The organism is Brevibacillus sp. FSL L8-0520, assembly GCF_037963895.1.
Classification (GTDB): domain Bacteria; phylum Bacillota; class Bacilli; order Brevibacillales; family Brevibacillaceae; genus Brevibacillus; species Brevibacillus borstelensis.
This window is the reverse complement of sequence record NZ_CP150171.1, coordinates 2606204-2663874: the sequence shown is the minus strand read 5'-3', so window position 1 is coordinate 2663874 and position 57671 is coordinate 2606204. Positions and strand designations below refer to the sequence as shown.

At 51.0% G+C, this 57671-nt stretch carries 53 protein-coding genes (2 of these 53 running past the window's edge); 10 read left to right on the top strand and 43 right to left on the bottom strand.

The features are described 5' to 3' along the window. The 3 genes from NSQ24_RS13265 to NSQ24_RS13255 form a co-directional block, all read left to right on the top strand. A protein-coding gene (locus tag NSQ24_RS13265) for a sensor histidine kinase (RefSeq protein ID WP_003386852.1) crosses the window boundary here: on the top strand, positions 1 to 768 show its 3' portion. The gene continues 444 nt to the left of window position 1, outside the view; only the last 768 of its 1212 coding nucleotides appear in the window; the start codon falls outside the window, past its left edge; its stop codon occupies positions 766 to 768. Positions 769 to 780: 12 nt separating this feature from the next. Continuing rightward, a complete protein-coding gene (locus tag NSQ24_RS13260; protein ID WP_003386853.1) occupies positions 781 to 1473 on the top strand; it encodes a response regulator transcription factor in 693 nt (230 codons plus the stop codon). A gap of 336 nt (positions 1474 to 1809) precedes the next feature. After that, the gene (locus NSQ24_RS13255) at positions 1810 to 3036 is read left to right on the top strand and encodes an MFS transporter (RefSeq protein ID WP_024984754.1); all 1227 of its coding nucleotides are present in this window, start codon (positions 1810 to 1812) and stop codon (positions 3034 to 3036) included. 156 nt (positions 3037 to 3192) lie between these two features. On the opposite strand, the gene NSQ24_RS13250 is transcribed toward NSQ24_RS13255, so the two are convergent. Together NSQ24_RS13250 and NSQ24_RS13245 are read right to left on the bottom strand one after the other, a co-directional pair. Continuing rightward, positions 3193 to 4929: an amidohydrolase gene (locus NSQ24_RS13250; RefSeq protein ID WP_003386855.1), complete on the bottom strand. Its 1737-nt coding sequence runs from the start codon at positions 4927 to 4929 to the stop codon at positions 3193 to 3195. A gap of 221 nt (positions 4930 to 5150) precedes the next feature. Continuing rightward, a complete protein-coding gene (locus NSQ24_RS13245) occupies positions 5151 to 6524 on the bottom strand; it encodes a sugar phosphate nucleotidyltransferase (RefSeq protein WP_024984756.1) in 1374 nt (457 codons plus the stop codon). A 242-nt stretch (positions 6525 to 6766) separates the two neighbouring features. On the opposite strand from NSQ24_RS13245, the gene NSQ24_RS13240 reads away from it, so the two are divergent. Beyond that, on the top strand, positions 6767 to 8503 hold the full coding sequence (locus NSQ24_RS13240; protein WP_251237696.1) for a phospho-sugar mutase: 1737 nt from the start codon (positions 6767 to 6769) through the stop codon (positions 8501 to 8503). Positions 8504 to 8540: 37 nt separating this feature from the next. Next, positions 8541 to 9752, top strand: coding sequence for a glycosyltransferase family 4 protein (locus NSQ24_RS13235; protein WP_024984758.1), 1212 nt, complete (start codon positions 8541 to 8543; stop codon positions 9750 to 9752). A 181-nt stretch (positions 9753 to 9933) separates the two neighbouring features. Here NSQ24_RS13235 and NSQ24_RS13230 read toward each other — a convergent pair whose 3' ends face one another. The 10 genes from NSQ24_RS13230 to NSQ24_RS13185 all read right to left on the bottom strand — a co-directional run bounded on the left by NSQ24_RS13230 (position 9934) and on the right by NSQ24_RS13185 (position 21816). Beyond that, positions 9934 to 10713 carry a carboxypeptidase-like regulatory domain-containing protein gene (locus tag NSQ24_RS13230; protein WP_339167986.1) on the bottom strand — a complete coding sequence of 260 codons (780 nt, stop codon included), beginning with the start codon at positions 10711 to 10713 and terminating at the stop codon, positions 9934 to 9936. A gap of 17 nt (positions 10714 to 10730) precedes the next feature. Beyond that, positions 10731 to 11774, bottom strand: a complete 1044-nt coding sequence (locus tag NSQ24_RS13225) for a glycosyltransferase family 4 protein (protein WP_339167985.1) — start codon at positions 11772 to 11774, stop codon at positions 10731 to 10733. Continuing rightward, the gene (locus NSQ24_RS13220) at positions 11771 to 12787 is read right to left on the bottom strand and encodes a glycosyltransferase family A protein (RefSeq protein WP_051994743.1); all 1017 of its coding nucleotides are present in this window, start codon (positions 12785 to 12787) and stop codon (positions 11771 to 11773) included. The genes NSQ24_RS13225 and NSQ24_RS13220 overlap by 4 nt, the downstream gene beginning before the upstream one ends. A 143-nt stretch (positions 12788 to 12930) precedes the next feature. Then, complete coding sequence (locus NSQ24_RS13215; RefSeq protein ID WP_339167984.1) at positions 12931 to 14937, bottom strand: glycosyltransferase; 2007 nt, start codon at positions 14935 to 14937, stop codon at positions 12931 to 12933. A gap of 260 nt (positions 14938 to 15197) precedes the next feature. Beyond that, entirely contained in the window at positions 15198 to 16643 is a 1446-nt protein-coding gene (locus NSQ24_RS13210) for an IS1182 family transposase (protein ID WP_024985259.1), read from the bottom strand. A gap of 122 nt (positions 16644 to 16765) precedes the next feature. Further along, positions 16766 to 18259: a glycosyltransferase family 4 protein gene (locus tag NSQ24_RS13205; protein ID WP_122958598.1), complete on the bottom strand. Its 1494-nt coding sequence runs from the start codon at positions 18257 to 18259 to the stop codon at positions 16766 to 16768. Beyond that, the gene (locus NSQ24_RS13200) at positions 18256 to 19446 is read right to left on the bottom strand and encodes a glycosyltransferase family 4 protein (protein WP_031933324.1); all 1191 of its coding nucleotides are present in this window, start codon (positions 19444 to 19446) and stop codon (positions 18256 to 18258) included. The genes NSQ24_RS13205 and NSQ24_RS13200 overlap by 4 nt, the downstream gene beginning before the upstream one ends. Next, positions 19447 to 20292: a dTDP-4-dehydrorhamnose reductase gene (gene rfbD / locus NSQ24_RS13195; RefSeq protein WP_024984765.1), complete on the bottom strand. Its 846-nt coding sequence runs from the start codon at positions 20290 to 20292 to the stop codon at positions 19447 to 19449. A gap of 50 nt (positions 20293 to 20342) precedes the next feature. After that, positions 20343 to 21317: a dTDP-glucose 4,6-dehydratase gene (rfbB, locus tag NSQ24_RS13190; RefSeq protein WP_243013999.1), complete on the bottom strand. Its 975-nt coding sequence runs from the start codon at positions 21315 to 21317 to the stop codon at positions 20343 to 20345. A 43-nt stretch (positions 21318 to 21360) separates the two neighbouring features. Continuing rightward, complete coding sequence (locus tag NSQ24_RS13185; protein WP_003386871.1) at positions 21361 to 21816, bottom strand: dTDP-4-dehydrorhamnose 3,5-epimerase family protein; 456 nt, start codon at positions 21814 to 21816, stop codon at positions 21361 to 21363. A 306-nt stretch (positions 21817 to 22122) separates the two neighbouring features. Between NSQ24_RS13185 and NSQ24_RS13180 the strand changes: the two genes are divergently transcribed. Continuing rightward, positions 22123 to 22908, top strand: coding sequence for a hypothetical protein (locus NSQ24_RS13180; protein ID WP_003386872.1), 786 nt, complete (start codon positions 22123 to 22125; stop codon positions 22906 to 22908). 64 nt (positions 22909 to 22972) lie between these two features. On the opposite strand, the gene NSQ24_RS13175 is transcribed toward NSQ24_RS13180, so the two are convergent. Genes NSQ24_RS13175 through NSQ24_RS13165 form a run of 3 tightly spaced genes read right to left on the bottom strand, consistent with a single transcriptional unit; the run spans position 22973 to position 24874 of the window. After that, on the bottom strand, positions 22973 to 23575 hold the full coding sequence (locus NSQ24_RS13175) for an FkbM family methyltransferase (protein ID WP_228006726.1): 603 nt from the start codon (positions 23573 to 23575) through the stop codon (positions 22973 to 22975). A gap of 11 nt (positions 23576 to 23586) precedes the next feature. Beyond that, the gene (locus NSQ24_RS13170; protein ID WP_227277727.1) at positions 23587 to 23742 is read right to left on the bottom strand and encodes a hypothetical protein; all 156 of its coding nucleotides are present in this window, start codon (positions 23740 to 23742) and stop codon (positions 23587 to 23589) included. A 16-nt stretch (positions 23743 to 23758) separates the two neighbouring features. Continuing rightward, positions 23759 to 24874 carry a hypothetical protein gene (locus NSQ24_RS13165; protein ID WP_243014000.1) on the bottom strand — a complete coding sequence of 372 codons (1116 nt, stop codon included), beginning with the start codon at positions 24872 to 24874 and terminating at the stop codon, positions 23759 to 23761. A gap of 222 nt (positions 24875 to 25096) precedes the next feature. Between NSQ24_RS13165 and NSQ24_RS13160 the strand changes: the two genes are divergently transcribed. Next, positions 25097 to 26224, top strand: coding sequence for a glycosyltransferase (locus tag NSQ24_RS13160; RefSeq protein ID WP_339167979.1), 1128 nt, complete (start codon positions 25097 to 25099; stop codon positions 26222 to 26224). A 38-nt stretch (positions 26225 to 26262) separates the two neighbouring features. Continuing rightward, on the top strand, positions 26263 to 28503 hold the full coding sequence (locus NSQ24_RS13155; protein ID WP_031933319.1) for a glycosyltransferase: 2241 nt from the start codon (positions 26263 to 26265) through the stop codon (positions 28501 to 28503). A gap of 381 nt (positions 28504 to 28884) precedes the next feature. On the opposite strand, the gene NSQ24_RS13150 is transcribed toward NSQ24_RS13155, so the two are convergent. Beyond that, on the bottom strand, positions 28885 to 29844 hold the full coding sequence (locus NSQ24_RS13150; protein WP_003386877.1) for a GDP-mannose 4,6-dehydratase: 960 nt from the start codon (positions 29842 to 29844) through the stop codon (positions 28885 to 28887). Positions 29845 to 30109: 265 nt separating this feature from the next. On the opposite strand from NSQ24_RS13150, the gene NSQ24_RS13145 reads away from it, so the two are divergent. Then, positions 30110 to 31150, top strand: coding sequence for a glycosyltransferase (locus tag NSQ24_RS13145; protein ID WP_024984772.1), 1041 nt, complete (start codon positions 30110 to 30112; stop codon positions 31148 to 31150). Here NSQ24_RS13145 and NSQ24_RS13140 read toward each other — a convergent pair. Both NSQ24_RS13140 and NSQ24_RS13135 read right to left on the bottom strand, forming a co-directional pair. Then, positions 31090 to 31839, bottom strand: coding sequence for a sugar phosphate nucleotidyltransferase (locus tag NSQ24_RS13140; RefSeq protein ID WP_171506672.1), 750 nt, complete (start codon positions 31837 to 31839; stop codon positions 31090 to 31092). The two genes, NSQ24_RS13145 and NSQ24_RS13140, sit on opposite strands and share 61 nt — an antisense overlap. A 266-nt stretch (positions 31840 to 32105) precedes the next feature. After that, complete coding sequence (locus NSQ24_RS13135; RefSeq protein WP_122958594.1) at positions 32106 to 33206, bottom strand: inositol-3-phosphate synthase; 1101 nt, start codon at positions 33204 to 33206, stop codon at positions 32106 to 32108. Between the two features lie 195 nt (positions 33207 to 33401). Between NSQ24_RS13135 and NSQ24_RS13130 the strand changes: the two genes are divergently transcribed. Continuing rightward, positions 33402 to 33647: a cold-shock protein gene (locus NSQ24_RS13130; RefSeq protein ID WP_051567420.1), complete on the top strand. Its 246-nt coding sequence runs from the start codon at positions 33402 to 33404 to the stop codon at positions 33645 to 33647. A gap of 82 nt (positions 33648 to 33729) precedes the next feature. On the opposite strand, the gene cobU is transcribed toward NSQ24_RS13130, so the two are convergent. From cobU to NSQ24_RS13005, 25 genes are all read right to left on the bottom strand, one after another. Next, positions 33730 to 34311 carry a bifunctional adenosylcobinamide kinase/adenosylcobinamide-phosphate guanylyltransferase gene (cobU, locus tag NSQ24_RS13125; RefSeq protein ID WP_003386884.1) on the bottom strand — a complete coding sequence of 194 codons (582 nt, stop codon included), beginning with the start codon at positions 34309 to 34311 and terminating at the stop codon, positions 33730 to 33732. Positions 34312 to 34353: 42 nt separating this feature from the next. Next, a complete protein-coding gene (locus tag NSQ24_RS13120; protein WP_003386885.1) occupies positions 34354 to 35136 on the bottom strand; it encodes an ABC transporter ATP-binding protein in 783 nt (260 codons plus the stop codon). Next, on the bottom strand, positions 35133 to 36179 hold the full coding sequence (locus NSQ24_RS13115; RefSeq protein ID WP_122958592.1) for an iron ABC transporter permease: 1047 nt from the start codon (positions 36177 to 36179) through the stop codon (positions 35133 to 35135). Before NSQ24_RS13115 ends, NSQ24_RS13120 begins: the two co-directional genes overlap by 4 nt. 1 nt (position 36180) lies before the next feature. Further along, positions 36181 to 37170, bottom strand: a complete 990-nt coding sequence (locus tag NSQ24_RS13110; protein WP_003386887.1) for an ABC transporter substrate-binding protein — start codon at positions 37168 to 37170, stop codon at positions 36181 to 36183. A 407-nt stretch (positions 37171 to 37577) separates the two neighbouring features. Further along, positions 37578 to 38450 (bottom strand): ethanolamine ammonia-lyase subunit EutC, encoded by an 873-nt coding sequence (gene eutC, locus NSQ24_RS13105; protein WP_003386888.1) that lies wholly within the window; start codon positions 38448 to 38450, stop codon positions 37578 to 37580. Between the two features lie 21 nt (positions 38451 to 38471). Beyond that, entirely contained in the window at positions 38472 to 39833 is a 1362-nt protein-coding gene (locus NSQ24_RS13100) for an ethanolamine ammonia-lyase subunit EutB (RefSeq protein ID WP_122958590.1), read from the bottom strand. Positions 39834 to 39984: 151 nt separating this feature from the next. Continuing rightward, complete coding sequence (locus NSQ24_RS13095; RefSeq protein WP_024984775.1) at positions 39985 to 40371, bottom strand: response regulator; 387 nt, start codon at positions 40369 to 40371, stop codon at positions 39985 to 39987. Between the two features lie 226 nt (positions 40372 to 40597). After that, positions 40598 to 41572, bottom strand: a complete 975-nt coding sequence (locus tag NSQ24_RS13090) for a biotin-dependent carboxyltransferase family protein (protein WP_024984776.1) — start codon at positions 41570 to 41572, stop codon at positions 40598 to 40600. Between the two features lies 1 nt (position 41573). Then, complete coding sequence (locus NSQ24_RS13085; RefSeq protein ID WP_339167974.1) at positions 41574 to 42461, bottom strand: carboxyltransferase domain-containing protein; 888 nt, start codon at positions 42459 to 42461, stop codon at positions 41574 to 41576. A gap of 14 nt (positions 42462 to 42475) precedes the next feature. Continuing rightward, a complete protein-coding gene (locus NSQ24_RS13080) occupies positions 42476 to 44470 on the bottom strand; it encodes a sigma 54-interacting transcriptional regulator (RefSeq protein ID WP_081924465.1) in 1995 nt (664 codons plus the stop codon). Between the two features lie 261 nt (positions 44471 to 44731). Then, positions 44732 to 45499, bottom strand: a complete 768-nt coding sequence (locus tag NSQ24_RS13075) for a 5-oxoprolinase subunit PxpA (RefSeq protein ID WP_339167972.1) — start codon at positions 45497 to 45499, stop codon at positions 44732 to 44734. 70 nt (positions 45500 to 45569) lie between these two features. Continuing rightward, positions 45570 to 45824 (bottom strand): acetyl-CoA carboxylase, encoded by a 255-nt coding sequence (locus NSQ24_RS13070; RefSeq protein ID WP_003386897.1) that lies wholly within the window; start codon positions 45822 to 45824, stop codon positions 45570 to 45572. Positions 45825 to 45849: 25 nt separating this feature from the next. After that, entirely contained in the window at positions 45850 to 46818 is a 969-nt protein-coding gene (locus NSQ24_RS13065) for a biotin-dependent carboxyltransferase family protein (RefSeq protein ID WP_003386898.1), read from the bottom strand. Beyond that, complete coding sequence (locus NSQ24_RS13060) at positions 46811 to 47698, bottom strand: carboxyltransferase domain-containing protein (RefSeq protein ID WP_339167970.1); 888 nt, start codon at positions 47696 to 47698, stop codon at positions 46811 to 46813. The genes NSQ24_RS13065 and NSQ24_RS13060 overlap by 8 nt, the downstream gene beginning before the upstream one ends. Further along, positions 47658 to 48353 (bottom strand): nucleotidyltransferase family protein, encoded by a 696-nt coding sequence (locus tag NSQ24_RS13055; protein WP_003386900.1) that lies wholly within the window; start codon positions 48351 to 48353, stop codon positions 47658 to 47660. Before NSQ24_RS13055 ends, NSQ24_RS13060 begins: the two co-directional genes overlap by 41 nt. Before the next feature lie 52 nt (positions 48354 to 48405). Continuing rightward, positions 48406 to 49596 carry an XdhC/CoxI family protein gene (locus tag NSQ24_RS13050; protein WP_339167969.1) on the bottom strand — a complete coding sequence of 397 codons (1191 nt, stop codon included), beginning with the start codon at positions 49594 to 49596 and terminating at the stop codon, positions 48406 to 48408. A 4-nt stretch (positions 49597 to 49600) separates the two neighbouring features. After that, positions 49601 to 50830 carry a VWA domain-containing protein gene (locus tag NSQ24_RS13045; RefSeq protein WP_339167968.1) on the bottom strand — a complete coding sequence of 410 codons (1230 nt, stop codon included), beginning with the start codon at positions 50828 to 50830 and terminating at the stop codon, positions 49601 to 49603. Then, a complete protein-coding gene (locus tag NSQ24_RS13040) occupies positions 50817 to 51701 on the bottom strand; it encodes a MoxR family ATPase (RefSeq protein ID WP_339167967.1) in 885 nt (294 codons plus the stop codon). The genes NSQ24_RS13045 and NSQ24_RS13040 overlap by 14 nt, the downstream gene beginning before the upstream one ends. Next, positions 51698 to 52570: a xanthine dehydrogenase family protein subunit M gene (locus tag NSQ24_RS13035; RefSeq protein WP_031933313.1), complete on the bottom strand. Its 873-nt coding sequence runs from the start codon at positions 52568 to 52570 to the stop codon at positions 51698 to 51700. The genes NSQ24_RS13040 and NSQ24_RS13035 overlap by 4 nt, the downstream gene beginning before the upstream one ends. Continuing rightward, positions 52567 to 54915, bottom strand: coding sequence for a xanthine dehydrogenase family protein molybdopterin-binding subunit (locus NSQ24_RS13030; protein ID WP_339167965.1), 2349 nt, complete (start codon positions 54913 to 54915; stop codon positions 52567 to 52569). The genes NSQ24_RS13035 and NSQ24_RS13030 overlap by 4 nt, the downstream gene beginning before the upstream one ends. Positions 54916 to 54918: 3 nt before the next feature. Beyond that, positions 54919 to 55446 (bottom strand): (2Fe-2S)-binding protein, encoded by a 528-nt coding sequence (locus NSQ24_RS13025; RefSeq protein ID WP_003386909.1) that lies wholly within the window; start codon positions 55444 to 55446, stop codon positions 54919 to 54921. Positions 55447 to 55472: 26 nt separating this feature from the next. After that, complete coding sequence (locus NSQ24_RS13020) at positions 55473 to 55925, bottom strand: carbon monoxide dehydrogenase subunit G (protein ID WP_003386910.1); 453 nt, start codon at positions 55923 to 55925, stop codon at positions 55473 to 55475. A 542-nt stretch (positions 55926 to 56467) separates the two neighbouring features. Beyond that, positions 56468 to 56848 (bottom strand): MaoC/PaaZ C-terminal domain-containing protein, encoded by a 381-nt coding sequence (locus tag NSQ24_RS13015; RefSeq protein WP_003386911.1) that lies wholly within the window; start codon positions 56846 to 56848, stop codon positions 56468 to 56470. Positions 56849 to 56864: 16 nt separating this feature from the next. Next, positions 56865 to 57263, bottom strand: a complete 399-nt coding sequence (locus NSQ24_RS13010; RefSeq protein WP_024984786.1) for a MaoC family dehydratase N-terminal domain-containing protein — start codon at positions 57261 to 57263, stop codon at positions 56865 to 56867. A gap of 156 nt (positions 57264 to 57419) precedes the next feature. Next, a protein-coding gene (locus NSQ24_RS13005) for a response regulator transcription factor (protein WP_122958586.1) crosses the window boundary here: on the bottom strand, positions 57420 to 57671 show its 3' portion. The gene runs 450 nt beyond the window's last position; only the last 252 of its 702 coding nucleotides appear in the window; the start codon falls outside the window, past its right edge — the gene reads right to left on this strand; the stop codon is at positions 57420 to 57422.

The window sequence follows — 57671 nt, the reverse complement described above, 5'->3', positions numbered from 1 at the left end:
ACCTTTATTGGCTGCTATGTCGGAGCAAAAGGGTACCGGGTCCAGTTCGATGCCTATGAGCAAAACCAGCTTCATCTGGAGCAGCTTCAAAAGGCCCATGCCCAACTGAAAGAAGCCCATAACGAGCTGCAGGAGGCTGCCGTCCATACGATGCAGGTGGCCGTCCTGGAAGAACGCACGAGGATTGCCCGCGATCTCCACGATCAGTTGGGGCATTCCCTCACATCTCTGATCGTCCAGCTTCACGCCTTGCAATTCATGCTGAAAAATGGGCCTAGCGACGCACAGGAAGCGGTACGAAACATGCTTTATGTAGCCAAGCATAGTCTGGAAGACATTCGCGGATCTGTTCACACGCTGGCGAGTGACCAGTCTTCCCTTGGTTTGGCTCCGCTGCGGGCGTTCCTTTCCCAAACGGAGAAAAACACCGGGCTGCGCTGCAAATTGGTTGCAGACGATCCCGAGCTTGGGTTGACACAAACCATTTCCATCGCTTTTTACCGAATCTTGCAGGAAGCGGTTACAAATACGCTGCGCCACTCCGAGGCAGGTCAATTGGACGTAATCGTTACCCAGGATGATACCCACTGCTATATGTGCATCCGTGACGATGGAAAGCTGACACCTGGTGAAACCATTGCACCGGGATTTGGACTATCAAGCATGAAAGAACGTGTGACGGAGCTGAATGGCTCCCTCTCCTACACCGCGGTTGAACCACATGGGTTTGAAATCAAAGTGGTGATTCCGTACCAGGATATCGCTTAGGAAGGGATAACGATGGTGCAAACAGAAAACGAAGGCGCAAAAAAAATCAAAGTGTTGCTTGTCGATGACCAGACGATGATCCGACAAGGCTTGGGCTATGTCATCCAGATGCAGCCGGATATGGAAGTCGTCGGCGAAGCGGCAGACGGCGAAGAAGCGATAGAAAAAGCGGCAGCTTGCCAGCCCGATGTCATTTTGATGGATGTGCAGATGCCCAAGTGCTCCGGAATCGAAGCAACACGCCAAATCTTGAAGCAATCGCCCCGCATCAAGGTGTTGATTCTCACTACCTTCGACATCCAGAATTACGTAGTGGATGGGATTCGCGCGGGCGCTGTCGGGTATATGCTAAAGGATGCCGATTCCCAGGAGATGCTCGAACTGATTCGCAGCGCTTATCAGGGAGCTGTCCTTTTTCATACCGGTACGGCTGCCAAGGCGTTGGCAGAATTGCTCCGCAGTCAAGAGCCCGTTGCGGCAGAGCCGACTGAAAAAGGGTATGTCCTATTGGAAGACTTGACGGATAGAGAATTGGACGTCCTTCAGCAGCTTGCGTATGGTTTCCGCAACGACCAGATTGCCCAAAACCTGTTTATTTCGGAAGGAACCGTCAAGACGCACGTCCATCGGATTTTGCAAAAAATGGGCGTTGAAGATCGTACCCAAGCCGTTGCGCTGGCCCTCCGGCACAAGCTTGTAAAATAAGTGAGCTCCAATTCATCCCCCCCTTGTCTGCGTTTTACAATCGCGCTGCAGATGTGAAGCCGGTCATCCTGTTTCGGGTTTCCGGCTTTTTTGTCTTCTTTCGCTTCACCCAATATGGATATACGAACAACTTGCAAAAAGATTTCACTCTATCGAGAGTTTTCTGCCGCAAAGTGCATCTTTCAGAAATCTGCCAGTGTGAGTGCGGATGAAAATCTGTTATTAAGCTTTTGCAATAGGCCTATGTATTTTCTTGATAACTCTCCACGATAAAGGAGTGTTAAAATGAACATATTGTGAACGTTGTTCTTTCTATTGAAAAGGTTGTGTTGCAGCATGTCTTTCTCGTGGAAACGGAATCTAGTCGTCTTGTGGATCGGCGTCTTCTTTTGCAGCGCTGCCTATTCCATCTCCATCCCTTTTTTGCCGATCTTTCTCCATACCTCGCTGGGTGTTAATGAGCATCTGGAAGCATGGTCGGGCATTTCTTTCGGGATTACGTTTCTGGCCAGTGCGTTAATATCTCCCTATTGGGGATCTCTGTCTGACAAGTACGGGAGAAAACCCATGTTGATTCGGTCGGGTTACAGCTTGGCCGTTTTGTATTTTCTCAACTATTTGGTGACGGACCCTTATTCGTTCCTGGCACTTCGAGTCCTGCAGGGGCTTTTGGCCGGATTTGTGCCTGCCTCGATTGCACTTGTCGCGACGAATACGCCAGACAAGCATGTCGGCTACGCTCTTGGCATCATGGCTACTTCCGGTGCTACCGGCGGGATCATCGGGCCACTTATCGGGGGCTTTGTCAGCCATCTGTGGGGAAACCGGGAAGCGTTCCTTTTCTCCGCTGTAGTCGTCTTGATCGCGGCATTAATTGCCACATTTTTCGTAAAAGAAACGAATTTCAACCGGTCCGGCGAGCGTTCGCATGTTGCAGACGATATTCGTCTCGCGATGGCTAACCGCTCCTTTGTCACCATTCTCGGCCTGGCCATGGTCGTAACGATCTCCGTCATGCTTCTGGAGCCGCTGCTCACCGTCTACGTCCTGCAGCTCGGGGCATCTCAGCAAGATGCTTCGCTCAGCTCGGGCATCATCTTTTCCGCGGTCGGAATCGCCACGGTGCTGGCCGCTCCGCAATGGGGCAAGATCGGCAACAAGATCGGCTACTCGAAGATTCTCTTTATCGGCTTGTTGGGCGGCGGAATCGGGAACCTGCTTCAGTACTTTTTCACCAGCCTGTACGGCTTTGGCATCCTGCGCTTTGTTTACGGGTTGTTTTTCGCGGCCGTCTATCCGTCTTTGAATGCGCTGATCGTGAAAGTAACAGACCCTGAATTCCGCGGCAGAGCATTTAGCCTCAATCAATCCTCTACACAGCTCGCCAACATGATCGGTCCTGTGCTGGGAGGCTTTTTGGGAGGCTGGATTCCCATCCGGACGGTATTTATTATCAACGGGATCGCATTGTTGGTCATTGCCGTACTGATGAAAACAAAATTTGCGATCCAGGCCCCCGCCAAAGAAAGCAGGGACGTAAAGGCAGATCATTCGACTGCTTGATGATTGCCACCGGCAAATGATCACCGTTCTATAAGGTCTATCGCACTCTGAATGTTGATTGAAGGTAAAAAATGCTGCCCGTTCCAGCAGATTCGTCTACTGGAAGAGCAGCTTTTTTTTGCTTAAAGCCAATTCATTCCCTATTCACTATTCCCTTTACTTGAACGCCTCGTTTCGATACACTTCTTTGCCTTCAAACAGCGTCCAGAGAATGTTCGTTTTCTTGATCTCCGTTGCCGGAATCGCAAACAGGTTTTTATCCAGAACGACCAGGTCTGCCTTCTTGCCCACTTCGATAGAACCGGTAATGTCCTCTACAAAATTGGCGTAAGCCCCGTCAATCGTAAAGCTGGCAATCATGTCGGCCAGTGTGGCGCGTTCATCCGGGTTGGCAATATCTTTGGGGTCCGTTTTGCCCTCTTCAATCCGGGTGATGCCTTGTTGAATGCCGTGCAGCGGATTAAACTCCTGGGTCACAATGTAGTCGCTGCCGGAAGCCATCACGATGCCTGCGTTGATCATGCTTTTCATCGGGTACTCCTCTTCGGCCCGCTCCCGGCCCAAATACGGGACCTCGATTTCTTCAAAGAACCCGGGCTCCTTCAAGAACCAGTAAGGCTGCGGGATTCCGATGACGCCCAGCTTTTTAAAGCGCTCCATATCTTTTGGATTGAACAATTGCAAATGAACAATGGAAGGACGAGCATCCCGCTGTCCGTTCTTTTTCTCCGCATATTCGAATCCGTCGAGAGTAATTCTCGTCGCTGCATCGCCGATCGAGTGGACGTGCAGCTGGAAGCCGGCTTTATCGACAGCCGCCGCCGTCTCGTTGTACACTTCCGGGTCCCAGATCAGCTGGCCCCTCGTATGCTTGTGCTTGTACGGCTCTTCCAGATAGCCGGTAGCACCCTCTACGACGCCGTCCATGAATATTTTCACCGCGTTGATCTGAAAATGAGGGCCTTTGTTCTCTTCGCGCAGCTTGATGAACTCTTTCACCTGCTCCGGACCCTTCGCCGGGTCTGCAGTAATGGCGTTGCGGAAGCGGACAGTCAGCTTGTCTTCCTCAGAGAGCTGCTTGTACGCCTCGAGCACGTTTGGATAGCGCAGCATGTCCGGATCGCGCGCTGTCGTGACCCCACGCTCGGCGGCCAGCTTCTGATATTCCAAAATTCCGTTCATATACTGCTCGACTGAAAGACCCGGAATTTTCTTCAGCACGAGGTCCATCGCCTTTTCGCGCAGTGTTCCTGAAGCCTCTCCAGTAGCCGGATCGCGCTCGATCAGACCTCCGTCCGGATTCGGCGTGCTTTTTGTGATTCCCGCCACTTCCAATGCCTTGGAGTTTACCCACAGAGAATGACCATCATCCGATGTGAGTGCGATCGGGATGTCTTTGGATACTTCATCCAGCGCCTCTTTACGCGGTCCAATTCCGGTGGCAGCCGAGTTCGTCCAGCCCCGCCCCTGGATCGCGGTTTCCTCTGGATACTTCTTCACAAATTCCTTGACAGCTTTCACGTATTCTTCGATCGACCCCAGTTCAAACAGATCGACTGTGTAAATCATGCCGGTCGTCTTGCTGGCATGGGTATGGCTGTCGATGAAGCCCGGCAGAACCATCTTCCCCTTTACATCCACCACTTTAGTCTGTGCCCCGGCGTACGCTTTTGCTCCTTCGTTGGTACCGACATAAACGATGGTATCTCCCTTGACTGCGACCGCTTCGGCCCAGTTCCGGTTCCGGTCTACCGTATAGACGGCACCGTTTTGCAGGATCATGTCAGCCGGCTGGACAGCAGATTTTGTCTGGACAACCGGTTGGGCATGTCCGATCGACGGCACCAGCAGGGATGCCAGCAGCAATGCACCTGCCGCTTTCTTTGCAAACATGCTACTCCTCCTTTTTCTGTCTGACTTATGCAGAATAATAAATGATTGCGACGGACAAATAAGCTTTTGCGTATATGTACGTTCCGCTCATCCATCATAAGGTACAATGGCGATGTTTGGCAATTCATATAGGAAAGAAAACGACATAAGTTTGGAAAGATTCATGAAAAAGCGCCCCCTGTCCTCTGGCATGGCGGCGCCTGTCTCATGATCGCTTTCTGTCATTGCCTCAAGGAGTCCAAGAGATCATCCCACGACATGAATAGGCGGACGATATCTTCTTCGACAAGTCTTGTGCCCATTTGAATCTCGATAATCTCCAACTCTTCGATTGCCTTGATTGCATGTTTGGCATGGACAGGAATTCTGACGACATCGCCTGCCTTTACCCGAATCAACCGGTCATTCAATACGAATTCACCGATACCGGCTACAATCGTCCATACCTCACTGCGCATCTGGTGATATTGATAGCTGAGGTTTTTTCCTGCGTATAAACACAAGCGCTTGGTCAAGATGTCTGTTCCATCCGTCCTTGTTTGATAATCGAGGACTCGATACCATCCCCATCGCCGTTCCTCAAACATCGGTCTTTGGTCTATCTTTTTCACCAGATCCTTCACTCGGTGGCTTTCCGATTTTTCCGATACCAGTATGCCGTCAGGGCTTGCCGCTACAACGACATTCGGCACTCCCACTACCGCTATCGGGATATCCAATTCATTCACGACATGTGTATTGCTGCTATCGTCGCTAATGATGCCTTTTCCGATCACTTTTGTTTGAATATCCGCCGTCAGTGTATCCCACGTGCCCAAATCCCGCCAGGTGCCATGATACGGGATCGCTACAACCCGATCTGCTTTTTCAACTACTTCATAGTCAAAGCTTATTTTTGGCAATTGGTCGTATTTCTCCACAAGCTCATCAAACTCAACCGGCAGCTTTTTTTCTTCCAGCAATTGAATGAGGTAGCCTAACCGAAATGAAAAAACACCGCAATTCCACAATGCATTTTGCCGAAGAAGCTTGGCTGCCTCATCTTTAGACGGTTTTTCCGTAAAGGAATCAACAGGGATATAGCCTTCGGAGGTTTTTAGGGTATTTTGAACCGGAATAATATAACCGTACTTTTCGGATGGGGAGGTGGGCTGCACCCCGATTAATGCAATATCTGCGTCGGATTGTCGTATCGCGTCCTCCAACTCCTTGACTTTATCAAAAAATTGATAATCCGTATAAGGATCGACTGGCATGACGACGATCACTTCATTCAGGTCTACGCCCTGCTTCGAATAGAAATACGTTGCTGCCAAGGCTATAGCCGGATACGTGTCTCGACGCTCCGGTTCAATGATAAGAGGCACATTGCTCCCCAACTGGGAGGTAATCATGTCCACCTGCGTTTTGCTTGTCGATATATAGGCTGAATGGTCCATTTTTTTCGTCTTCAGTTGTTTCCATATCCTCTGTATCATCGACTCCATCTCGTCATCGGGAGTTCGTATCGTTTTTAGGAACTGTTTTGATCTGGATTCGTTGGAAAGCGGCCACAGTCGTTTCCCTGTTCCTCCTGAAAGCAAAACGAGCCTCAACGGAAAGCACCTCTCTTCTGTCTGATCCTGATGTACACATGTAATATCCATATGATCACTCGCCGGAAAAGGTATGTGTGTATCGACCAGATTAAGAGTGGAAAACCGACAACGGGCTCGTCCAAAGCCAATCTGCACATGAATATTGTGGCACTGTCTCCGGTTGCCATTTATACCGCCGCTCATACTATGTTTTATACTCGCAGATGTGTGCGAATCGATGTGGAGGTTTTCGGCTCATGATCAATTGGAGAGAGCGATATAATCGCTGGATGAATTACCCCGATCTGGACGAAAGACTACGCGAAGAGTTACAGCGCGCAAAGGATAATGAACCACTTCTAGAGGACCTCTTTTATGCCGATCTGGAATTCGGTACGGGAGGGATGCGGGCGGAAATGGGACCTGGCCCCAATCGGATGAACGTGTATACGGTGCGAAAAATTTCCGAAGGGCTGGCCCGCTTTATCGCAGAGTCTGGCCAACAGGCGAAGGCGCAGGGCGTAGTGATTGCCTATGACTCCAGAAACAAATCGTCTGATTTTGCGATTGAATCCGCAAAGGTGATAGGAAGGCACGGCATCCGTGTTTATTTGTTTGATCGGCTCTGTCCAACCCCCCTTCTGTCTTTTGCGGTGCGCCACCTGCATGCGTTCGCGGGAATCGTTATCACCGCGAGCCATAATCCGCCCGAGTATAACGGCTATAAAATTTACGGCAGCGACGGTGTCCAAATCACGCCGGCGACCGCCGAACAAATCATGGCAAAGGTAAACGAGGTAACAGACGAACTGTCCGTAGAAAGTGGTGATGAAGCATCATTGAGGCAGAGCGGCCTATTGGTGCAGATTCATGATGATATCCTGGAAGCATATGTCGAGCGACTGCAGACGATCAGGCTGAACCCTGAACCATCGGGTACTTCGCAGGTAAACATCGTTTTTACCCCTTTACATGGAACAGCATACGAACCCATCAGGCTCGTTCTGAGCCGGTTCGGCTACAATCAGGTCACTGTCGTTACCGAGCAAGCGAATCCGGACCCGCATTTCACCAATGCAGCATCGCTCAATCCGGAAGAGCCGCAAGCATTCGAGCTGGCGCTGCAATACGGTAAACGGACAAACGCTGATCTGATCCTGGCAACCGATCCAGATGCGGACCGCATCGGTGTTGCAGTCAAAAAAGGTCCGCAGGGATATACGATACTGTCCGGCAATCAAATCGGTGCCCTTTTACTGGACTATCTCCTATCCGAGCGAAAAAGAAAAGGGCTTCTGCCAGATAACGGCACCATCGTCAAAACCATTGTCACATCCGAATTCGCCCGAGCAATCGCGGCCGATTACGGTGTAGATACGGTGGATACGCTGACGGGCTTCAAGTATATCGGAGAGAAGGTCAGCATGTACGAGAGATCGGGTCAGTACACGTTTCTGTTCGGATTCGAAGAAAGCAGCGGCTATTTGATCGGCGACTTTGTCAGGGATAAAGACGGCATCCAAACGGCTCTGATGTTAGCAGACATGTGCGCTTTTCATAAGTCATCGGGAAAGTCCATATACGACGGACTGATCGAACTGTACAAGAGATACGGATTTTACAGCGAAGACTTGTATTCCTTATCCCTCAAAGGGAAGGCGGGAGTCGAGAAAATCAGGGCCACCCTGTCTTTTTTTCGCCAGCAAGGTTTTACCGAGGTTGCCGGCAAAAAAGTTATGGTCGTGGAAGATTTTCTGGCAGGCACTTGTAGAGAAATGGTCAACGGCACCAGTACCGCGATTCCCTTGCCGGCATCCGATGTGTTGAAGTACCGGCTAGATGACGAGTCGTGGTTTTGCCTGCGGCCCTCCGGTACCGAACCAAAACTAAAAGTATATCTGGGGACGAAAGGTGTCACTTCGGAAGAAAGCAGTCAAAAGCTTCGAGCATTGAAGAATTTTGTGCTTGAGCAGTTCAACGCGCTCGGGCTCATATGAGTACGCTGTACAAATAAAGCGCAGCGGAGGCTTATTCATGAACATTTTACTCGCTACGTACTGGATACTCCCCCACGTAGGAGGGGTAGACACGTATTTACGTACTTTAAAGCAAGGATTGGAAGAACGCGGCCATCAAGTAGATTTGCTTGGCCATCATCCGGACATGAGTCGGGTGCACTTGCTGGACGACAAAAAAAGCGTGGAAAAAAAACCGATTCACCTTCCTGTTTATGATATTTTGATGGATTATTTTGACCGGGAGTTTCCGCTTCTCGATCACTGGGCGCGGTACCGCCTTATCGAGCGGCATGTATTTGAGATGGCCACTGTCATGCTCGAACTGAATCAGTATGATCTGGTTCATACGCAGGACATCATCTCCACGCGGGCTCTATCTCGTGTCATTCCCAAACACATTCCGCATGTCGCAACGATTCACGGCATGATTCACGATGAGTTTGTTTTAACCGGGGAGATCGATCAGGCGGACTCGATGCGCTGGAAGTACAGCTATTTGGAAGAAAAACTGGGATGCTCCTCCGCAGATGCCACGATTCTCCCGACCGAATGGCTTCGCAGGGAATTCACAAACCGCTTCTCTGTGGCTCCGGAAAAGCTGACGGTCGTTCCCTATGGATTACAGGCAGAAGCGATAGCCCAACAGACGGACGCAATCCAGCACATCCCCCGGTCAGACGGCAAACAAGTCATTATTTGTCCCGCCAGGCTGGTTCCGTACAAAGGGCAGCGGTATTTGATCGAGGCTTTGGCAAAATTGGCTCGCGTCCGCGATGACTTCGTTTGCCAATTTGCCGGGGAAGGCCCGGACCGAACGGAGCTGGAAGCGTTGGTCGGACAGCACAACCTGGACCATCATATTGAATTTTTGGGCAACCGATCCGATATCTTTCATCTGCTCAAACAGGCGAGTATTTTCGTGCTTCCCTCCCTTGTCGAAAATCACTCCCTGGCGATCATGGAAGCGCAAATTATCGGTTTGCCCATCGTAACCACCCGTGTGGGAGGAAATGCGGAGCTCGTCTCGCATCACCATACGGGCTTGCTGGTCGAACCCCAAAACAGTGATGAGCTGTTTCAAGCGCTTCTGATGCTGATGAATAATAAAACTCTTCGGGAAAAGCTCTCGCACGATGCCAGGAGGTGGGCCAGAAAATACTGGCGGCACGATTTCATGGTGAACCGGACACTGGAGGTATACGAACAGGTACGCCTGCACAAAAAATAAGCCCCCTCTCCGTATGTATGTATGTATGGATGCCTTCTCTCTCTGTTGAGGGATGGCCTAAACAATGAGCATCCCGTCCACTTTTGAAAGTGAAACGGGATGCTCGTTTGTTTATGGTTCCAATTTGGCCCAAGCCGTCGACATTTCGCAAATTTCCCCTTCGGCCTGGCATTTCACCTTTTTACTGAAGCGGCAATACGGGTATGTGTATCACCATGCCGTCCCCGTTCAATGCGACGCGGATTTGCTGTTCGCCATACTGATACGATCTGCCTACAACTATATAATTTCCGTCAGACAGTTCGTCAAACTGATAGTGTCCGTACTCGTCGACAGCCGTTGCGGTTATGAGCTGTTTTCTCTCATTCAGCAAGAGAACGTATGATAACGCTGCAGGCGCCCCTGAAAATTTATCGTATACGATTCCTTCGATAGAAGCAGAGGAGCACTCTCTCGGCTTCCCCGGTTCCTTTAATTCACGCAGCATATCCTCATCGGGCACTTTGTAATCGGGGGGCAATGCATAAGCGACCTCATCCCAAGTTTCCTCATCCAGAAAATAAACCTTTTTCGACGGCGTGAACGAAAACAAGTGATGATACGGCTCCATTAAATCTGCTACCCCAGTGAGCTTCACTTCATCCAACAGAAACGAAAGCTGCCGTACGTCTTCGTTCAACCCCACCTCCTGTGGAACAAACACATCGCTGGCCACGATCTCCAAAACACCTTTCATCATCGCCGGAAGCAACACGGTGATTGAGAATTTTTCCGTCGGATTGATTTCCTCATGAAGCAACTGGCCATTGACGTAAAAGGAGAGCGTGAGATTTTCCGGATATTCGTGGCGCCGCCCGCAAATCGTCAGAGACGCAGCTTCTTTTATATTTTTCAATGGTAAAACGAGGCGCTTTGATACCCACCCATCCTGATAGCGGTCCGTAAATACCATGTTTGTCATTCCCATCCCCCCGCTGTTTACCCAATCAACTTCTCGATCACGGAATCCCAACCAAGCTCCATATCTTCAATCAAACGCAGTCCGTTCATCCCCATCGTTTGCGCGCTCCGCTTGTTTGAGAACAAATAGTCGAGCTTTTCCGCAACAGCTTTCGGATCGGGCTCCAGCACGAAGCCGTTATCGCCATTCCTTACAAACTCGAGCGGACCGCCAGCGTCGACGTGCGTAATGACGGGTTTGCCGGACAGAAACGACTCCAGCGTGACATAGCCGTAATCTTCCTGGTACGGTCCGTAATAAACTGCCAACGCGTTCGCATAGTACTTTCTTTTCTCTTCTTCGGAGATCCAGCCGAGAAAGTGCACCCTGTCTTGCAATCCGTATGTTTCCACAGCGGATTTCATTTTGTTGATAAAGGTTTCCTTTCCTCTGCCGGCGATCACAACCTTGACTTGTGTTTTGGTATAGCGCAGGGCTTCGATCAGTACCTGCTGCCGTTTTAATTCTTCCAATCGGGAGGGACAAAAGATATAGTTTCCTATCTCTCCCGTGTAGAAGTGTTCGCATCCGAACGGAGGGTGGTAGAGAGGCATCGATTCAATCCCGTTGTACGTACGCAGCCTCTCTGACACAGTCGCCGAGATCGTGTATGTTTTGGCGCATGCAGAAAGGGCATGGCTGTCTTCCTCGACGATCATCTTTCGCAAGCGGTCGCCGCCCTCCATTTTGTCCAGACCATCGAAACCGGTTCCCCACAGCTCGTATGCTTCGCGATGCTGATGCAGCAGCCATAACACTTTGTTGTCGTGCCGGGCATAGTAGATCGGAAATTTCAGGGCAATCATCAGGTCGATCGGTCTCCCCTTCATTTCCGACAAGTCGATCAAGCGGGACATACGGATGCTGTTTTCCAGACTCTCAGCCGGATACCACTTGAAGGGGATGGTCACGACCTCCGCCTCGTGTCCCCTGAGAATAAGCTGCATTTTTAAATTGTTGGCCAATATCTCTGCTCCCCCGTATTCAAACGGCACTTGAACGGAGGCAACGGCAATCCTCATCGATCCACCTCATTTTTTGAGCAAGCGTTCATTGTTGGCCCCGGATTTTTTTCCAGCGAAAAAAACCTCCGCAAAAAATGCGGGAGCTTGTCGTGTCTGCAGCCAAAATAAGCGCCCAACCTTCTGGCGATATGCCACCGCCAGCGAAAATAAACCCAGTAACACTTTTCGTGCCGACGATAGTCGGTCTCGGAAAAAATGAATTGCGCTTCGGCTCTGGCTATTCGATAACAGGCGGGAATCAAGGTTGCAAGCGAAACATCTTCGGTGTAGCCAAAAGCCATATGCATCCCCCGCAATTCATCAAAGAAACGCTGAAAATAGCGAAAAAACGAGGAGTAACTATGGGAATGGATGACTGCCGCCTTTGGCATATATACCTTTTTCCAGCCATTGACGATGATGTCTCTGCCCATTACTTGGTCTTCCGTGTATATCACATCGCGAAATCGGATAGCAGCCCACGCCTCTTTCCTTAAAGCCGAATTGACATTAGAGTTAAATCCGTACCAGAGCGGATTCTGGTGATAGAGAGCCCGGCCTTCAGGGGTATCCTCCACATATTGCACGAGAGGCTCATCCGACTTGGAAAACATTTCGAAATGGAGCATCAAATCGCGCCGTGTAAAGGGATCGCATTCAGGTCTGGCAATCTGCTTGCCAAACACACAGCCGACTCTGGGGTCGAGGCTAAAACCCCTGATCATCTCCTCCAGCCAAAACTCATCGGCCGGGGTTGCGTCTTGCGTCAAAAAAACAAGGTATTGCCCGCGGGACAATTCGGCCCCGTAGTTCCGTGTTTTTCCATGTCCGAACTGTTTCTTGTCAATGGGATAAAACCGGACGGGATATGACATCAGCACGTCGACTGTTCCGTCCGATGAGCCGGAATCAATGGCAATCACTTCAAAAGGAAAGCTTGTTTGCTGCCGATAGATCGCGCGAAGAACTTCATCGATATACCGGATACCGTTATACGTCAGAAGAATAATGGAAACATCGACCTGCCCCATTTCCATCCCCCCTTCTGTCCTCCCCGTCGCTCATCTGGTGCTGCGACACTTTTTCGCCACGTGAAACCGCGCTTTCCATCCACCCCATCTGACTCCATCCGGAGAAGCTGAGACGAGACCTGTGAGCGATCGTCACCCGCGATTCATCCGCTCGCTCCTTGCACCTCTCGTATATCCAGAATCTGCTGGTGAAACAGCCTCGCGTTGTATTCGGTTTCTACAAATTTCAGGCCGTTGGTTCTAAGGCGCTCCCATACCAGACTATCTGTGTAGCAAGCGATGATTTTATCTGCATAGTCCCAAGGATCCCTTCCGATCAGCACCGTATCTTCCGTTAAACCGAGCTGATCCGCGATGAGAGGGGACACAACGGCCGGGACGCCGTATGACATGCTTTCCAGCAATTTCAAGGGTATTCCGGCAGCAAATCTGGTAGGCACGACAAACACTTTGCTGTGATTGTAATATGGCTGCAGATCAGGGACGGTCCCGGTGACCTTGATGTGATCGGAAGCCAGGTTTTTGATCGAATCCAGCAGATTTGTGCCGGTGAGCCACAGATTGACTCCCAATTCCTTGAAGACGAGCGGATAGACTTCGTTTACAAAATAAAGTGCCGCATCCTCATTCGGCGATCCTGGCGTAAAGCTTCCGACAAATAGCAAATCTTGACGTTGTGAAAATGGATTGGGCGTTGGCTGGACTTCGATACGGTGGCCCAGCACCTGGACCTGCTTCACACCGAGACTTTGAATGGTTTTCCTTTCCCGTTCAGATACCGAAATCACCTTGTCTGCCAGGGCCATCAATTGCATTTCCTCCAGAATCAGGCTTTGTACGGTTTCTTCAGTCAGTGGGATGCCCAGCGCAGTTTGCCGGCCGATTTCCCTGTGGAAAAAGAGAGCTTCCGCATCGTACACGATCTGGGGTTTGGGGTTGGTGTTTTGCATGATGCCGGCAATTTCCCGCATGTTGTGCGGTCTGCTGACCAGCACCTGGTCATACGCATCCTTTCTTTCTTCCCAGAAGTCACGGAAGTTTATCTGTTGATCGCCCGTGTTGTAAATGACTTCGATTCCCATTTGTTGCAACTGTTCCGTGTAGGGCTGCACTGACTCCGAAAATTGCAAAGGAAACAGCGTCACGGAAACATTCGCGTCGGCCAGCCCCTGCAACAGCATCCAGCTTCGCGGATATCCGCAGCCAAGCGCAGGGATTGGAATCCGGTCATCGACTACGAGCACCTTCCATTTTTTGTCCCGCTGATGTTCTCTGGCCCGGATGCTCGCACCGGCTCCGGGTAAATGGTAATCCTGCAGCCGGTGATTCCATCGCCCGGCAAATACTTCCCTGTGTTTGGCCTGAAGCAGCATGGCCTGTTCCGGGGAACTGCTTCCAAATTCATAGTGAATGACGACAGCAGCAGGTTGATACATAATCCGATAACCGAGCTCCCGCAGCTTCATGCACAAATCTGTTTCTTCGTAGTATCCTGGGTGGTAACGCTCGTCAAACATCCCCGCTTCCATAAATACGTCTTTTTTGAGAAACAAACAAACACCGGAGCAATAATCGACCTCGCGCACATACGAATACTCCGGTTTGAAAGGTTGATCTCCCCGACCGTATCCCGCACAAGAGCCGTCTCGCCAAATGATACTGCCCGCCTCCTGGAGTTGTCCGTCGGGGAAGATGACTTTGGCCCCTACGGCTCCGCAATGTTTTGTCGTTTCCGCAGTCCGGAGCAGCGTAGACAGCAATGCAGGAGTGATCTGTGTATCGTTGTTAAGAAAAAGCAGCCATTTCCCGCGCGCAGCGGCAGCTCCCTGATTGCATCCCTTCACAAAGCCCTCATTCTGCTCATTGCGGATGATAGCTGCCTGGTGGGTCCTTTTCAAAAGGTGGACTGTTTCGTCACTTGAGCCATTATCGACGATGACAACCTCATAAGGGACATCAGCGTGGGCTTTTATCGTTTCGAGGCATTGGAACGTATACGCAGCTTTGTTGTAAGCGACCAGAATGATAGAGACAACTGGCTGTTCCCAGTTCGGATACTGCAGCGTCGAGCTGGGATTGGCAAGAAAAACGCCCAGTTTTACCTTCAGGAAAGTGGCAAGCTGTTCTTGAAGCTGACTTCTTTCATTCATTTTTTTGCCTCCGGGTGGTTACCTCCATGTTGTCGTCACGTTTGTATCAGGACAGGCCGAATAGCCATCATTACACAGTGGAACCACTTATGCTTACATCTATTTTTATGAAACAAGTGACCTGATGGAAACTGGCCATTCCGACCAAAAACGCGCCTTTCACGCGGTGAACATGCTTCTTGCAAGCCGAAGCCTTTTGTGTGAACACTTGAAGGCTGCCAGGTGTTTCTGTGCGATCAAACAGAGGGGAAATGCCCCTCTCAGGTTGCAGACAAACTCCCTCGCTGAACGAACAGCAGAGGGAGTTTGTTTAATAATTTGATGAAAATACCGAAGGTGTTTTGATCGTTCACCTTTTGGCGACCTGATTTCCATAGCCAGGTCGCCATTTTTTTCAAGTTCATGGCAGCGAAAACAAGCATCGCCTGCATCGTGACCTTCTCCAGTCCTCGTAAGGTCGTCCAACGCATGCCATGCTTTTCCTTCATATCAGCGAATACACGTTCAATCGTTTCTTTCCGTTTGCTATAGATTTGTTTGTTTTCCTCGGTATGCCGGAGGTGGTCTACCTCTTCGAGGTAATCAGCCCAGATGTGGCGACTCACTCTCTTTGTGTAGTCTTTACTTTCCGTGCATTGTTTCAAGAACGGACAACTTCGGCAAACTTGAGAATTTGATCGATAGATACGGTACCCATCCTTGTTTGTTGTCTCATATGTTAAGATTTGCTCGTTCGGGCAGATGTAGCAGTCGAAATATTCATCATACACATATTCGTGCTTTTTAAAAAAACCTTCTTTGGTGCGTGGTCTTGTGTAGGGCATAACGGGGCGAATCTGGTCATCAAGGAGTGTTTTACTGATGTAAGGCGTCTTGTATCCCGAGTCCACTGCCACAGCTTGAGGCTGTGCAAACGTCTTTCGCACTTGATTCAAAACATCCTCAAAAACCTGACTGTCATGCACATTGCCTGGCGTTACCTTGGCACCAAGCACAAATCCATTTCGATCACATGCTGTATGAAAACTATAAGCAAATACACGTTCCTTTTCCCCTTTTACAAACAATCCGCAATCCGGGTCAGTTGTGCTGACTTTCACCTCCTTCTTCGAAGTTTCTGTCTTTTTTTCAAGGGGCTTCTTTCCATGTGCAATACGATCCTGATTGATTTCTTCGTCCAGCAGCTCTTGATATTTCTTCGCTTGTTCTTCAACGATTTCTTTCACGTATTTATGCTTATTCGCACTGGCTTTTACATGCGTAGCATCAATGAAAAGCACATCAGGCTTCACGAATCCATGATGAACCGCCTCCTCCAATATTCGAAGGAAGATCGACTCGAAGAGTTGAGTATCCCGAAAACGGCGAACATAGTTCTTGCCTAGGGTCGTGAAATGGGGAATGGGCTGACTGAAATCATAGCCAATAAACCACCGATAGGCAACATTGGTTTCGATCTCTTTAATCGTTTGTCGCATGGAACGAATTCCAAAAATATATTGGATGAAAGCAATTTTAACTAAGACTACAGGGTCAACACTGGGTCTGCCATTGTCATGACAGTAGAGGCTTTCCACCAAGTCATAGATGAACGAAAAGTCGATTGCATTTTCAATTTTTCTTACGAGATGATCTTCTGGCACCAACTCATCTAGCGAGAATGCAGATATCTGATAACGCCCTTCGGCCTCTTGCTTATTAAGCATAATGCCACCTCTAAAAAATAACTTTTGAAAACGTAACATGTTCTATATTCAACAAAAAAGCCTGCAGACCCTGTTCCTTACGGAACTTTGTCTACAGGCTGAGAGGGGAAATGCCCCTCTTTTCATTCCGTCAATGTTTTTATAAAGGCCGGATCCGGTATCGAATAGTCGGGCGGTACCCTCTTGAGCACGTTGCTCCATTGCGCAGCATCAAATTTTGCCGGATCGATGTCGAAGGAGAAAATACTCTCTGCCTTCCCGGAGCGATCTATTCTCTTGGAGACCAAACCGTGCTTGCCAGACAAATCCGGCTGCTCCCGCCGCTCTTCCGATCCGTGCTTTTTTCTCTCGATTGCCTGAACATATATCCCCATCGTCTTTTCAAACATGGTTTTGGAAGAGAAACGGATTCGAGCCCGTCCGGCAGCGTTCATACCCAGTGTGAAACGCAATTCCTGATTGGTTAGCAGCCGAATCAGGCTTTCGGCCAGTTGGACGCTGTTGCCCGTCTGGAAGATCAGGCCTGTTTCTTCGTGGCAGACTACCTCGGGAATCCCCCCGGCATCAGATGCGACACATGGTTTTCCTGCCACTTGCGCTTCCATCAGCGTATACGGGTGCATATCCTGTATCGACGCCAGCGCGACGATATCCGATAATTTCAGTAGAGCCTCGACATCATATCGATCCCCGAAGAAAACGAGATGATCCCATACCCCTGATTTTTTCGCTTGCATCTCCAGCTCATCTCTCAACTTTCCGTCCCCGATAAGCCAGCAGACGAAGTTGCTCTCCCTTTCCTTTACGATGCGCAAAGCCTCGATCAATGTCTTATGATCCTTTTCCGGAACGAGCCGCGCAGGACAAGCGATAATCAATCTCCCTCCCGCCTGCTGATTTGCAGTCAAAGGCGGGTACGGTTCAAAGTCGAAACGGGTTAAAAACGGGGGCAAATCCAATGCATAAGGGAGTACGGTGAGTTTGTCTGGATGGACGCCGTATTCGCCCCCCAGTATCTTCTTTTGCCATCTGGTCGGTACAATCGTCGCATCGGAGGACATGTGACCGACATACTCTTCGGCTGCGGCATACTTCCATTTCAGGCTTTCCTTGCTTGCGATTGCTCCTGAATGGATATATTCCGTTGCAAGGATGCCGTGAATGGTCGCGACGAGGGGGATATGGTGCGGCTTTGCACGAGACAGGGCGCGTGTGGACAGGATGTCTTGGGTGTGTATCACATCGTAATTCTGGAGATCGAGCAAGGCAGCCGATACTTCAAACGTGTATCGCTCGACTTCCCGCCAGCGAATGGCGGGTTCGGTGCCAGGAAGATGCCTTTCAAAATACTGAAACATCTGATGGTCAATGACATCCTTAATCGTCAAGCGCTTTTCGTGACTGTTCGTCGTTTTATCGATTTCACGCCCGGTCAGGCTCCGTCCAAACTCATCTCGGATGTGACTGTACTTGTAAATGGTTCGCATGTCCTGATGATGGGCGAGAATGTCGACGTGATGTCCATTTTCCTCAAGCTCTTTTTTTAGCGTATCTATGTAGCGATTTACTCCGCCAACGTGAGGAAAAGGAAAATAGGAAGCAAGCAGAATTTTCAAACAGGACCCCTCCCGCCTTGTTGACTGATCATCGCGTTGACCAGCCTCTTGAAGTTGTCATAATGATACAATTCAACAGCCCGTTGTCTCCCCTGCTGCCCCATAGCCGCCCGTATATCCGGTTCGTCGATCAATTTCTGTATCGCGGCGCCAAGCGAAGCGGTATCTCCTTTGTCGATCAACATTCCTGTCTTCCCGTCGATGACGATTTCCTTCAGACCGCCTGATTTGTAGGCGACAATACAGATTGAAAGTGCCATTGCCTCCAGAGCGACGTTGGGAAACGCTTCTTCGACGAGACTCGGGACGACGACCATATCGACTGCGAGCAGCAAATCCGAAATATCCGGAAGCGCACCCAGATAGTGATATTCGACCGCCTCCATCCATTTTGCTTCTTCCTGGCACATTCGAAAGTAATCGTCGTCTCCTATGTTTCCCGCCGCCAACAATACGATTTTCTCCTGGCTTTTGAGAGAACGGCAGGCTCTGATCAGCTCAATCAGTCCCTTTCCGGCATAGATAGAGCCAAACCATCCGATCACGGCATCTGAATCAGTCCAGCTCAAGGTCTGACGGACCACTTTTCTTCTCTCCCTCACAAACAAATGATCAAGAATGACAACCCCGTAGGGAAGCAAATCAATCTGCCGTTGTCCTGCTGACGCCAGAGACTGTGCTATGATCGCGGATGGAACGAGGATTCGATCGCCATGACCGTGGATCAAAGCCAAAAGAGGCAATGTCTCCGGCTTGCTCGGGACGGTTTCGTGAATATACCACCAAACGGGAATCTTCCTTTTTTGGGCGATGACCAACGGAAATGCGTTTATGGCACTGTTGGCAATGATCAGGCTCGGGGATATCTCAGCAATCGCTTGATCGAGCAAACTCCCTTCTGCTCTCATCTGAAGCATGCCGATCTCATCTCCCAAACGACCGGGACTGTAAATGAAACTCCACAATAAAGGAAAGGGGATGATGCGCGATTCCATCCCCATCTGATCCGCCCGCACTACGGACAGTCCAGGTCCCGGACTTATCCAGACTACCTTCAGCCGCATCTCCAGAAGTGCAGCGCCAAGCATAAGCAGTACTTTTTCCGCCCCTGTTACGATCTCCGGGTGTGCATGATGGCTGATAAGCATGACCACCCGTTCACTTGCAGACGGTGCGCTGATGTTCATTTAAATGCTCCTTAGCTCATCAATAAATTGGGTTAATGCGGTTCTCCAATGTCGCAAGGTCGAGAACCCGTTCAAGCGTATGGCCATGTGGTCAAGAACGGAGTATGCAGGCCTTGCGGCGGGGAGGAGAAATTTTGCCGTGTCAACCGGACGTACGGTTACCCCCAATCCCGCGGCAGCAAATATCGCTTTTGCCCATTCATATCTGGAACAAGCTCCCGTATTGGAAACGTGATAAATGCCATATTTCTCGCTCTCCAGCAGCTCTTTTATAAACCAGGCCAATTCCGGCGCATAGGTCGGAGAGCCCACTTGGTCGCAAACAACGTCGATCTCCGTGCGCGTTTCAGCCAACCGCAACATGTTCTTTACAAAGTTGCTCCCATGTCTGCCGTATACCCAGGAGGTCCGTACGATGAAATATTTGTCTGATAAAGTTTTTACCATGTCCTCGCCAGCCAGCTTCGATTTGCCATATACGTTCACAGGATTTACAAAGTCGTACTCCCGGTATGGCTTAGTACTGCGGCCGTCAAATACGTAATCCGTGCTGATATACATCATCTTTGCCCCTGCCTGCTGAGCGGCTACCGTCATATTTCGCGTTCCGTACGCATTCACGAGAAATGCGCGGTCTTGATCGGCTTCTGCTTGATCGACATGGGTGTAGGCAGCCGTGTGTACGACGATCTCTGGCCGTGCTTCCTGTACGATGTCCCGAGCTTTGGACAAATCGGTAACATCCAGTTCGTTGCGGGTGCAGCCAATCACCTGGTGATGAGCGGAAAGAACCTTGACCAACTCACGACCCAATTGGCCGTTTGCACCTGTCACCAAGATTTTCATGCTTCCCACCCTGTTTCCGGAAACCCGGGTTTTTAGACGCATGTCCATGATCAAAGCCTGTTTTTGTACCAAAGCACTGTCTCTCGGAGCGCAGTTGCAAATTCATAGACGGGGCGCCATCCGAGTTCCCTGCGTATCTTATCGGCATTGATCGCATACCGGCGGTCATGTCCGGGCCGATCCTCGACAAATTCAATGAGACTCTCCGGTTTTTGCAATACCGCCAAAATTTTTCGGACAATCTCGCTATTCTTATGTTCGTTGTTGCCGCCGATATTGTAAATTTCCCCTGGCCTTCCCGAATGAATGACGAGGTCTACAGCCGAACAGTGGTCTGCCACGTGCAGCCAGTCCCGCACGTGTCCGCCGTCGCCGTAGATCGGAAGCTTTTTGCCCAGCAAAGCATTCGTTGTCATAAGCGGAATCAGTTTTTCCGGATGCTGATAAGGACCGAAGTTGTTGGAACAGCGTGTAATATTGACGGGCAACCCGTATGTTTCATGATAGGCGCGGACCAACAGATCGGCTCCTGCTTTGCTGGCCGAATAAGGGTTGTTTGGAGAAAGCGGCGATTCCTCCGTAAAACATCCTGTGTCTCCCAGTGAACCGTACACCTCGTCGGTCGATATTTGCACGAATTTTTTCACCTTGTATGTGCGGGCTGACTCCAGCAGTACGTGGGTTCCGACCAGATTCGTCCGGATAAAGACCCCGGGATCGGCTATGCTGCGGTCCACGTGGGATTCAGCAGCAAAGTTCACAATGACGTCAACAGGAGCCGGTGCAGTCGTTCCATATGCCTCGCTTTTGCCGGACACCAGTGCATATACCAATCGCGAGTCGCAAATATTTCCCTGTACAAATGCATAGTGTGGATGGGACTCGACATCCTTCAGTTTTTCCCTGCTCCCCGCATACGTCAGGAGATCCAGATTGACAATCTGATAATGAGGGTATTTCTCGATCATATACCGGATAAAGTTGCTACCGATAAAGCCCGCTCCTCCTGTTATGAGCAGCCTCATCTTCTCCCTCCTTATGGCAGCTTCTCTCTATGGAAAAAGCCCGTCACCTGAACTTGGTGGACCAGTCAAAACCGATTACGGGATCGTCGAAAGCAATCCGGTATTCGTCAGGTTGTTCCGGATTGTATGATCGATTGGTCACATAAAGGATCATCGCAGGTTCATTGCCGAGCACGCGATAGCCATGGGCGACCTCACGGGGAATAAACAGAGAAATCGGGTTGTGTTCGCCCATGTAGTACACCTCCGTTTGCTGAAAGGATGGAGAATGTTCACGCAGATCATGCAGTACCACTTGGGCGTTCCCCTTCGGAAAAAACCAGATATCGTCTTGCTGCTTATGGTAATGGAACGCTTTGATGACACCGGGATAGCTAAGCGAAGCGGATAGCTGGCCAAAGCTGGCAAGCCACCCGTCATCATCACGCAGCATTTCCATGAAATAACCCCGATCGTCGCAATGCTTGATTAGCTTCTTCGTTTTCACACCTTCGATCAAAGGAATCCTCCCTTCTTGCCTCTGATCTGATGAAGAATCCTTTCTTTCATGTTTATCTTCTTACTTTATGCTATGTAGTGATGATGGAAAACGCTCTTGAATGCTTCGGACAAAAACGACCTAATCCCTCAAGAGGCCATCGGGATTCACGTCTAGCTACCGGTGTTATAAAGCCGTCATTTCCCCTTTTCCCTGTTCTTAAGGAGTGATATAGTCTCAAACCCCTATAACTTTTCCTGCCTGTCGGCATATAGTAAACGAGTAGTTTTTCCATCACCAATCACCAGTAAAGGGGCGATTTGCATCGTGCTGAAGTCTCAAATGTGCAAACAGCAAGACTTTGATACTCCCTGGTTCCGTCAAGCCTGTGAAAGGCTGAAGGAACCGTTTCGCTATCACAGAAAGCTGTGGGAGTTTTGCTACATTTATCAAGCCTTGCTCGAGCGGGGAATATTGGCTCCCGGTAAAAAAGGGCTCGGATTTGGCGTCGGAACAGAACCATTGATTCCGTTATTTGCCTCGCACGGTTGCGAAATCGTGGCAACTGACCTTGACTATGACAGTGCTCTCACCCAGGGATGGGTCCAGACTGACCAGCATTTCAGCAGTATGGAAAAAATAAACGAACGAGGGATATGCGATCCGGTTCAGTTTCAGAATCTGGTGACATTCAAAACGCTGAACATGAACGAAATCGGGCCCGAGTATTACAACCAGTACGATTTCACCTGGTCTTCCTGCTCGTTCGAGCATGTCGGTTCGATTGAACTGGGCAAGCAATTTATTCTGAACCAAATGAATTGCTTGAAGCCGGGCGGTGTCGCGGTTCATACGACAGAATTCAATCTCTCCTCGAACGACGATACTATCGAAAGCGGCATCACTGTTATTTTTCGCTTGCAGGACATCGAATGGATGGTGGAGGCACTGCGGGCACAGGGACATTCCATCGAGATCGATTATTCAGTAGGTACCGGAGAGATCGAATCGTATGTCGATGTGCCTCCCTACTCAAATGACTTGCATCTCAGACTGCTATTGGGACAATACGTCTCCACCTCTATCGGGCTGATCATTAAAAAGGCGGAGTAAATTTGAGAAACACCGTGCGATAGAATACCGCACGGTGTTTCTGCTTTCTGTGGCTTTCTCAGGCTCACCTGAATAGTAATAAATCTAGGTGCTCAACCGCACTATGGGCGGCAAGCTCTGCTATGTTCGTCTCAACGATTCTACCGTCATCATGCAGAATATGGAAACGGAAGCCGCGATCCGTGAACCGTCTCAGAACTGACATGGGCTCATAGCTCACAGGCCATATTTTCGGGCAATACTCCATAAAGATGAGGATCCCGGGATTGTGGTCAATGACTTCACATAAACTGTCCATAATAAGCGGTTCTGAACCGTCAATATCAATTTTAATGACATCTGCCTTCAGATTGGGCAAGTAATCAGTCAAAATGCCTTTCTCTACAGTCATGCATGTATTTCCAGTCATTTCTCCAAGGCCTTGGAATTCGATGCTTGTTCCTCCCTCGCCGGACGTACAGATCTCGGTTTGTCCTCTGCTATCGGATAACATCACTTTATTTAATTTTACACGGCCATACATGCCGTTGATCGAAACGCTTTTCAAAAAATTCTTATGGTGAAACGGATTCGGCTCAAAGGAATACACACTCCCGGTCGGGCCGACAAGCATCCCTGCCAACAGCGAGTAGTAGCCGTGATGGGCTCCGATATCAACCACTGTCATACCTGGTTTGATCACCACATAAAAGCATTGGTCAACCATTCTTCCCAGTAGCCCACTAGCATGATGACGACGTTCACCGGATCGCGGCTATCCAAAAACATGTATGGTCCATTCTTCAACCTCGTTACTACCGTATGGTCTCCCAGATAAATATGAGATCGCTCCAAATAAAACACCCCTCAATTATAGTTGTGACAGGAACATGTTGGGAATGCGAATCGTACAACTTGTGGGATCGTGTTTATGCAAGCGGACTTCCACATTTTTTTCCTCATGGTTCAAATAAATCAGATCCCTAATCACGGAGGATTTGGACAGCCTCCTCTCCCACAGTACTTTCTTGCCCGAGTCTGACATAATATACAGCGTGAATTCCCCTTCTCCTTTCATTTCAATACATACTTCAAATCGATATACCTGACGTGGCAAGTTTATAAATGGCCCGTAGAAAGCGAGGCCAGGTTGATCCACTACGAACCACCCGTTCAGATCGTATGGAAACAATTTGTAAAAAGGAGTGTAATAGTAGTTTGGGATATTAGCCGGCGAACGGTAGTGCAACGGCTCTGGCCGACCTTGAATGACAGCTCTCGTTTCTGCCACTTTGTCCAGTTCGATCACGGCAATTCCGTTCGCAAACGGGAACGGACTTTGAAAATACGTGTTTTCCAGCTCCCGCTCCTCACATTGAATCCAGACTTGCTGGCAAATTGTTACGGATGTATCAGCATCCAGTTTTTTTAAAAAACTCATCGATAACGCTTCCCGCGGGATGCCGTATTTGTCAACGAGAAGAGCCACGTATTCACTGCTGAATTGTATCAACCACCCCATGTCCATCAGCTTACCAAAGGGAACGGTAATCAACGCTTTTCCCCCCGGATGAAGCAAGTTATAAATTTTCAAGATCGCTTTCAGCGGTGCTTCCCGGTCACCAGAGCTGTGTTCTCCATACGCATTTTGCCCGATATGCTCTACTGTAGAGATCGATACGATCGCGTCGTATTTTTCGTTAAAATCCATCAAATCGACGTTCATGATTCCAGGTCCCTTTTCAAATTTGTCTAGAACGTCAATCTCGCCGATCTCTGGATGTTGGGAGAGCAGTGGAGCATAATTCGACAAGACGTTGCCTACCTCGAGAATTCGCTTCTCCTTTCCTATCCGTTTAAGAAAATCAATAGCGATTGGGACTTCAACCGCTCTTTCGGAAAAGTTCTGAAAGTGGATTGGATTGTACGTAAGCTGCTTGTTCTGGTAAATGAAAAAAGGCAGGGTGTCATGTCCGATAATCCCCATTAGGCGTCCCCCCTTCCAAACATTAAGACTCTAGGAAGCATCGCTGTAATATATGCACGGTCTGAAATCAAGGTTTTACGCAACCATCACGGATAGCGAGCCTGATTGCAAGCCTTAATTTTTGCCATTTTGATACACGTACCCAACACACTCCCTGTCCGTCCTTTATATACTTGTTAATAACGCAATTGCTAGCGACTGACAAAGGGGATGTAGTTGTACATGAAGTATACAGGGGTGTACTGGATCGGCCCTGTTTATGACATGGGGGGATATGGAAATGTATCGCGAAATTATTTGCGGGCGCTAGAGACGATAGGGATTCCCGTTTATATTGACGCTTATGGTCCCAAGCACGCGGAAATCGGCGAAACGACCATGCGCTGGTTGGAAAACTTGTCCACTGACCAGATCGGCAACAGGGTCGTGTTGATCCGACACGGGTTACCCGACATTTTTCGACTTTCTTACCAAGTCCCCCACGTTGTCAAAAACATCGGCATCACACTTTTTGAAACCGATCGTCTACCCGAAGGCTGGGCATCCTCGATCAATCTGATGGATGAAGTCTGGGTTCCGTCGCGGTTTAATTTCAACACGTTTACCCGTAGTGGCGTAGTCCCTTCAAAGTTGAGGGTGGTACCTTACCCCATCGAAGTAACCAAGTACTTTCCGGGACGCCCCTACACCAAGTTTGCTCCGGCACCCTCGGTTGGATCGTTTACCTTTTTATATGTATTCGGGTTCGACTTTCGAAAGGGATACGATCTTTTGATCGAGGCTTTCTGCAAAGAATTTTCGTCCAAAGAAAACGTCTCCTTGATCTTGAAAGTATACATTCACAGCGGGCAGTCACCCGAGTTTGTCCGCAAGGAAATCTCGTCTTATATTCCTAAGAAGCGCAATAAAAACCAGATTGTCCTCCTGATCGAAGCGGTTAGTGCGGACCAACTCATCGACTTGTACCAAAGCTGTGACGTTTACATCTCAATGGATCGCGCTTGCGGATGGGGCATGCCCATCATGGAGGCGATGGCACTTGGCAAACCGGCGATTGCCCTAAATTGGGGCGGATCCACACAGTTTATGAATGATGCAAACAGCTTTCTGATCGAAACGGAGAAGAAGCTGGTGCCCGTTAACCAAAAGCTCCAAGACGCAAGGCCCGAATACTACTTGAATCATCAATGGGCGGACGTCGACGTGGGGAAAGTGCGAAAGGTGATGCGAGAAGCTTATGTCAACAAAGACAGATGCAGGCAGCTTGCCACAAAAGCCGCCTTGGATATGCATCTCCATTACTCCCCCGCCTCCATCGGCAAAGTCATAAAAGAGTTGTTTCATCAATAAAAACGAAACCTGCATTCTACAGAAGAGAGTGATCAAAGGTGAACATTGCGTTCGATATGACATTTTCACAAAATGTGAGCAATGTAAGAGGAATCGGTCGATATTCCAAAAGCTTGCTGGAGCATATCGCCCTTCAAAGTGGAGACCATTCTTTTTTTTATTTTTATCCGGACCTGAGCGTCAGTCACGAACAGCTAAGGGAGCAACTGCAGCTTTTTATCAGGCAAAATAAAATCGATCTGTTCCATATTTTGAGTCCGTTTGAATGGACCAATTTTGCCATGATGAACAGAGAATGGTATGGAAAAACGAGGGTTGCCGCTACTCTCTACGACATGATCCCTTGGATTTACCAGCATATCTATTTATCGAATCCGCAATACCGCGAATTTTATCGAAATGTATTGGAATTCGTAAAATCCTGCGATATCATTTTTGCGATATCGGAGGCTACCAAGCAGGATGCTGTCAAGCTTGCAGGCATGGATCCTGAAAAAATCCATGTAGTCATGGGAGGCATGAACGAACAGTTTACATGTATTCCTAACTGTAACCAAATGGAGGTCAACTCCCGTTACGGCATCAGAAAGCCGTATGTCATGTGTACAAGCGGCATGGATTTTCGAAAAAATACAGACAAGTTGATAGAGGGCTTTGCCAAGGCAAACCAAGCGTTACACTTTTCCTATCAACTCGTGCTGTGCTGCGATGTTTCTCCTACTGACGTCGAACATTTGAAGAAGGTCGCGCAGAATGCCGGCACGGCCGACGACTTGATTATCACCGGTTATGTGCCCGACAGTGATTTAGTCAAGCTTTACAATGGGGCCGCTCTGTTTGCCTTTCCCTCTTTGTACGAAGGCTTCGGCTTGCCTGTACTGGAGGCGATGGCTTGCGGCGTGCCTGTGGTCACTTCCAACAATTCATCGCTGGCCGAGATTGCGGGCGATGCTGCTTATCTAATCAATCCGCACAGCACAGACGAAATCGCGTCCGGAATCTACAAGATGCTAACAAGCCCGGACCTGCAAATCGAATACCGCAAAAAAGGCTTTGTTCGAGCAGAGCAATTCCAATGGAGCGAAGTTGCACGCAAAGTAATGGATGGGTACCAGCTCGTTGTCCGTAAAAAAATCGCAATCTTTTCACCTCTCCCACCGATTCACTCCGGAATCGCCAATTATATGGCAAGTATCCTTCCATCCCTGCTGAAAAACTACGATTGCGATCTGTATATCGACGATGGCTACACACCCGAGCTTTCAGATACTGCACGTACAGCAAATGTTTATCATCATCGCATGTTCCCGGAAAAAGCGGATGAATACGATGCGATTTTGTATCAGATGGGAAACAGTTTTTACCATGCGTATATCATCCCGTATCTGAGGAAATACCATGGGGTGGTCGTGCTTCACGACCTGAATTTGCACGGGCTCGGCCAGTGGTGGGCGCTTGATAAAAATGATCTGGACACTTACCTCACCATGATCAAAGAAGAAGCAAAAGACGGTGACGATTCCCTGCTCCGTGCTGTCCTGAGCGGAAACATGGGAAGTCAATTTGATCATATCATCAATAAGTTTTATATAAACGGAGCAAAGTCGGTCGTGGTCCATAATCGCTATTGTTACGACGCTCTGGTCAATGACGGGGTCGAATCCGTAATTATGGCCCGTCTCCCCGCCAGTATGCCTTTCCAATCGCCAAAGAATCGCAACAACCGGTTCGTTTTTGCCAGTTTCGGCTTTTCCGGCCCGCACAAGCGTCTGGAGTCAGCTATCCGCTGCATCAAAATGCTTGTGAGCAAAGGGCATGACAACGTAGAATACCGAATTGTCGGAAGCTTTGACTCCGATTACGCCAATACCTTGAAAAGTCTGGTCACATCGCTCAAACTGCAATCTCACGTGACCTTCCTCGGTTACTTGCCAAATGAGGAGTACTATCAGCAGTTATCCCAAGCAGATGCCGTCATCAATTTGCGCTATCCTACTTGCGGCGAGTCCTCCGCTACATTGCTGGATACGCTAAGCCTGGGGATTCCGTCGATCGTCTCCGATATCGGATCCTTTCGCGAGATTTCCGACGAGGTGGTCCTCAAGGTACCGTCGCCCCTGCCTGACGACCAGCCACTGTTTGCCGCAATGCTGAAGCTCTATCAAGACCCAGACCTCCGCCAAGGGATGTCACGGAAAGCCAAAGAGTACGTATCGAGGTGCCATTCTGTCGAACAGTATATCGAACAACTGAACAAAGCGATTGAAGCCTCCTCCTGAATATAGCAAGGCCCCAAGCAGGTAGCTTGTATAAGCAGAAGGACCCCGGTCCCCGCCGAACAGTAAACCCGTTTGGATGCATCAACCATCGCCGCTTTATTGCAAATAGGCGGGAGAACCAAAGTGAAACTGACGATGCTTGTTGTGCGGAACCGCCTTTTCAGAGGCGGTTTTTTTGCATCCCGATGCTCTCGGCTTTGATCAGCAGGCGGAAACGAACCAGGTAAGTTTTTGCGGGGCGATTGTTCCTTTTGAGGGCACAAGCCCTGTCGCTCCTGATGTCCCTGTCGCTTCTCATCCGCCTATCAACAAAAAAAGAGAGGGAAATTCTCCCCCCCTACTTCCGTTTTCCCATCCAATTTTTCGATCAGCATTTCGCGGTCATACGCGGGCACGCCAGTAATCGAGCAGATCTTTCAAGGTTTGCTCAAAAGGAATTTCCGGTTTCCATCCCGTTTGTTGATGAAACTTGTCGTAATTCCCAAGCAGGATTTCAACGTCAGATGGCCTCATTCTGCTTGGGTCTGGCGTAATGGTAATGGCTGCCTGGCTCAGTGAAAGAAGCTTATTCAACATTTCCTCAATCGTGTAGGTAACTCCCGACGCGATGTTGTACACCTCGCCCGGGACACCTTTTTCCACGGCCAGCCAGTAGGCTCTGACGACATCTCTGACATCCGTGAAGTCCCTTTTCGCCTGAAGATTGCCAACGTACAGAACAGGAGGTTTGATCCCCTTCTCGATCTCTGCAATTTGCTTGGCAAAGTTGGAAGTCACAAACGCTTCGCCTCGACGCGGGCCTGTATGATTGAAGGTTCGGGTACGTATCGTTTTGAGACCGTAGCTCTGGTAATACTGATAGCCCAAATAATCCTGCCCTACTTTGCTTACGGCATAAGGGCTTAGCGGACGGAGCGGGTTATCCTCCTTAATCGGGACTTCATGCGCATATACTTGCCCGTACTCTTCACTGGAACAAGCGATTTGAACGGTGCAATCCAGTTGATGCTTTAGTATAGCCTCAAAAAGGTTCACTTGACCAATTTGATTGACGATTAACGTTTCCGCCGGTGCATTCCATGACGTCGGTACAAAACTTTGAGCGGCCAGATGAAAAATGTAATCGGGTTTAACCGCTTTGATCATCTCATCAACGGAACGCGGGTCTTTCAACTCACATTCGACCATATGGATGTCATCCTGGATATGCTTGATGTGATCCATTCTGCTCCTGAGTCGATAGGTACCGTATACTTCCATATCCTTTTTGTTCGCTAACAACCATTCTGCGAGGTGGCTTCCGGCAAATCCGGTGATTCCGGTGATTAGAGCTTTTGGCATCGTGTTCCTCCCTGATCCTCAGTCAAATTATTTGGGCCATGCTGGCGGTGTTCTGGGCTGGCATGATCCCCTTTGATGTACGGTCCCCCATGAAGGGACAGAACTCATGCAGGTTGCAGCATTGGTATTGAAATATTCCACACACCCGCAATTTATGACGAACGGGACTTCTTCGCCCCTACAATCGTCAGAAACTGTTGGAAAAGCGTACTAGCTCCTTTCATATGCTGTTAGAAGCGGCAAAACAATGAGTAAGAGGATCGTGATGTCTATGCAAATTGCGTTTTATTACGATTCGTCATTTGATTGGAACGACAATGATCTTGAAAATAAAGGGGTCGGTGGATCTCAATCGACGCTTATCAGAATGACTAGAGAACTGGCAAAGCGCCACGAGGTGACTGTTTTCAACAGCACAACCAAAGAGGGCCGATACAACGGCGTCACCTACCGCAACTATCAAACGTATAGGAGCGACCAATTCTGGGATGTGTTTGTCAGTTACAGATGCGCATTGCCCAGTAGCGGAGTAAATGCGGCATGCAAGCTTCACTGGTGCATCGATCCCGGTGACAATACGGTCGAAAAAGACCTTCCCTTTATTGACAAAGTCATCACCATCAGTCCATTCCATACGAAAATGATGAGCAATATTTTTCACATCGACAAAAGCAAGATATACGAGGCCCGCCTCGGGATACAGACAGAAGACTACTGGGATTGCCTCCCGAAAACAAAAAACAAACTCATATTCTGTTCAGCTCCTGACCGCGGATTGAGGCATGTTCCGCAGATTTTTTCCCTGATCAAAAAAAAGATACCTGATGTATCGCTCGTCATCACCATGGATTACAGCTTATGGGGATTCAAGCCTGAAACAGAACCGTATCGCGAATTGTTTAAGGGAATGGAGGGCGTTACCTATTTGGGAAAAGTCTCGCAGCAGCAATTGGTCCATGAGCAAAAAACAAGCATGATTCATATATACCCCTGCGACGGTCCCTATGAGATGTTTTGCTTGGCTTCCATGGAGTGCCAGGCAGCAGGAACACCGACCATCGCGACCAATCAGGGCGCCCTTTCCACTACAGTCCAAGACGGCAAGACCGGGAAATTGATTTATACATTGCCTGATTATGATTCATGCTTCTATCAGACATTCGCGGATACGGTGACTACGCTCTTGAGCGATCCCATCGAGTGGCAGAGAATGAGCACGTATGCGAGAGAAAGAGCATTTGTCCACTATTCATTAAAGGGCCTGGTGCTGGAGCTGGAAAAAAGGTTCACGGATTGGAGCCGTTGATTCACACGGTGATAGGACTGCAGCGTCCCTGCGTCCTCCCACCAGCCGGGCAAGATATGATAGGTGGCTTCTCCCGCGGAAATAAAGAGGTTATTCACATCTGTTATTTCCAGCTCTCCTTTCGAGGAGGGATGGATTTTCTCGATGATGTCAAATACGTCTGGTCGGTACATGTAAATGCCGGTTACCGCAAATGGAGATTTCGGGTTGACCGGCTTTTCTTCGATCGCTATTAAACGCTGTCCCTCGAATTCTGCAACGCCAAAATGTTGGGGATCAGCTACTTCCGCCAACAGGAGGTGCGCTTTTTCCCGCCCCTTGGCAAATTGCCGGATAAAAGGGGCCAACTCGGCTTGAAACAGGTTGTCACCGAGATGGACGACAAAGGGGGAATCGCCCACGAATTCTTTTCCCAGGCTGACTGCTTCCGCTATGCCACCCGGCCGGTCTTGAACACGGTAGGTGAAACGGACCTGAAACTCGTTGCCGCTCCCGAGAAGCCGCGAAAAATAGCCCAAATCTTCTTTTCCCGTAATGATCAAGATGTCGGTGATACCCGCTTGCCTTAATTTGTAGATGGGATGGAAGATCATAGGGAATGTTCCGACCGGCAGTAAATGTTTATTGACAACATTCGTTAGCGGGTACAGCCGGGTTCCTTTTCCTCCAGCGAGTATCATGCCTTTCACGGATCTCCTCCTCCTTCCCCGAAAACACCGCTTTGCCTTCCTGTTTTCACTTGCCAGCGCTCTTGTATAAATGCCAACTGCCCGTCCAGAATCGTGACACCTATAGTTGGCACGTAATGGCACACCTGACTGTAGGCAAAAGTCTTGCGTGATTCCCTGTTATCTTTTTCATCATATTAAGCCTGCTCCGGATTGGAAACGGCGACTGTCCTTTGTCTGCATCAATCAAAATGCCCCTCCGGTAATTGGCTGGAGAGGCATTTTCACTAACGGTCTTCTTTCCCCTCGATGAAAGCTTCCAAAAGGCTGCGGGCTGCTTCGTCTGTATACTGCACGAGCGGATGTTTCATCGTATAGGCGGCGACAGAGGTCAATGCCCCCGCTATCCCGCGGTCTAACGCCAGTTTGCAGCAGCGGATCAGATCGATCACAACCCCTGCGCTGTTTGGCGAATCTTCGACCGAAAGTTTCAATTCCACACTGATTTTGTTTCCCCCGAACTGGGTTCCTTCCATCCGGACATAACAGACTTTATTATCCTGAAGCCAGCTTATATAGTCGCTGGGACCGATATAGATATCTTCCTCATGGAGAGGCGTTTCCAATTGGGATTGGACCGCTTCGGTTTTTGACACTCGTTTCATTGTCACCCGATCGCGATTTAGCATATTTAAAAAGTCGGTGTTGCCTCCGATATTGATTTGGTACGTATGGTCAATCTTGACACCTCGTTCGGCAAAAAGCCTCGTCAGGACGCGATGGATAATGGTGGCCCCTACCTGGGACTTGATATCATCGCCAATAATCGGAAGCCCGGCTTTTTCAAATTTCTCCACCCAAACAGGGTCCGATCCGATAAAGACTGGTATACAGTTGATAAAACCTGCACCTGCCTCAAGCGCTGCCTCTGCATAGAATTTGCTGGCTTCCAAACTCCCGACCGGAAGAAAGTTGATGACCATCTCCGCACCGCTGGATTTCAGTTCCTCGACAACATCACACGCGGGCTCGTTTGACAAGTGAAACCGTTTTTCCACCGGGTACATGTGCATGTGCTGAGACATGCCGTCGAGGAGATGGCCCATTTTGACCATAACGGGTGATTGGTCGATTTCTCGCACAAACACATTGGTGCAGTTGGGAGGAGCGAAAACAGCTTCGTGCAGAGGTTTTCCCACCTTGCGACTATCGACATCAAATGCTGCGACAACCTCTATATCTCCAGGGAGATACCCGCCGATCGAGCGGTGGATCAACCCCTCATCTTCTCCGTTGCTCCTGTGCTTGTAATAGGTGATCCCCTGCAACAGAGCGGAGGCACAGTTTCCGACCCCGACTATCGCGACTTTTATTCCAGGCACGTTCATTCCTCCCTTATTTCTCAACCATCCATGTGGTTCTCCGAATTTACGCCGTACGATAACTATTGCAGTTTATGCAAGCTTTCCGCCGAAGTGAACCACGCTGTATTTACTATTTTTCCTGAATAAAATACAGAGATTGTCATATAGTATAGGGAGTACTAGAACACCACCGAAGAAAGATTAGAAATCGACCGGAAAATGAGTGTTTCAAGCTGCATTGCTACGGAAACAAGCTGGAGGTGTTTGCAGTTGTATTCAAAAAGAAATCAGGAGCCCGTGGTGGAAGAGGAAACGGCCATTTGGACCTGCAGCAAGGATGATTGCTCTTGCTGGATGAGGGAAAATCTAACCTTTGAAAAAGAGCCGACCTGCCCCATCTGCAGTTCCTCGATGATGAGAGATATGAGAATGCTTCCTCCGCTTACCTGGAACGTGTTCAAATAAGGTACAGGAAAAAGGCCTACCCGTTTTTTTTAGGTAGGCCTTTCGCCTTCAAAAAATACATGCCGCTCCATCTAAATGGTGGCTATTGACAGCCCGTATCGAAGCGATACGCCCGGCTTTTTATCTCGATCGGGATTCCTGCTGTGACCAAAAATACTTGGTCACTGATGCTGGCTACCTGCTGATTAAGAATACCCGCCAAATCTCGAAACTGTCTCCCCAGCAAATGGTCCGGGACGACGCCGTACCCTACCTCATTGGACACGAGCAAGACCGTACCGGGGAAGGTCTTTACTGTGTCCGTCAATTCTCCGATCAGGCGAGTGACGTTCTCCACCGGCCGTTCGTGCTCATACCGAAGCAGCCAATTTGACAGCCAAAGCGTCAGACAATCTACGAGTATCACTGTTTCCCGGTTAATAATAGGAGGCTCGCCCTTCCATTTGTCCAAAAGGCCGCACAAATCGAACGGCTCTTCCACTGTCAGCCACGGAAATGCTGAGCGCGCTCTCTCCGCCCGATGCTGCTCAATCCTCTGCCGCATCTCTTCATCGCCAATCGTGGCGGTTGCTACGTACAACGCACTCTGCCCCAGATGGGCTGCATAGCTCGCCGCAAACCTGCTCTTTCCGCTTCTGACGCCTCCGGTTATCAATGAAATCATCGTACAGCCTCCTTGTCTGAAAAAAGCAGACGCCGGCTCGATTTATGAATCTTTTGCAGATCGGAGCAGCATCTGGGGCAAATGATGGAACGGGTGGTCGAGAATGATAGGTCTGATCCCGTAAACCTCATAAATCAAGTCCTCGCGAAGCAGCTCGCCGGGTTTTCCTACCCCGATCTGCCGTCCCTTGTCCAGCAGGAGAATCCGGTCACAGTACAGAGAAGCCAGATTCAGATCATGCAGTACCGCAACTACTGTTGCCTGCTCCGCCCTTTGCCAACGGTGAACGGTGTCCATCAACTGGATTTGATAGCCGATATCCAGGAAGGTGGTCGGCTCATCCAGCAGCAGCAGCTCTGGCTCTTGAGCCATCACCTTGGCCAGTCCGACGCGCTGTTTTTCCCCGCCGCTCAATTTTTCCAATGTCCGATGCTGCAATTCCGTCAGACCCAGCGTCTGCAAAATGCCATCAATCAGCGGAGCCGAGTCTCCCCGTTCCGTCCCAAGCCAGCTTTGATACGGAAACCTGCCCATTTCCACGACCTCTCTCACACTGAACCCGATAGAGGGCAACGGCTCCTGCTGCAGGACAGCCAGCCACGCAGCCAAGTCCTTGCGCTGATGCGCTTCGGCCTGTTTTCCCCTCAGCCAGATTTGTCCGCGATCAGCCGCCTCCACGGCAGACAGAAGCTTTAGAAGGGTAGACTTGCCGCTCCCGTTTGGACCGATAATCCCGAAAAACTCGCCCGGCTTCACTTCAAAGGCGATGTCCTGCAGCACGGACTTGCCGTTGTATGACTTCCACACATCCACGACGCGAATCAAGCTTCTCCCTCCTTTCCGGCACGCTGTTTTTTCCGCAGCAAATAAGCGAAGAAAGGTGTACCCAGAAAAGCCGTCACGACGCCCAACGGTATTTCTGTCGGGCTGAGCAGCGTACGGGCCAGAGTATCGGCCCACAGTACGTAGATTCCCCCGTAGAGCGCTGACATAGGCAGCAGCAGGCGGTAATCAGGTCCGGCCATCAGTCTCACCAGATGCGGTACAACCAGTCCGACAAATCCGATAATTCCCGATACGGATACCGCTACGGCTGTCAGCAGGGTCGACACTGTGAGTACAACCAGCTTCGTACGGTCCACTTGCACACCGAGATGCGCCGCTTGCCTCTCGCCGAGAGCGAACAAATTTAACGTCCGTCCATACCCCATCAGAATGATAAGACCGAGAAGCAGACAGGGAAGCAATACGACCGAGAAAGACCACCCGCGGAAAGCCAGGCTTCCCATCAGCCAAAAGACGATCTCATTGACGACCTGGTCAGACAGGGAGACGAGAAAGGAGACAATCGACCCGAGAAACGCCTGAGCAACGACACCTGACAAGATCAGCGTTTCAATATGTATTTTGCCTTGTGAATGCGCCAGCCTGATTACCAGCCACAAGCTGATCAGACCCGTCGTAAAGGCAGCGAGCGGAACGGACCACTGACCGAGCAAACTGAACTGCCATCCAAATAAAATAAGCGTCGCCGCTCCGATCGCAGAGCCGGATGCGACCCCGAGCGTGTACGGATCAGCCAGCGGATTGCGCAATATCCCTTGAAAGCCCGCCCCGGCCAATGAAAGGCAAGCCCCCACCAATACAGCCAGCAGAACGCGGGGAAAACGAACCTTCATGACGATTTGCTCGGCAGACTCCGGCCATTGGACAGTTATCAATGTCCCAATTCCCGGCAGCTTATGCAGGAGAATGCCCCAGACCTGTGTGAGCGGCAGTTCTGCCGAGCCCAGCGAAAGACTCATGCCGACAGACAGAAAGAGGAGCAGTACACCTGCCCCTCCGAACAACAGGAAGCGTGCTTTCATTTTATTTCAACCGCTCCGGATAAATGGCTTTGGCCATTTCGTACAATCCCTGTGTGATGCGCGGACCTGGTCGGGACAGAATATTATGGTCCAAGCCGATCACCTGGTTGTCCCGGATCGCTTTGATTTTGTCCCAGCCGCTTCTTTTCCGAATGGTTTGGTCCAACGTTTCGCCTGTCTTTTCATCTGTGAAGCCTTGCGCAAACAAGATCACATCCGGATCTTCCTTCACAATTTTTTCTTCGCTGACCGGGTTCCAGCCCTGGGTGTCGGAGGCGATGTTGATGCCTCCTGCCATCGTGATCAACTCGTCCAGGAACTCGCCCTTCCCGACTGTCCACCCTGCTGAAAACTCCAAATACACCTTCTTCTTTTCTTCCGGCTTCAAATCTTTGACAGCGTCTGTCACCTTGCCGATATCGGCTTTCATCCGGGAAACCAGTTCTTCCGCTTGAACTTGATGATCTGTAATTTGTCCCAAAAGCAAAATGTTTTCCATGATATCCTGAACCACTTTCGGACGCAGCGTAATGACCTGCAGGTCCAGGGACCGCAATTTTGTGACGACATCCTCTTTCATGGAAATACCGCCAACGACGAGATCCGGGCTTTGCGCGAGGATCGCTTCTTCATTAGGCGAGAGAACCCCGCCCACCTTCGGCTTCGATTTTGCCTCCTCGGGGTAGTCGTCGTAATCGGAAACAGCGACGACCTTATCGCCGAGCCCAAGCGCAAACAGGATTTCCGTCTCAGCTGGCGAGGCAGAGACGATCCGCTCCGGCGCCTTGGCAAAAGTCAGCTCTTGACCGGTAGAATCCTTTATTGTCAAGGGATAGCTTGTTGCTTTTTCGCTCTTCGCTTCTGTACTTTGAGAAGGTGGTTGTTGTGTGGATGCTTGCTCGGATTGTTTCGCCGGTTGGCTACCCTCCCCACATCCCGCCAGGCTGATCGCCACGAACAGTGAAAACAGGAGAAACATGCAGCGTTTCATACGAATCTTCCCTTCTTTCAAGAAATGCGAGGAAACCGGTCGCTCAACCCTGTATCCCGCAGCCCGGACGCAGCGAAACGCCCTTTGTTCCTAAGTGGAAAACAGAGGGCACGTACATCAGGGCGCCTATCATTATATCATTGCGGCCATGAAAAAAGAAACATATCTCCGCTCTTGTCCGCAGCAGAGGCATGCTTCTTTCCTCATTTTCCTCTGTCATTTGGTTTCGGGTCGGTTTGCTTCTGCAACCGCCCTTCCGCATCCAGTTAGTTCATTCGTTCTGTCAATTCAACTGTTCTGTCAATTCTTCTGTTCAGTCATTTCATCTATTTCGTCTTTTTCACCCGCTCAGTCATTTCATCTGGTTCATCTTCTCATCTGTCTCATCCCCAGTGGCTCGCCCCAGCTTATCTTGATCTCAACCTGGCAAGAGTCACGCCGCTTGCCTGATAACGCAGAATATCATCGAGCAGCTCTGCCAGATAGGCCCCAGCCTCGATCGGCGGCGTCCCCCCTCGATGGATATTGGAAATAACCGTCCGGTCAGATTCCACTGTCTGTGCACTTGGCTGATAGATCATATAAGCGCTGAGGCTCTCCGCGGTAGCAAGTCCAGGTCTCTCGCCGATCAGCGATATGACCGCCTTGCACTTGACGATAGAGGCGATCTGATCCTGTACCCAGACCCGTCCCCGTTTTACAAATACAGGTTTTCCCGTGCTAATGTTGCGCAAAGCCAAACCTTGCAGGAGGGCGGGAAGCAGATCGGGAATATTCGCTTCGATCGCCGATGTGCTGAGTCCATCGGATACGACGATTTGCACATCCTTTCCTTTATCCCCGTTCTGCTCCAGCCATCGCACGGATTCATCGGATAGTCTGCGCCCCGATTCCAGATTCATGAGGTATTCCTGCATATCGGCAGATTTCGTCTGCAAGATGGGCAGACCCAGCTCACGCAGAAGATCTTCGCCGATATCCTTCGTCACCGCGTCTCGGGCTGCTGCCTGATCAATCCGAAATTGCAGGTAGCTCCGCGTTTTCATTCTCGTTCCCGCGCGGCCGATCCCGATACGTGCAGGTGTCCGACTCATCGCTCTTTCCAGCGACTCCCGGTCCTTCGGCTTCTCGACCCCCATTTCTTTGTCCTCCGGAAAGTATATGGGATCACTTGAATGAGCCCCCGCCTGAAGTGGCTCTTTTTTTGCCGACGAGGAACTCTGCTTTGCCAGCTCAACCAACACGCGATCGACAAGCTCATCAAGATTAACCTGCTTCATGTTTCTTCGCCTCCCGCCACTCTAATCAAAAATCGTCAGATCTCCTGCATACTCAGTCAACCTGCCGTCCTCCATGATCCCCATCTTTTCCAGCCATTGTTCAAATTCCCGCAACGGCCTCAGCCCGAGTATTTCCCGCAGGCTCGCGTCATCGTGATAGCTCGTATCCTGGTAGCTGAGCATGACGTCATCTCCCCCGGGCACGCCCATGTAAAAATTCGCCCCTGCCAAAGCAGTCAGCATGCCGGCAATTTCCTGATCATTTTGGTCTGCGTACATGTGATTCGTATAGGTGGGAGCGATGCCCATCGGCAGTCCGTGCATTTTCCCCATAAACAAGTCCTCCAGATCCGCCCGGATCATCTGCCTGCCGTCATACAGCGTCTCCGGACCGATAAAGCCGGAAACGTTATTCACCATAAACGGCTTCCAGTGCCTGCAAAAACCATAGGTTCGAGATTCCAATGTCTGCATATCGACTCCTTCGTGTGAATCCAAAGATACCTCAGACCCTTGCCCTGTTTCAAAATACATCACATTGGGACCGGTCGCCGTTCCGTAGCGAAGCATCAGCTCCATGCCCTCGTCCAAAATTTCTTTGGAGACACCGAAGGCCTCATTTGCCTTTTGCGAACCGGCCAGGCTTTGAAACATCAGCGAGATAGGAGCGCCGTTCCGGAGAGCCTGCATCTGCGTAGTAATGTGAGCCAGTACGCAGTTTTGCGTCGGGATTTGCCAGCGTTGAATGAATTCATGCGACATGACGAGCAGCTTGGTAACGCTTTCAACCGAATCGTTATTCGGATTGATTCCGATGACTGCATCGCCTGATCCGTAGGAGAGCCCCTCTTTGATCGAGGCGAGGATGCCTTCCGGGTCGTCGATCGGATGATTGGGCTGACAGCGGAAGGCAAGGCGCCCCGGCTCTCCAATCAATGTGTTGCAATAGGCCTGGTACCTCATCTTTTGAGAAGCCATGACCAGATCAATGCTGGACATCAGCTTGGCTACCGCCGCTATCATCTCGCTGGTAAGTCCGCGGCTAAGCCTGGTCAGCTCTGGCATGCGGGCTTTTCGAGACAAAATGTAATCGCGCAGTTCACCCACTGTCCAATGCTTGATTTCATTGTAGACGGTCAAATTGAGATCGTCGTAAATAATGCGTGTGACCTCATCGTCTTCATAGGCAATAACGGGATTTTCATAGATGTCAGATAGCAGCATCTCGCTCAGCACTACTTTGGCTGCCATCCTCTCCAGGGCCGACTGGGCGCCGATCCTGCTCATTTGGTCACCCGACTTCTCCTCGCTTGCTTTGGCCAAAACATCTTTGACAGATGAAAATTGATAGTGCTGCTTCCGGATTACGCAAGACAACTTCATATCTCGTTCCTCCCTCGCTTGACTGGCAAGCGGTCTTTATTCATGGGCAGTACAAAAAGAAAAAGCGCCTTGAATACAGGACAACATGGTTGTCCCCACTCAAAGCGCCGTCGCTTTTCCAATATCAACTTTACGGTTCGCAGGTGAATGCTCACGCCTCTGCCTGTCTGTGACGATCAATCATCATCTCTACAGCAGGCAGCAGCTCTTCTTCGGAAACCGGCTTGACCAGATAGCCGCAAACGCCGGCCCTCTCTGCCTCGACGAGCATTTCTCTTTGGCTGTAGGCCGTGAGAAGCAGAACAGCCGAGTTTGAGGTGTCCCGAATTATTTTCGTCGCCTTCAGGCCGTCCATGATCGGCATTTTTACGTCCATAATAATGAGATTGGGCTTCCACTTTTGCGTCAATTCGATCGCTTCTTTACCATTTCTGCCTTCCGCTACAACGTCATAGCCTACTTCTTGCAGCATTTCCCGGATATCCATCCGGGTGATCGGCTCATCGTCGATGACCAGTATTTTGTAGCGCTGACGCAATTCTCCTCCCCCTTTACATGAGATGGATCGTGGCCGCCCATTTTCCGTCCTTCTCCCCGAGACTTTGACGCCATTGTCGCCATCACGGTTTGCAGACGGCTGTTGCCATGAAAGACTGCCGAAATGCGTAGGGCAAGAAGCACCTGAATAATAGTTGGAATAATCATATTATACCGATTATTCATGTCGTCCGCCAGTCCTAATGTCCTCTGGCAAAAACGTGGTTTTAACGGAGCAGCTCTTGCACGGCCAAAATTTTTCGCTTTTTGGACAACCTCGCTTCGATTGCCTGGTCCACGGTGACTGCCAAAAAACGCGTTTTCGTATTCGGCCTGGATTGGGCGATCAAGTCGAGATCAGCATTGATGGCCGTTCCGATCGTGACAAAGCCCCCTCCTGTTGTCGCATCGCGCAAAAGCAGGATCAATTCTTTTTCGTTTGGCACCATGATCGCGCCAATAGGGTAGACGATATCGACGACATTGGATGAGTTGTTTCCCGCTCCAAACGGTGGATCGAACGGTTTGAACGATACGGTGGCCCCTGTATATCGGTAGGCGATATTATTTGACTCCAGCCCCACCTGCCACTCCGAGTTGAGAAATGTTTTTATCCCTTCATCACTCAAGCGGTAGCTGGATAAGCCCACCACCACCCGGATGTCCATCTCATTCGAAAATGCAGGGATGTATTCGTCGGGAATTCGCCGGCCAACCTGGTGAAAAACGCCGGGCAAAGGCTCTCCGATCTGCACCTCGTCGCCCGCCTGCAGCTTTCTGCCGTGAAAGCCGCCTAATTGACTAAGCACATAGGTCGACTTGCAGCCGAGGACATCCGGCACTTGAATGCCTCCGGATACGCATAGATAGGTTTTGACTCCCTGCGTGGTCATCCGAAATGCGAGCATATCTCCTTCCTGTATCACCAGCGATTCCCACATCGGCACCGGCTGCTCATTGAGCCTCACCTCGCATGGAGCTCCCGTTATGGCGATTACCGTCCTTTTGCAAAATTCAATCACCGGACCGAGCAGCGTAATTTCCAAGGCGGCGTAATCATGCGGATTCCCCAGCAAAATATTGCCCAGTACATAGGAGTATTTGTCAGCGGCTCCCGAAGGCGGCACCCCCAGATGATAAAACTCCTTTCTGCCCATATCCTGAACCAGTGTCTGCAAGCCGCCATCCCTGATCCGCAGCATATTAAAAGTCCTCCATTACTTGCTTGATGTACGCTTCTCTTTTCGCGAAGTATTCCTCCGGGGAAAAATCGACGTATTTCATCCGGTAACGGTACGTCCCGGCTTCTACTTGCGAAAGAATCTGCTTGTACTCCCGCTCTTCAACCGGGCGATGCTTCCAGATGTCACCGGGCCTGGCCAGGAAAAACGAGTCGCGCAAATCCTCAAGCTTGCCTGACTGATCAAAGACTGGCACCGCGGCCATTCCGATCAGCTGGTAGCTGCCCGGAGCGGACAGCGGATAGATCACCGTAAAGGCTCCTCCGAGGCCGACAGCTCTTCCGGGCGTATCCGTCCGCGGACTTGCGTATTTGGGTGTCTGGATGATCTGATCCTTCCTGAGGCCCAGCGGGTACTCCCATGCGGTTCCCGGAATAAAGCCCATCATCGAGATTAAGTATGGACTGCGGGAATGCGCCTCGATAAAGGCTTCCTTTTCCTTGAAGCCGTTCAGCTTCATCACGAGCTCAAAGTTGCTGATGTTTTCATTGATGATGTTGCGCTCTTGAAAGCGTCTGCTGTACTCCCTCGTGATCGGATCGTCGTACCAGATTGGAATCTCGACGATACGGACTTCGAGATTCAAAGCGGCAGGGTTGCTTTTGGTCATGTCGATTTCCTTTAAATAATCGAGCAAATTCGCTGCCGGGATCACTTCCGGATCAAAACGGATCAGGTACGAAGAATTGGATGGGCAGATGTCAAGAATGCCCGGGATTTGCCTTCTTCGCAGCTCGCTCGTGATCGCCAGTGCTTTGAAGTTGCTCTCTTCGCTCATGTCTCGGGAAATTTCCGCATAGATGTATTCATCTCCGCCAAAGTCGAATCTCGTCTCGGGCAGTGTGAACATCGTCACCCCTCCTTTCAGGAAAGCAGCTTTTGCATCCGTCTGCTCAAGGTCGCGGGGCTGACGCCCAGAATCTGGGCGACCTTGGCAGCGGTCCCGTACTTTTGCAAGGCGAGACTGATCAACTGCGTCTCTACTTCCTCGACCGCCTCTTTCAAAGGAATAATCTCACGGACGATCGGTTTTTTCTCCTGATCGCGCGGCTTGCTTTCGTACAGGTTGGACAGCACATCGCGGGCACTGATATGCTCCTCCCTCGCCGTCACCACCAGACGCTCGATCATGTTCTGCAGCTCCCGAACATTCCCGGGCCAGTGGTATCCTTCCAGGACATGCAGCGCTTCCTTGGTCAATACCTTGTCCAGCTTGTACATTTGGTTGTAAACCTGCAAAAAATGGACGGACAACGGAATGATGTCCAGAGTACGCTGGCGAAGGGGCGGAATATCGATGGGAATGACGTTCAAGCGGTAGTACAAGTCTTCGCGGAATAAATTTTTCCGTACCAGCTCGTGAATATTTTGGTTCGTGGCCGCAATCACTCTCACATCGATGGAAATTGTCCGGGTGCCGCCGACCCGCATCATCTCTCTTTCCTGCAGGACACGCAAGAGCTTTACCTGCATGTTGTAAGGCAACTCGGTTACTTCATCCAAAAAGATGCTTCCTTTGTGAGCAAGCTCAAACAGTCCCGGCTTTCCCCGCTGATCCGCTCCGGTAAACGCTCCTTTTTCGTAACCAAACAGCTCGCTTTCCATCAAGGTTTCCGGTATCGCGCCGCAATTTACCCGAATGAACGGCTCGTTGTGTCTGTGACTGTACTCGTGGATGGCTTTGGCAAAGACCTCCTTGCCGACACCGGACTCGCCGGACAACAGCACGGTCGAATCCACTTTGGCGATATGCCTGCACTCGTCCACCAACCGTTCCATGACTTGCGAGCGAAAGATGAGCTTGCGCTGACCGTCATGTTTCTGTGTCAATAGCTGGTCCAGCTCCTGCTTGTATTCCTCTGATTGCTTTTTGGCCATTTCCAGCTCGGCGCGCAGCTCGTGAATGCTCGTAATGTCCTCCGACAGAATCACGATTTTCTCGATTTTGTCTCCGTGAAAGACTGGCGTCGCCACCGACCAGACTTTTTTCCCGTTTTTCGCCTCCTGGATCAGCGACAAACGCTTCTTTTGGGCAAGGCACAAATCGGTGATGTTGGGAGAAAAGGCGCCTTCCTTTTCCAGCTCATAGACGTTTTTCCCGATCAGTTTTTCTGCTGACTCCTGCTGCCAAAACCCTTGCAAAAAAGTACCCGCCACGCGAATGATGGTTCCTGCCCGATTGACGACGGTAATCTGCTTGTTCGTCGATGAATACACAGCTTTCAAGTCATCGTTGAAATTGCGGAGAAACTCGAGCTCGTTGACGGCATCCCCGAGCTTCTCCCGATTGGAGAAGAGGTGAACGATCCCGATAATCTTGTCGTTTTCATACAACGGGGAAATATTGCCGCTTGTCCGTTTAAAATTGATCGAGCACTCGACCATTACCATTTGTTTCCCGGTCAGCACTTCATCGAGATCTCTTTCGACCGTGATCAGCGTTTTATAGTTGCGATAGAGAAGGACGTGTTTGGGAAGGCCGAGGATTTGTTCCGCAGTTTCATTCATGAAAGTGATTTCAAAATCGGAATCGGTCGTGATAATTCCGATCCCGGAGCTGTCAAAGATGCGGTTTACCTGCTGGAGCTTGTATACATTCAACAGATTCTTTGTATCCCTGGCTGTCGTATAGCCCGTAATCGCTCCGGATTCATTAACCCCGAGTACGACAGAGATGTTGTGATAAAACGAAATGGCCCCTTCTTCCGGCACCTTCACCATATCAGCCCGATACGCAATTTTCCCTTGCAACGACTGTTGGCTCTGCAGTTGTTTCAACAGAGAATCCTTGTCCACATACCCGATGATCTCATCGTTTTCGCTGCTGACGAAAAGCAGCTCTCCCTTTTGTTCTTCCATGGCGAGTATCGCCTCTTGCAAAGTCCGGTCTTTCGAAATTGGTGCGGAAACCTTTTGTAAAACATCTTTCCAAACGAGCACAAGGACCCCTCCGGACGATTATTTTTACTTTTCCGACTTTTCACTCATTTTACATTTTACCACACCTTCTCCGTTCTTTCACTTTTGAAATATGCTGTCCAACATAGAAAAAGCTGACCGGTTCTTCCTCCGATCAGCTTCCTGCCCCATGAAAAGATATCGACCTTCTGAAATCGTTCTTTAATGAAACAGCAAATCCCGTACCGATGTCACTTCAATCCCGGCCTGTTCAAACGCCGCACGAATTTCCTTGATCAGATCGATTGCACCAGGCGTGTCGCCGTGGATACAGATCGTGTCAGCCTTGATTTCAGCATCCTCGCCATCCGGCGTCAGGACCCGGCCTTCTGTGACCATGCGGACGACGCGACGGGCCATTCCCTCCTTGTCTGTAATCGAAGGCCCCCGGCGAGTGAGAACAATGGAGCCATTGGCTGTGTGCTCCCGATCGGCGTACACCTCCCGGGCGATTGGCATGCCCATCTGCCGTCCCACTTCCTCCACTGCCGAACCGTTTAACGCAAAGACAATCATCTTTTCGGAGAGAGCGGCCAGACCTTCCAGAATAGCTCTGGCAATCTGCTCATCTTCCATCGCCATCATGAACAGGGCGCCGTGGGGTTTGCAATGCTGCAGCTCAGTCTTTGTCCATGCAGCGAATTCTCGCAGGGCTCCGGTTTGATACATGACGTAATCGCGGATTTCCTCCGGTGTGCATTTCATATATCTTCGCCCAAAACCCATCAAGTCTGGAAACCCGGGGTGAGCGCCAATCCCGACTCCGTTCGCCTTGGCAAGCTCCACAGTCCGTCTCATGACGTGCGGATCGCCGGCGTGAAAGCCGCAGGCAATATTTGCCGAGGAGATGTACTTCATCATTTCTTCATCTTGTCCAAGCTGATAGAGACCAAAGCTCTCTCCCATGTCGCAATTGAGGTCTACTCTCATCTACGATAGATCCCCCTTTCCCACGTTCTATATCCCGCTCAGAAAACAAGCCTATGGGTCCGCATTCCGATCAAGACGCCTGGCTTTTTACCAGAACAAGCTCCTGGCCGGCATCGACGATTGTTTCGTTCTCGACCACGAACTGCTCAATGAGGACATCCTCTTCCGCCTTGATCTCGTAAAAGTTTTTCATGACCTCGATCAATCCGACGACCTCTCCTGCTTTGATGACATCCCCTTCCTTGGCGTAATCGGGCAATTCAGGGCTCGGCTTTCGGTAAAACACACCGGGAAGCGGGGAAAGAATCGCTTTTTTATCACTCATGACAAGTCCTCCTTTTTGTTCATTATCAGATCGCATCGGCAATTTTCATTAACTGGTCGCGGAGATTTCGTCTTGCACCTATCGCTTCTTCCAGCGTAACGGAAACAAATTTTACCTTTTCATTTGTCTTGATCTGCGCCATCCGGTTCAAGTCAGCACTGATCACTGTGGCAATGGTCGCATATCCGCCGCCGGTAACCGCATCATGCAGAAGCACGATCGGCTCTACCCCGTCCGGCACTTGAATCGACCCGATCGGATAGCCCAGGTCCGTCACGTTGGAAGGGTTGCTGCCTGCCCCGAACGGCTGCTGCCGCTCGACAAACTTCAGGCGCTCTCCCTTGTGCCGATACCCGATCCGGTTGGCTTCCGGCGTAACCGTCCACTCGCTTTCCAGAAAGACCGCCTTGCTCTCTTCTGTCAAACGATAGCTGCAGAGTCCGACGACGACGCGGATCTCATGTGTTTTCTGAAACACCGGGATGAGGGAAGGATCAATCCTCGTTCCTACCGGCACCTTTTTTTCATGCATATCTCCCACCGCAAGCTCATCGCCTTCCGCGAGCGCACGGCCCTGAAAGCCGCCGATCCCGATCAAGGTGTAGGTAGAGCGGGAATTCATCACAACCGGCACGTCAATGCCGCCTTCCACGGCGAGGTATGTTCTCGCTCCCGACTGTACAAAGTCAAACGACAGCGTATCTCCTTCCTGCACTTCGAGCGTTTCCCACATCGCCACCGGCTGTCCGTTGATTTTGGGCGGGATATTTCCGCCTGTGATACTGATTCGCAGTTTTCGTCCAAACTGCAGGACCGGACCGAGGTACGTGATTTCCAAAGCGGCTGCATTCCGCTGATTACCGACCAGCAGATTGCCAACCGTGTAAGAGAACTTATCCATGGCGCCGGATGGTGGCATGCCGATCTCATAGAGGCCGATGCGCCCCTGATCCTGTACGGTCGTTTGCAAGCCAGGCTTGATTACCTTAATCATGGTACAACCTCCTCAGCACCATTTCCGAGAATGCGTCCGGGTCTTCCAAAACCTCTTGCGGGGTAAAGGAAAAGTCTTTTTTCCGGTAGACAAAGGTACCATTCTCCACTTCGCTGCGGATCTGGTCGTACTCTTCCCGCGTAATACTCCTGTAACGGAAAATGTCCCCTTGCTGCGGGAACACCATCGAGTCACGGAAGTCCGGCAGCGTTTGTTCCTTTTGATAAATCGGCGCAGGGGCAATCCCGTACATCTGATACCCGCCTGCTCCCTGCACCGGGTAGATCACGGCAAACGCTCCGCCAAAGCCAAACGTGCGCTCCGGCGTAAACGTGCGCGGACGAACGTATTTCGGCACCTCGATCTGCTTTTCCCGGGCGACCATCTGGAAACACCAGGGCAGACCGGGGACAAATCCGATCATGGAGACCAGAAAGGGAGCGCTCGTGATCGCCTCGATAAACGCTTCTTTACTGTCGTAGCCGTTCACTCGGGCGGAATATTCCAGATCAGTCGATTCCGGGTCCTGGTGCCGATCGCGAAAACGCATGACCGCTTCATGTGTCCACGGGTCTTCGAACAGCACGGGAACATCCACCAATCGGGAAGCAATCGTAATGTGGTCCAGATCGGTCATCTTTTGCTCGATATCCTTCAGCTCCTTGATCAGCTCCTCCGGATGCAGCACGTCTGGATCGACGCGCACCATATAGGAGGCATTCGCCGGACAAATATCGACAATCCCGGGAAGCTCGCGCTGCTTCAACTCCCTGGTGATGGCCATACCTTTAAAATTCGCCTCCAGACTCATCTCCTCGGAAAGCTGGACAAAGACAAATTCATCCCCGCCGTATTCGTATCGCGTCTGCAACTGATTCATCGGTTTCTTCACCCCCATGTAAATTCGCGTGCTTCTCATTATTCAATGCCGCTATTTTGACCGCTCGCTCATACGCTTCCGGCGTGTCGATGTCAAAGCAAATACCCGGGTCATCGACCTGCACCGGAAAACGTCTGATTTGTTCCCCAAGCCTCTGCCCGATCCGATCGCCTGGCCCAACCGACTCCAGCCCATTTTCCAGGTGTCCAAAAAATACCGGGTGTCCAGGGGTATCTCCGAAGTATGGCTGAACCATGAATGGATCAGGGGCCTGCTGCAGCTGCTCCTGACCACACTCTATGATCGTGCGGACCGTCTCTTCCCGAAGAAAAGGAGTGTCTGCCAGAAACACCATGGCTGCCGGATGTGTACCGGTCACTTGCCTGAGTCCAAGAGCCAGTGATGTTCCCTGCCCCGCTTGATAGTCACGGTTGATCAGCCACTGAAACCTGTCGTCTGCGATGTGAATCTTCTCCTGAATCAAGTCCGCCCGATGCCCGATTACGGTAAAAATACGGGCAAAGGGAAAGTCCGCCACTTGATGGATCACATGTTCAAGCAGAAACATACCCGAGAGAGGGAGCAATTGTTTTGGCCTGCCCATCCGGGAGGACGAGCCGGCAGCCAAAATGACCGCGTCGATTTGGATGTTCACAAATAACCTCCTGCCTGTATCAGGCTTGACTTTCCGACATATCCGGCCAAACCTAGGAAGGCTGGTGAATTCTCTCTTTTCCGCGCAAAAAATGGCCCTGGTGTCCGTTGTGGACGGCCAGTACTTCGGTGACGATGCTCAGTGCGATCTCTTCCGCGGTTTCCGCTCCGATGTCCAGGCCGACAGGGTTGTGCAGGCGGGCAAGCCGTTCCTCCCGAAGAAGATCGCCACGCCCCTCAATTATTTTCAATATTCTGTCACATCGGCTTCTCGGACCAAGAACCCCGATGTACGGCGCTTCCGTTTGCAGGGAAAAGCGGAGAGCTTCGATGTCCCGTTCCAGATGGTGATTCATGATGATGATATAGCTGCGATTCCCAATCTTTAACGGCTCAAATCCGTTTTTGTCATCTGTCAACAGGCGTGTCGTTCCAGGAAATCTGTCTTCCGTATTGTACGCCGGACGCGGGTCGACCACCGTCGTACGAAATCCTGCGGCAACGCTTGTTTTTGCGAGTGGTACGGCATCATGCCCTGCCCCGAAAATAATCACTTCCGCAGGCGGAATATACACGTCTGCAAAAACTACAGCTTCCCGTTCTTCCGAGAAAGGAACGCGGAGCGAAGCAGACTTCGGATTTTTTTGGAGGAAAAGCTGCCTGGCTTTGGCAGTCACGAGCCGGTCCAATGACAAATCGCCGGTACTTCCAATACTCTCTCCCGCCTCAGGCACGAACAGCCGAAAAGGCGCTGGTGTCTGGCCGCTTCCAACCGTGTCCAATCGGGTAAAGAGAATTCCTGCGCGTTCATCCTCTATGGCAGACAGCCACGCGTCATAAACGGAATCGCCGTGCGTAGGCACATCCTGATTTCCAAAGCTGCCCTCCGCTGATGCTTGCCGCTCATCGCTTGCAGAGCAGGCATGCAGCAGCGGTTCAATGTAGATCTCTACCGTACCGGGACACCCAAGTCCCAAGCCCCAGACCAGGTCTTCGTCCATGACATACGTTTTTACAGTTGGCGCCCCCGTCTCCAGCACTTGTTTGGCTACTTCCGCCACATCAGCTTCGAGGCAGCCGCCCGAAATCATGCCTGTGCACTTCCCCTCCTCATCGACAAGCATTTTGGCTCCCTCACGGCGATAAGCCGATCCTTTGACATGTACGACTGTTGCCATCGCGTATCGCTTCCCGGAAGTTTTCGCTTCCTTTATCATGTTTATGATCCATGCATGATCTCTCATGTACTCACCTCCAAAGACGAATGGTCTTGGCCAATGTACGATACGAGCCAAGATCTCGTGCAAATGCGAAGACATCGATGTAGGGCAGGGCCGTACGCATCCCGCGGGCAATCGGCTCATAGCCGGGCACATCGAGCAGCGGATTTAGCCAGATCACACATGCAGCTTTTGTGGAGATGGTTTTCATGGCTTCCTCAAGCCTGCTCCCATCGCCGGTATCCAAACCGTCGCTTGCGATTAGCACTACTGTATCTTTTCTAAGCAGGCGGCCGCCGTATAACCGAACAAAGGTATGGAGAGATTCACCGATGCGGGTTCCGCTCCCCCATTCCGCCGACTCTGCGATGACGGTAGGGGGTGAGGTTTTGGCCGTTTTGGCCGTATTGGCAGTTTTAGCAGTTTTACCTGTTTGACCTGTTTGGCCCGTTTGATCAGCTTGCCTCGCATGCCGGAGCGCTCTGCTGATCCGCCGCAGCTTCGTGGAAAAAAGAAAGACCTCTACCTGACGCGAACGGGCAGACAAGGCATAGGCAAATTGCAGGAACGTTTCTGCAAAACCGCTCATGGACCTGCTTCCGTCGCAAAAGAGCAAGAAATTGGCTTCTCGCGGCTTCCTCTTTTTCCAAGAAAGGAGGAGCGGCTCTCCTCCCGTCTGCAAACCACTGCGAATGGTACGGCGAAAATCGAGCAGCGCGCCGCGAAGCTGGCGTCGCCACGCCCTCCTTTGCCTCAACCGGAATTCCGCGATGAGTTGCTTGGCACCTTCCTCCATCAGAGGATTTCGCGCTGTCGGAATGACGTGTCTTCCGACCTGCCTTGTGCTTTCGGCCTCCAGCTCCTGATCAACTGGCCTCCAAACGGCATCAGCCAAGTCTGGTTGCCGTTCCTCGGACCGGGCAGAGGCTTCAGGCGGGGAAGACTGCTCTTTTTGCGATTTTCGCTTTGCCATTTCAGGAGATGGCTTTCTGTCCTCCCGGATGGCTTCTTCATGGAAGTACCGCTCGTACTCCTCGTCGAATATCTGCTGCTCCTCCGGGCTCGAACAGAGATTGAGGCGCAGTCCGTAGCGAAACAGGGCTTCATCGGAAATATCCAGCACAGCTAACGATTGGAGCGCATCGGCCGTTTGCTGCGGGCTGACAAGTACGCCTCTTCCCCGCAATATCCGGGAAAAACAAATCAGATGGTGCGACAAACTATTTTGTGCCAGGCAATTGGCATCACCGTTTTTCAACAAGCAACCTCCCCGAACGCAGCTGCTCCTCCACCGTTTCCCAATCGTCGCGGTATTTGACAAAGCACCCCATCGTCGCTTGCACGACAGATGGATCGAGCTCGCTGCGATGCAGCTTGATCAGCGCCTGAGCCCAGTCGAGGCTTTCCGCTACGCCCGGCACCTTCTGCAGCGGGAGTGCTCTCAGATTTGCCATCATGAGCGAAATCTGCTCTGCCAAGCGCTGGCTTATATCGGGCAGCCTCACCCGCAAAATCTCCGCTTCTTTCTGCATATCCGGATACGCCAGCCATTGATAGAGGCATCTGCGCCGCAGGGCATCACTCAGCTCACGGGTCCTGTTCGAGGTGAGAATGACATAGGGACGATGCACCGCCCGGATTGTCCCCAGCTCGGGAATCGTGACCTGAAACTCGGCCAAGGCTTCCAGCAAAAACGCTTCGAATGACTCATCGGCACGATCGATCTCATCGATCAAGAGGACGGGAGCCCGGTTTTCATCCGTCAAAGCTTCAAGGATGGGCCTTTTCAACAGGAAAGCCGGGCCAAAAATTTCCTCCTCACGCTCTTCGGCCGTCCGCCCGCTATCCTCGCCGAGCTTGATGCGAATGAGCTGCCTCTGATAATTCCATTCGTATAAAGCGGATTGGCTGTCCATCCCCTCGTAGCATTGCAAACGGATCAGCCGCGTGTGTAATACGCGAGACAACGTCTTGGCTATTTCTGTTTTGCCCACACCGGCCGATCCTTCTACCAGCAGCGGTTTGCCGAGACAAAGAACGAGGCGGAGAGCCGTCGCAACAGACGTATCCGTCACGTAACCGTGCTGGTAGAAGTCGCGTTCGATGAGAGCGAAATCGTATCCGCTCATGCCGTTCCTTCCGGCAAGAGAATTTGCTCCAAGGCCCGTTCGGTATAGACACGGCACAGATGCCTGCGGTATTCCTCCGATGCAAACAGGTCTCCGCCGATATCCCCCTCGTCGGCAGCATGGGCGGCAGCTTGTTGAATCAGCTCCCTCGAAGGCCTTTGACCGAGCAAACGCTCCTCCACACTGATCGCTCTGTACGCTACATCGCCGACACCATTGATTCCGACACGTGCATGGTTGATCCTCCCGTCAGGATCAGTCCCCACGACGGCGCAGACGCCAACCACGGCGTATCCGGAGGCTGGATGCGCGTATTTCAGATAGACGCTCTTTGCATCAGACGGCGGAATCAGAAAGGAGACAGAAGTCACCAGGCTGGTCTCCGGCAGAGCTGTCACCAACGGTCCCAGAAAAAATCCGCCCAGCTCGAGCAATTCTTTTCCGTCCTCGCTCTGTACCTCCAGCATGGCATCCAACGCCAGAGCCACTCCCGGCAGATCGGCAGCCGGGTCGGCATGGGCCAGATTTCCGCCCACGGTGCCGCGATGTCTGACTTGCAAATCTCCAATCACACGCGCCGCATCGGCCAGCACCGGCATGGTTTCTCTTATGAGCGGGCTTGTGTGAAGCTGGTGGTGGGTAGTCAAAGCTCCGACGACCAGGCGGTTCCCCTCCCGCCGAATTCCTTGCAGCTCGCCAATCTTGCTGATGTCGATCAGAGTGCCGGGTGCGGTCAAACGGAATTTGAGCAGCGGGATCAAGCTGTGTCCGCCTGCAAGCAGCTTCGCTTCCCCATTGCTTTGCTGCAGCAAGCGAATCGCATCCTCTACGGTGTCAGCCCGAACATAATCGAATGTAGTCGGTATCATATGCCTTCCCTCCTGTTCTGCATCGCTTTCCATACCTTTTCCGGCGTCAGCGGCATATCCAGGTCATCGACGCCGAAGGGCTGCAGCGCGTCCATCACTGCGTTGACGACGGCAGGTGGAGCGGCAGTCGTCCCTGTTTCCCCGATTCCTTTGGCGCCGAGCGGATTGACGGGTGAAGGCGTTTCGGTAAAATGCCACTCTACTCTGGGGAAGAATCGCGCTTTTGGCATGGTGTAATCCATGAATGTTCCGGATAGCAGCTGGCCATTTTCGCTGTATACGGCTCCTTCCCAGAGCGCCTGACCAATTCCCTGAACGACCCCGCCATGGACCTGGCCTTCGGCTAGAAGCGGGTTGATTACCTTGCCGACATCATCCACCGCGACATATTTCCTGAGCGCTACCTCTCCGGTATCCTTGTCTACCTCGACGACGCAGATGTGTGCGCCAAACGGGTATACGAAGTTGGACGGATCGAAGAAAGACTGCGCCTCGAGCGAAGGCTCCACATCATCCGGCAAATTCCAGGCGAAATTGGCTGAGCGGGCAATTTCCTGGAACGTCTTCTCTCGCCCGGGCACTCCCTTTACGGAAAAGACGCCGCCAGCAAAATCAATATCCTCGGTTGCGACCTCCAGCTCGTGCGCCGCAATCCGTTTCGCCTTTGCCACGACTCTGTCTGCCGCGATGGCTACCGCTGCGCCTCCGACCGCTGTCGTCCGCGAGCCGTAGGTTCCCCAACCCATCGAAATGCTCTGGGTATCGCCGTGAACAAGCTCGATGTCCTCGATCGGGACACCCAATTTATCCGAGACGATCTGCGCGAAAGAGGTAGCTGTCCCCTGTCCGTGCGGAGACGTGCCCGTATAGACGGTAACCTTGCCGGTCGGATGGACGCGGACCGTGCTGTTTTCCCACACCCCGCCCTGAAAGCCGATCGCTCCGGCAACCTTTGAGGGGCCAAAGCCGCACAGCTCCACATAGGTGGAAAAGCCGATGCCGATCAGTTTGCCCTGTGCCCGCAGCTCCTCCTGTTCTTTTCGCAGCGCCTCGTAATCCACCGCCTCCAAAGCTTTTTCAAGGGTTAATTCGTAGTTTCCGCTGTCGTACAACAAGCCCATTGCAGTCGTATAGGGGAAGGATTCCTTTGGAATTAAATTTTTGCGTCTGACCTCCAGCGGGTCCATTCCCACTTTTCGGGCAAACAGATCCACGATTCGCTCAATCTGGAAGGTCGCCTCGGGTTTTCCGGCACCGCGATACGCATCCGTCGGTGTCGTATTGGTATAAACGCCGTACGTTACGACTGCTGCCTGCGGAATGTGGTAGGCTCCAGTAATCATCAGGCCGAAGTCAATCGTCGGACAGCCCCCTCCAAATGTCGAGAGATAAGCCCCCAGATTGGCGGTGTTTTTGACCCGCAGAGCGGTAAAGGTGCCGTCCTTTTTCCCGGCCAGCTCCACCTCGATAACCTCGTCTCTGGCATGGGTAGTCGCCATGAAGTGCTCCCGGCGCTCCTCCACCCATTTCACCGGCCGTCTCAATTCTCTGGCTGCATGGCCGACGACCGCTTCCTCCGTGTACGTCGCGATCTTGGCTCCAAAACCTCCGCCTACATCAGGTGCTACGATGCGAAGCTTGCTTTCCGGAATGCCGAGGACTCCCGAGTAAATCATTCGATGAATATGCGGGTTTTGCGAGGTGCACCAGATCGTCATCTCGCCGCTGCCAGGGTTGAACTGCGCCACTGCCGCCCTCGTTTCCATCGGGTTGGGGATCACCCGCTGGTTGTACAGCCGTTGCCGGACGACCACCTCCGCTTGTTCAAACGCCTCATCCGGCACCTCTCCCGCTTTCCACAGGAGAGCCAGGTTTTGCGGCACATCGTCGTGGACGAGCGGCGCTCCTTCCTGGAGGGCCTTTTCCTGATGGGTAACGGCTGGCAACTCCTCGTAGTCTACGGAAATCAGTTCGAGAGCATCACGCGCTATGTACCGATCCTCGGCGACAACGACCGCTACAGCCTCACCCGCATAAAGCACCTTTTCCAACGCCAGCGGACTTCTGTCCTTTGCTTTCAAATCTGCACCGGGCACATACCACATGGTCGGGACTGGTTTCACTTTGCCGATCAGGTCGGCATCGGTAAATACGGCGATAACACCCGGGTACTGTTTCGCTGTTTCAGTGTCGATGCGGACAATTTTGGCGTGCGCAAACGGACTGCGCAGAAAGGCGGCGTGGAGCATTCCCGGCAGCTTCATATCGTCGGTAAACATGCCGTTGCCAGTCAGCAGGCGAGGATCTTCTTTTCTCTTTACAGGGGTCCCGATCATATTTGCCATCGCTCAGCGTCCCTCCCCGACCGGCATCGTGTCAGAAACGTTTCCGCTCTCTTGCAGCTTGGCCATCTCGGCTGCTGCATGCAGGACCGCATCCACAATGAACTGATAGCCTGTACAGCGGCAAATCACGCCTTCCAATGCCTCACGCACCTCTTCTTCCGTAGGGGCAGGATGCTCCTGCAGCAAGCTCACCATCGCCATCATCACGCCCGGCGTACAGAAGCCGCATTGCAGCCCGTGCTTTTCCCAGAAGCCCTGCTGGATCGGGTGCAAATGCTCGACATCTCCAAGACCCTCTACTGTCGTAATGCTCGCTCCATCCGCTTGAACCGCAAGCATGGTGCACGACTTTACGGCCTCGCCGTTCACCAGCACGGTACAAGCTCCGCATTGACTCGTGTCACACCCGATGTGCGTACCGGTCAGATTCAGAGTTTCACGCAGGAAATGCACCAACAGCATCCGCGGCTCTACCTCCGCGGTTCGTTCCACTTCATTGACCGTGAGTGTGACTTTACAAGACTTGTTCATGCAGACACCTCCTCAGGTACATTCGTTTACGAGTGGGAAAACATTTGACCCATTTCTTTTTCCGCTGTCTTGAAAAATTGTCCAATCACCAGCTTCGCCACGCCGCCCATTACCCGTTGACCGACAGACGCCAGCACGCCCGTCACCTGAACTTCAGCCGTACAGGTCAGCTTTACCCCCGTATCCTCCTCTTCCAATTTCATTTCTGCAACGGCGTCGATTTCTCCAGGAGCTCCCTTTCCCTTTACAAACAGGCGGTAAAAAAACGGCTCCTCCTGATCGGCTTGCCTTACCTGTCCCGTAAACATCCCCTTGACCGGCCCGACACTGATTCCCATTTCCGCATGGTAAACATTTTCTTCCACCTGGGAAAAGGCTTGGCAGCCGGGGATGGCTTTCTTCAACACCTCCTCGTCCTGAATTCCCTTCCATACTGCGTCCAAAGGCAAACCGAAATGATGGGTATAGGCAATTTTCAATCGTTCCTCCCCCTTTTCGAGCCATATTTGTCCTGCCAACGTCCAAATAAAAGGGAGGCAGGCTTTTCTTTTCTAAATGGCAATCGCAATTATCGTGCCAGCTGAAATTCGTCGAAATATTAGGAAAAGTATACACATAAAGGGGCGCGCATCTTTCAATTTTGATAGGTCGCGTTTCATTTTTGAAAGGTGAGAACGGAGCGTGTGAGCGGAGTTTTTTTCTTTATTGTTTCGTGATGCAACAGGAAGAAGTATCAAGGGAGGTCAAGTGTGAAGAAATAACTTGGTGATGGCGATAAATGCGGAAGAGCCTTTGGCGAAGGACAGGAAGTTAACTTAATATTTTTATGGTCAACTTTTCTCATGAAGGATATGAGAAGAAGTAACGCATCCTGTTAAAATGGCTTCTGCCCGCTCTGTCTCCCTAAAGCAAAAAAAGACGCCGGAGAGCCGCATTGCTTGCCCCACCGGTGTCTGCGTGATTAAGGAAACTGCCAGATTTTCGTATTCTGAAAGTCGACTAACAGCTTGAATGATACGCTTTATTTTTTGACTTCAAACTTGGCGCTTGCCTTTACCTCTCCCTGCTCATTGGCCGCCTGGGCTTCACACTGCCAGGCGTCGGCAGTCTCACCCACGACCTTTCCGGTGACAACAATCCGCTCGCCAGGCCGTGTCATCGACCGAAAGCGAGTTGAGAAGCGGAGCAGGTTTTCGACGCCGCACCACTTGCCGATCGCGTGACCGATAAATCCCTTGATCATCATGCCGTGGGCAATTACCCCGTCCAAGCCAACCTCCTCGGCATAGGGAACGACGGTATGGATTGGATTAAAGTCGCCAGAGGCACCGGCATAGCGTACTAGCTGCGTATGCGTAATTTCCCCCTTCTCCAAAGGTGGAAATTCAAAGCCGATTTGCATACAGTTTCCCTCCTCTTTACGATCTCTCGATGATGGTAGATCGGCTGATCAATACCAGCTCGCCGCGCTGATTTTTGTACTTGTTTTCCACAACGACGAAATTCATGCCGGCTCTGGTATAAGCGTCGATGACCTCGCCCTCGCATGTAATCTGGTCGCCTACGGCCATGGCGCCTACGTATTCGTACTCCTGTCCGGCATGCAGCACCTTTGCCATGTTCAGCTGGAGAACGTCCTCCATCGGTCTTTTGCTGCCCCAAAATTCAATGACAGTCGCAAATGTCGGCGGAATGCGCTTGCCTGTCTCGTAGTCTGGATTGTCGTCGCCCAGTGCCTGTGCAAATTCCCGTATCTTACCCGCCTCGATCGTAAAGGTGAACGGTTCCAGCCGCATTCCTTTCCGGGATTCATTCATCTCTATTCCCTCTTTTCCCTCAAAAATCAACAGTGCTGAGAGCAGGTGCATGTCTTTTTCCTTAAAAAGGATTCGACTCGCGCTGTTGTTCTTCCTCTAAAATGCCCACTGAAAGGTTTGAGAACGTATGTAAGCAGTACTGCCTATCGCAAGCTTTCAGGAGGAACGTGCCTCGAGATTGGGATCTTCAAAACGGTAGCCGATGCCATACACGGTTTTAATAAATGCGGGCTCTTTCGGATCGTCTTCCACTTTGTGTCTGAGATTTTTGACATGCGTATCGATTGTTCGGTCATACCCTTCAAAGTCCATCCCCAGCACTTCCTTGACCAGCTCCTCCCTCGTCCAGGTCCGCCCGGGGTGACGGATCAGCGTGATCAGCAAGCGGTATTCATTCGGCGTCAATTC

Coding starts and splice junctions, on each gene's coding strand:
- NSQ24_RS13075 (WP_339167972.1), bottom strand. CDS start 45,499: ATGAGAGTAGACCTCAATTGCGACATGGGAGAGAGCTTTGGTCTCTAT.
- NSQ24_RS13260 (WP_003386853.1), top strand. CDS start 781: ATGGTGCAAACAGAAAACGAAGGCGCAAAAAAAATCAAAGTGTTGCTT.
- NSQ24_RS13090 (WP_024984776.1), bottom strand. CDS start 41,572: ATGCTGCGGATCAGGGATGGCGGCTTGCAGACACTGGTTCAGGATATG.
- NSQ24_RS13065 (WP_003386898.1), bottom strand. CDS start 46,818: ATGATTAAGGTAATCAAGCCTGGCTTGCAAACGACCGTACAGGATCAG.
- NSQ24_RS13030 (WP_339167965.1), bottom strand. CDS start 54,915: ATGGCAAATATGATCGGGACCCCTGTAAAGAGAAAAGAAGATCCTCGC.
- NSQ24_RS13145 (WP_024984772.1), top strand. CDS start 30,110: ATGTCTATGCAAATTGCGTTTTATTACGATTCGTCATTTGATTGGAAC.
- rfbB (WP_243013999.1), bottom strand. CDS start 21,317: ATGAGGCTGCTCATAACAGGAGGAGCGGGCTTTATCGGTAGCAACTTT.
- NSQ24_RS13200 (WP_031933324.1), bottom strand. CDS start 19,446: ATGAACATCAGCGCACCGTCTGCAAGTGAACGGGTGGTCATGCTTATC.
- rfbD (WP_024984765.1), bottom strand. CDS start 20,292: ATGAAAATCTTGGTGACAGGTGCAAACGGCCAATTGGGTCGTGAGTTG.
- NSQ24_RS13160 (WP_339167979.1), top strand. CDS start 25,097: ATGAAGTATACAGGGGTGTACTGGATCGGCCCTGTTTATGACATGGGG.
- NSQ24_RS13220 (WP_051994743.1), bottom strand. CDS start 12,787: ATGGGGCAGGTCGATGTTTCCATTATTCTTCTGACGTATAACGGTATC.
- NSQ24_RS13135 (WP_122958594.1), bottom strand. CDS start 33,206: ATGAACGTGCCTGGAATAAAAGTCGCGATAGTCGGGGTCGGAAACTGT.
- NSQ24_RS13060 (WP_339167970.1), bottom strand. CDS start 47,698: ATGAATCAGTTGCAGACGCGATACGAATACGGCGGGGATGAATTTGTC.
- NSQ24_RS13035 (WP_031933313.1), bottom strand. CDS start 52,570: ATGATACCGACTACATTCGATTATGTTCGGGCTGACACCGTAGAGGAT.
- cobU (WP_003386884.1), bottom strand. CDS start 34,311: ATGATTTCATTGATAACCGGAGGCGTCAGAAGCGGAAAGAGCAGGTTT.
- NSQ24_RS13070 (WP_003386897.1), bottom strand. CDS start 45,824: ATGAGTGATAAAAAAGCGATTCTTTCCCCGCTTCCCGGTGTGTTTTAC.
- NSQ24_RS13230 (WP_339167986.1), bottom strand. CDS start 10,713: ATGACAAACATGGTATTTACGGACCGCTATCAGGATGGGTGGGTATCA.
- NSQ24_RS13115 (WP_122958592.1), bottom strand. CDS start 36,179: ATGAAAGCACGCTTCCTGTTGTTCGGAGGGGCAGGTGTACTGCTCCTC.
- NSQ24_RS13215 (WP_339167984.1), bottom strand. CDS start 14,937: ATGAATGAAAGAAGTCAGCTTCAAGAACAGCTTGCCACTTTCCTGAAG.
- NSQ24_RS13110 (WP_003386887.1), bottom strand. CDS start 37,170: ATGAAACGCTGCATGTTTCTCCTGTTTTCACTGTTCGTGGCGATCAGC.
- NSQ24_RS13010 (WP_024984786.1), bottom strand. CDS start 57,263: ATGAATGAATCCCGGAAAGGAATGCGGCTGGAACCGTTCACCTTTACG.
- NSQ24_RS13210 (WP_024985259.1), bottom strand. CDS start 16,643: ATGCTTAATAAGCAAGAGGCCGAAGGGCGTTATCAGATATCTGCATTC.
- NSQ24_RS13255 (WP_024984754.1), top strand. CDS start 1,810: ATGTCTTTCTCGTGGAAACGGAATCTAGTCGTCTTGTGGATCGGCGTC.
- eutC (WP_003386888.1), bottom strand. CDS start 38,450: ATGAAGCAGGTTAATCTTGATGAGCTTGTCGATCGCGTGTTGGTTGAG.
- NSQ24_RS13085 (WP_339167974.1), bottom strand. CDS start 42,461: ATGTTCACACTGCCCGAGACGAGATTCGACTTTGGCGGAGATGAATAC.
- NSQ24_RS13100 (WP_122958590.1), bottom strand. CDS start 39,833: ATGAAGTTGTCTTGCGTAATCCGGAAGCAGCACTATCAATTTTCATCT.
- NSQ24_RS13050 (WP_339167969.1), bottom strand. CDS start 49,596: ATGAGAGATCATGCATGGATCATAAACATGATAAAGGAAGCGAAAACT.
- NSQ24_RS13165 (WP_243014000.1), bottom strand. CDS start 24,874: ATGGGGATTATCGGACATGACACCCTGCCTTTTTTCATTTACCAGAAC.
- NSQ24_RS13250 (WP_003386855.1), bottom strand. CDS start 4,929: ATGTTTGCAAAGAAAGCGGCAGGTGCATTGCTGCTGGCATCCCTGCTG.
- NSQ24_RS13040 (WP_339167967.1), bottom strand. CDS start 51,701: ATGAGCGGATACGATTTCGCTCTCATCGAACGCGACTTCTACCAGCAC.
- NSQ24_RS13080 (WP_081924465.1), bottom strand. CDS start 44,470: ATGGAAGAACAAAAGGGAGAGCTGCTTTTCGTCAGCAGCGAAAACGAT.
- NSQ24_RS13175 (WP_228006726.1), bottom strand. CDS start 23,575: ATGACAGTGGTTGATATCGGAGCCCATCACGGCTACTACTCGCTGTTG.
- NSQ24_RS13025 (WP_003386909.1), bottom strand. CDS start 55,446: ATGAACAAGTCTTGTAAAGTCACACTCACGGTCAATGAAGTGGAACGA.
- NSQ24_RS13015 (WP_003386911.1), bottom strand. CDS start 56,848: ATGCAAATCGGCTTTGAATTTCCACCTTTGGAGAAGGGGGAAATTACG.
- NSQ24_RS13130 (WP_051567420.1), top strand. CDS start 33,402: ATGAGTGTTTCAAGCTGCATTGCTACGGAAACAAGCTGGAGGTGTTTG.
- NSQ24_RS13225 (WP_339167985.1), bottom strand. CDS start 11,774: ATGAGGATTGCCGTTGCCTCCGTTCAAGTGCCGTTTGAATACGGGGGA.
- NSQ24_RS13235 (WP_024984758.1), top strand. CDS start 8,541: ATGAACATTTTACTCGCTACGTACTGGATACTCCCCCACGTAGGAGGG.
- NSQ24_RS13150 (WP_003386877.1), bottom strand. CDS start 29,844: ATGCCAAAAGCTCTAATCACCGGAATCACCGGATTTGCCGGAAGCCAC.